General features: G+C 73.9%; 48 protein-coding genes and 2 pseudogenes (1 of these 50 cut by a window edge). 20 read left to right on the top strand and 30 right to left on the bottom strand.

Features of this window, described 5'->3' with window-relative positions; translation table 11 throughout:
- The 3 genes in view from BM237_RS17295 to BM237_RS17285 are tightly spaced (at most 58 nt apart) and all read left to right on the top strand, a layout consistent with a single transcriptional unit that may run on beyond the window.
- Window positions 1-476, top strand: the final stretch of a protein-coding gene (locus tag BM237_RS17295) for a penicillin acylase family protein (RefSeq protein ID WP_093850580.1). 1714 nt of this gene lie to the left of the window's left edge; 476 of the gene's 2190 nt are visible here — the last part of the coding sequence; its start codon lies off the left edge, out of view; its stop codon occupies window positions 474-476.
- Window positions 473-1111, top strand: coding sequence for a GNAT family N-acetyltransferase (locus tag BM237_RS17290; protein WP_093850579.1), 639 nt, complete (start codon window positions 473-475; stop codon window positions 1109-1111). The genes BM237_RS17295 and BM237_RS17290 overlap by 4 nt, the downstream gene beginning before the upstream one ends.
- Window positions 1112-1169: 58 nt before the next feature.
- On the top strand, window positions 1170-1541 hold the full coding sequence (locus tag BM237_RS17285; protein ID WP_093850578.1) for an MmcQ/YjbR family DNA-binding protein: 372 nt from the start codon (window positions 1170-1172) through the stop codon (window positions 1539-1541).
- A 67-nt stretch (window positions 1542-1608) separates the two neighbouring features.
- On the opposite strand, the gene BM237_RS17280 is transcribed toward BM237_RS17285, so the two are convergent.
- Entirely contained in the window at window positions 1609-2229 is a 621-nt protein-coding gene (locus BM237_RS17280; RefSeq protein ID WP_093850577.1) for a PadR family transcriptional regulator, read from the bottom strand.
- A 170-nt stretch (window positions 2230-2399) separates the two neighbouring features.
- Here BM237_RS17280 and BM237_RS17275 point away from each other — a divergent pair, with 170 nt between their 5' ends.
- On the top strand, window positions 2400-2792 hold the full coding sequence (locus BM237_RS17275) for a nuclear transport factor 2 family protein (RefSeq protein ID WP_093850576.1): 393 nt from the start codon (window positions 2400-2402) through the stop codon (window positions 2790-2792).
- 127 nt (window positions 2793-2919) lie between these two features.
- Window positions 2920-4953: an NADPH-dependent 2,4-dienoyl-CoA reductase gene (locus BM237_RS17270; protein ID WP_093850575.1), complete on the top strand. Its 2034-nt coding sequence runs from the start codon at window positions 2920-2922 to the stop codon at window positions 4951-4953.
- Between the two features lie 56 nt (window positions 4954-5009).
- On the opposite strand, the gene BM237_RS17265 is transcribed toward BM237_RS17270, so the two are convergent.
- Genes BM237_RS17265 through BM237_RS17230 form a run of 8 tightly spaced genes read right to left on the bottom strand, consistent with a single transcriptional unit; the run spans window position 5010 to window position 15521 of the window.
- Window positions 5010-5609, bottom strand: coding sequence for a TetR/AcrR family transcriptional regulator (locus BM237_RS17265; RefSeq protein WP_093850574.1), 600 nt, complete (start codon window positions 5607-5609; stop codon window positions 5010-5012).
- The gene (locus BM237_RS17260; RefSeq protein ID WP_093850573.1) at window positions 5594-6406 is read right to left on the bottom strand and encodes an enoyl-CoA hydratase family protein; all 813 of its coding nucleotides are present in this window, start codon (window positions 6404-6406) and stop codon (window positions 5594-5596) included. The genes BM237_RS17265 and BM237_RS17260 overlap by 16 nt, the downstream gene beginning before the upstream one ends.
- Complete coding sequence (locus tag BM237_RS17255) at window positions 6403-8019, bottom strand: 4-coumarate--CoA ligase family protein (RefSeq protein ID WP_093850572.1); 1617 nt, start codon at window positions 8017-8019, stop codon at window positions 6403-6405. Before BM237_RS17255 ends, BM237_RS17260 begins: the two co-directional genes overlap by 4 nt.
- Before the next feature lie 29 nt (window positions 8020-8048).
- Window positions 8049-9239 carry an acyl-CoA dehydrogenase family protein gene (locus BM237_RS17250; protein WP_093850571.1) on the bottom strand — a complete coding sequence of 397 codons (1191 nt, stop codon included), beginning with the start codon at window positions 9237-9239 and terminating at the stop codon, window positions 8049-8051.
- Window positions 9236-11320 (bottom strand): ATP-binding protein, encoded by a 2085-nt coding sequence (locus BM237_RS17245; RefSeq protein ID WP_093850570.1) that lies wholly within the window; start codon window positions 11318-11320, stop codon window positions 9236-9238. The genes BM237_RS17250 and BM237_RS17245 overlap by 4 nt, the downstream gene beginning before the upstream one ends.
- 9 nt (window positions 11321-11329) lie before the next feature.
- Window positions 11330-12934, bottom strand: coding sequence for an acyl-CoA carboxylase subunit beta (locus BM237_RS17240; protein WP_093850569.1), 1605 nt, complete (start codon window positions 12932-12934; stop codon window positions 11330-11332).
- Window positions 12931-14661 (bottom strand): acyclic terpene utilization AtuA family protein, encoded by a 1731-nt coding sequence (locus tag BM237_RS17235; RefSeq protein WP_093850568.1) that lies wholly within the window; start codon window positions 14659-14661, stop codon window positions 12931-12933. Before BM237_RS17235 ends, BM237_RS17240 begins: the two co-directional genes overlap by 4 nt.
- Entirely contained in the window at window positions 14658-15521 is an 864-nt protein-coding gene (locus BM237_RS17230) for a TIGR03084 family metal-binding protein (RefSeq protein WP_093850567.1), read from the bottom strand. The genes BM237_RS17235 and BM237_RS17230 overlap by 4 nt, the downstream gene beginning before the upstream one ends.
- Before the next feature lie 79 nt (window positions 15522-15600).
- On the opposite strand from BM237_RS17230, the gene BM237_RS17225 reads away from it, so the two are divergent.
- Entirely contained in the window at window positions 15601-16428 is an 828-nt protein-coding gene (locus BM237_RS17225) for an NADPH-dependent F420 reductase (protein WP_093850566.1), read from the top strand.
- Between the two features lie 24 nt (window positions 16429-16452).
- On the opposite strand, the gene BM237_RS17220 is transcribed toward BM237_RS17225, so the two are convergent.
- The 3 genes from BM237_RS17220 to BM237_RS17210 form a co-directional block, all read right to left on the bottom strand.
- Window positions 16453-17235: a TetR family transcriptional regulator gene (locus tag BM237_RS17220; RefSeq protein WP_245793698.1), complete on the bottom strand. Its 783-nt coding sequence runs from the start codon at window positions 17233-17235 to the stop codon at window positions 16453-16455.
- A 157-nt stretch (window positions 17236-17392) separates the two neighbouring features.
- Window positions 17393-17953, bottom strand: a complete 561-nt coding sequence (locus BM237_RS17215) for a thiol-disulfide oxidoreductase DCC family protein (protein WP_425443704.1) — start codon at window positions 17951-17953, stop codon at window positions 17393-17395.
- A complete protein-coding gene (locus BM237_RS17210) occupies window positions 17950-18357 on the bottom strand; it encodes a hypothetical protein (RefSeq protein ID WP_093850563.1) in 408 nt (135 codons plus the stop codon). Before BM237_RS17210 ends, BM237_RS17215 begins: the two co-directional genes overlap by 4 nt.
- A 277-nt stretch (window positions 18358-18634) precedes the next feature.
- Between BM237_RS17210 and BM237_RS17205 the strand changes: the two genes are divergently transcribed.
- The 4 genes from BM237_RS17205 (at window position 18635) to BM237_RS17190 (ending at window position 23197) form a co-directional block, all read left to right on the top strand.
- Entirely contained in the window at window positions 18635-19102 is a 468-nt protein-coding gene (locus tag BM237_RS17205; RefSeq protein ID WP_093850562.1) for an NUDIX domain-containing protein, read from the top strand.
- 125 nt (window positions 19103-19227) lie between these two features.
- Window positions 19228-20961: an ABC transporter ATP-binding protein gene (locus BM237_RS17200; RefSeq protein WP_093850561.1), complete on the top strand. Its 1734-nt coding sequence runs from the start codon at window positions 19228-19230 to the stop codon at window positions 20959-20961.
- Window positions 20961-22880 (top strand): ABC transporter ATP-binding protein, encoded by a 1920-nt coding sequence (locus BM237_RS17195; RefSeq protein WP_093850560.1) that lies wholly within the window; start codon window positions 20961-20963, stop codon window positions 22878-22880. Before BM237_RS17200 ends, BM237_RS17195 begins: the two co-directional genes overlap by 1 nt.
- Window positions 22881-22966: 86 nt before the next feature.
- Entirely contained in the window at window positions 22967-23197 is a 231-nt protein-coding gene (locus tag BM237_RS17190) for a hypothetical protein (protein WP_093850559.1), read from the top strand.
- 33 nt (window positions 23198-23230) lie between these two features.
- Here BM237_RS17190 and BM237_RS17185 read toward each other — a convergent pair whose 3' ends face one another.
- From BM237_RS17185 to BM237_RS17165, 5 genes are all read right to left on the bottom strand, one after another.
- On the bottom strand, window positions 23231-23545 hold the full coding sequence (locus BM237_RS17185; protein ID WP_093850558.1) for a hypothetical protein: 315 nt from the start codon (window positions 23543-23545) through the stop codon (window positions 23231-23233).
- A 100-nt stretch (window positions 23546-23645) separates the two neighbouring features.
- Complete coding sequence (locus tag BM237_RS17180; protein WP_093850557.1) at window positions 23646-23843, bottom strand: hypothetical protein; 198 nt, start codon at window positions 23841-23843, stop codon at window positions 23646-23648.
- A 123-nt stretch (window positions 23844-23966) separates the two neighbouring features.
- Complete coding sequence (locus tag BM237_RS17175; protein WP_093850556.1) at window positions 23967-24386, bottom strand: PPOX class F420-dependent oxidoreductase; 420 nt, start codon at window positions 24384-24386, stop codon at window positions 23967-23969.
- A 147-nt stretch (window positions 24387-24533) separates the two neighbouring features.
- Complete coding sequence (locus BM237_RS17170; RefSeq protein WP_245793697.1) at window positions 24534-24902, bottom strand: SCO4225 family membrane protein; 369 nt, start codon at window positions 24900-24902, stop codon at window positions 24534-24536.
- 299 nt (window positions 24903-25201) lie between these two features.
- A complete protein-coding gene (locus BM237_RS17165; protein WP_093850555.1) occupies window positions 25202-25873 on the bottom strand; it encodes a response regulator in 672 nt (223 codons plus the stop codon).
- Between the two features lie 164 nt (window positions 25874-26037).
- Here BM237_RS17165 and BM237_RS17160 point away from each other — a divergent pair, with 164 nt between their 5' ends.
- A complete protein-coding gene (locus BM237_RS17160) occupies window positions 26038-26364 on the top strand; it encodes an SCO4225 family membrane protein (RefSeq protein ID WP_093850554.1) in 327 nt (108 codons plus the stop codon).
- A gap of 70 nt (window positions 26365-26434) precedes the next feature.
- Here BM237_RS17160 and BM237_RS17155 read toward each other — a convergent pair whose 3' ends face one another.
- Both BM237_RS17155 and BM237_RS17150 read right to left on the bottom strand, forming a co-directional pair.
- Complete coding sequence (locus BM237_RS17155) at window positions 26435-27478, bottom strand: S66 family peptidase (protein ID WP_093850553.1); 1044 nt, start codon at window positions 27476-27478, stop codon at window positions 26435-26437.
- Between the two features lie 119 nt (window positions 27479-27597).
- Complete coding sequence (locus BM237_RS17150) at window positions 27598-29673, bottom strand: sensor histidine kinase (RefSeq protein ID WP_093850552.1); 2076 nt, start codon at window positions 29671-29673, stop codon at window positions 27598-27600.
- 106 nt (window positions 29674-29779) lie between these two features.
- Here BM237_RS17150 and BM237_RS17145 point away from each other — a divergent pair, with 106 nt between their 5' ends.
- Window positions 29780-32743, top strand: coding sequence for a SpoIIE family protein phosphatase (locus BM237_RS17145; protein WP_245793684.1), 2964 nt, complete (start codon window positions 29780-29782; stop codon window positions 32741-32743).
- A gap of 53 nt (window positions 32744-32796) precedes the next feature.
- Here BM237_RS17145 and BM237_RS17140 read toward each other — a convergent pair whose 3' ends face one another.
- Window positions 32797-33627, bottom strand: coding sequence for an NAD-dependent epimerase/dehydratase family protein (locus BM237_RS17140; RefSeq protein WP_093850551.1), 831 nt, complete (start codon window positions 33625-33627; stop codon window positions 32797-32799).
- Window positions 33628-33919: 292 nt separating this feature from the next.
- Between BM237_RS17140 and BM237_RS17135 the strand changes: the two genes are divergently transcribed.
- From BM237_RS17135 to BM237_RS17120, 4 genes are all read left to right on the top strand, one after another.
- Complete coding sequence (locus BM237_RS17135; RefSeq protein ID WP_093850550.1) at window positions 33920-34846, top strand: 5-dehydro-4-deoxyglucarate dehydratase; 927 nt, start codon at window positions 33920-33922, stop codon at window positions 34844-34846.
- A 229-nt stretch (window positions 34847-35075) separates the two neighbouring features.
- Complete coding sequence (locus BM237_RS17130) at window positions 35076-36638, top strand: sodium:solute symporter family protein (protein ID WP_093850549.1); 1563 nt, start codon at window positions 35076-35078, stop codon at window positions 36636-36638.
- Window positions 36639-36791: 153 nt separating this feature from the next.
- Entirely contained in the window at window positions 36792-37685 is an 894-nt protein-coding gene (locus BM237_RS17125; RefSeq protein ID WP_093850548.1) for a slipin family protein, read from the top strand.
- A gap of 385 nt (window positions 37686-38070) precedes the next feature.
- Window positions 38071-38502 carry a subtilase-type protease inhibitor gene (locus BM237_RS17120; protein WP_093850547.1) on the top strand — a complete coding sequence of 144 codons (432 nt, stop codon included), beginning with the start codon at window positions 38071-38073 and terminating at the stop codon, window positions 38500-38502.
- A 141-nt stretch (window positions 38503-38643) separates the two neighbouring features.
- Here BM237_RS17120 and BM237_RS17115 read toward each other — a convergent pair whose 3' ends face one another.
- The 4 genes from BM237_RS17115 to BM237_RS17100 form a co-directional block, all read right to left on the bottom strand.
- On the bottom strand, window positions 38644-39381 hold the full coding sequence (locus BM237_RS17115; protein WP_093850546.1) for a peptidoglycan recognition protein family protein: 738 nt from the start codon (window positions 39379-39381) through the stop codon (window positions 38644-38646).
- A 179-nt stretch (window positions 39382-39560) separates the two neighbouring features.
- A complete protein-coding gene (locus tag BM237_RS30340) occupies window positions 39561-42542 on the bottom strand; it encodes a tetratricopeptide repeat protein (protein WP_093850545.1) in 2982 nt (993 codons plus the stop codon).
- On the bottom strand, window positions 42542-44404 hold the full coding sequence (locus BM237_RS17105; protein WP_093850544.1) for an HSP90 family protein: 1863 nt from the start codon (window positions 44402-44404) through the stop codon (window positions 42542-42544). Before BM237_RS17105 ends, BM237_RS30340 begins: the two co-directional genes overlap by 1 nt.
- A 67-nt stretch (window positions 44405-44471) precedes the next feature.
- The gene (locus tag BM237_RS17100; protein ID WP_245793683.1) at window positions 44472-45491 is read right to left on the bottom strand and encodes a hypothetical protein; all 1020 of its coding nucleotides are present in this window, start codon (window positions 45489-45491) and stop codon (window positions 44472-44474) included.
- Between the two features lie 308 nt (window positions 45492-45799).
- Between BM237_RS17100 and BM237_RS17095 the strand changes: the two genes are divergently transcribed.
- A complete protein-coding gene (locus tag BM237_RS17095) occupies window positions 45800-45994 on the top strand; it encodes an antitoxin (RefSeq protein WP_093850543.1) in 195 nt (64 codons plus the stop codon).
- A 142-nt stretch (window positions 45995-46136) separates the two neighbouring features.
- Here BM237_RS17095 and BM237_RS17090 read toward each other — a convergent pair whose 3' ends face one another.
- The 4 genes and pseudogenes from BM237_RS17090 to BM237_RS17075 all read right to left on the bottom strand — a co-directional run bounded on the left by BM237_RS17090 (window position 46137) and on the right by BM237_RS17075 (window position 50611).
- The gene (locus BM237_RS17090) at window positions 46137-47774 is read right to left on the bottom strand and encodes an ABC transporter permease (RefSeq protein ID WP_139238123.1); all 1638 of its coding nucleotides are present in this window, start codon (window positions 47772-47774) and stop codon (window positions 46137-46139) included.
- A 12-nt stretch (window positions 47775-47786) separates the two neighbouring features.
- Complete coding sequence (locus BM237_RS17085; protein ID WP_093850541.1) at window positions 47787-48809, bottom strand: ABC transporter ATP-binding protein; 1023 nt, start codon at window positions 48807-48809, stop codon at window positions 47787-47789.
- Window positions 48810-48846: 37 nt separating this feature from the next.
- On the bottom strand, window positions 48847-49503 hold the full coding sequence (locus BM237_RS17080; RefSeq protein ID WP_093850540.1) for a hypothetical protein: 657 nt from the start codon (window positions 49501-49503) through the stop codon (window positions 48847-48849).
- A 123-nt stretch (window positions 49504-49626) separates the two neighbouring features.
- Window positions 49627-50611 (bottom strand): annotated as a pseudogene (locus BM237_RS17075) (aldo/keto reductase).
- A gap of 265 nt (window positions 50612-50876) precedes the next feature.
- Here BM237_RS17075 and BM237_RS17070 point away from each other — a divergent pair.
- The 3 genes from BM237_RS17070 to BM237_RS17060 all read left to right on the top strand — a co-directional run bounded on the left by BM237_RS17070 (window position 50877) and on the right by BM237_RS17060 (window position 55314).
- On the top strand, window positions 50877-51887 hold the full coding sequence (locus BM237_RS17070; RefSeq protein WP_093850539.1) for a pyridoxal-phosphate dependent enzyme: 1011 nt from the start codon (window positions 50877-50879) through the stop codon (window positions 51885-51887).
- A 140-nt stretch (window positions 51888-52027) separates the two neighbouring features.
- Window positions 52028-52849, top strand: a complete 822-nt coding sequence (locus tag BM237_RS17065) for an SAM-dependent methyltransferase (RefSeq protein WP_093850538.1) — start codon at window positions 52028-52030, stop codon at window positions 52847-52849.
- Between the two features lie 239 nt (window positions 52850-53088).
- On the top strand, window positions 53089-55314 hold the full coding sequence (locus BM237_RS17060; protein WP_093850537.1) for a catalase: 2226 nt from the start codon (window positions 53089-53091) through the stop codon (window positions 55312-55314).
- Window positions 55315-55407: 93 nt separating this feature from the next.
- Here the strand turns inward: BM237_RS17060 and BM237_RS30335 are convergent.
- Window positions 55408-55850, bottom strand: a pseudogene (locus BM237_RS30335) (peptidoglycan-binding protein); the annotation flags it as partial.
- Between the two features lie 381 nt (window positions 55851-56231).
- Window positions 56232-56828, bottom strand: a complete 597-nt coding sequence (locus BM237_RS17045) for a helix-turn-helix domain-containing protein (protein WP_093850536.1) — start codon at window positions 56826-56828, stop codon at window positions 56232-56234.
- Window positions 56829-56891: the final 63 nt, after the last annotated feature.

The following is a 56891-nucleotide window of genomic DNA, read 5'->3' as shown; positions in this document are numbered from 1 at the left end:
TGACCTCGGACCGGCTGCCGCTCGCCGACCGGATCGGGGCCGTACGGGCCGCGGTCGAGGAGGTGGCGGCCGGCGAGGCCGCCGCCCAGGGCCCGCCGGCGCGGTGGGGCGACACCCACCGGCTCGCGCCCTGGCAGGCGCTGCCGGCCGATCCCGGTGAGCCCTGGCCCGCCCTGGCCGGCGACCACGACTGCGTGCTGGCCACCTCCAGCGTGCCCGGGGTCACCGACCTCAGTACCCGCGCCTCCGCCGCCCGCTACGTGTGGGACCTCGCCCGCCGTGAGGACAGCGCCTGGGTGGTGCCGCTGGGCGCCTCGGGCGTGCCCGGGGACCCGCACCACCGCGACCAGCTTTCGCTGTGGGCGCGCTGCGAGCTGGTACCGGTCGTCACCGACTGGGACCGGCTCACCGAGGAGCCCGCCGCACCACCGGTACCATCCGTACCGTCCGCAGCCCCCGACCGAGGAGAGAAGTGACCGACCCGGCCGCCCCCTCCCACTCCTCCGGCGCCTCCGCCTCCTCCGAGCCCCGGCGCCGCGAAACCGTGCACGAGGCCCGCGTCGAGGGCTTCGGCACGGTCCGCGTCGTCCCCGTGGACCCCGCCCGCGACATCGATCTGCTCCACGACTGGGTGACCCGGGAGCGGGCCCGCTTCTGGGGGATGCTCGACCACACCCGCGAACAGGTTCTGGAGACCTACGAGTACCTGGACTCCCTGTCCACGCACCACGCCTTTCTGATCCACCTCGACGACCGGCCGGTCGCCCTCTTCCAGACCTATGAGCCGGACGCCGACCCGGTCGGCGAGTACTACGAGGTGCGGCCCGGGGACTACGGCCTCCATCTGATGACCGGCCCGGCGGACGGCGGGGCGCGGCCGGGCTTCACCGACGCCCTGCTGACCGTCTTCCTGACCCGTCTGCTGGCCGAGGACCCCGGCCGCAGGCGGATCGTCGCCGAGCCCGACGCCCGCAACCAGAAGGCGGTCTCCCGGCTGCTGCGGACCGGTTTCGTCCTCGGCCCCGAGATCGAACTTCCGCACAAGCGGGCCCGGCTGGTCTTCCTCGACCGGGACGCCTTCCTCGCCCGGACCGCCTCGCGCCCCTCCTGAGGGATCGGGGCGCCCCGGCGCGGTCCGGTGTGTCGGTGGGCGCGGCTACGGTATCGCCGTGATCGATTCCGACGACGTCCGACGTATCGCGCTGTCCCTCCCGGAGACCGTGGAGAAGGAGGCGTGGAGCATGCCCACCTTCCGGGTGGCCGGGAAGATGTACCTCACCGTCCCCGACGACGAGACCTCCGTCGCCGTGCGCTGCCCGCGCCACGAGCGCACCGAGCTGATCGCGGCCGAGCCGGAGAAGTTCTGGGTGCCGCCCCACGAGGCGTCCTCGGCGTGGGTGCGGGTCAGGCTGGCCGCCCTGGAGGACATCGCCGAACTGCGGGACATCCTCGTCGACTCCTGGCGGCAGGCGGCGCCCGAGCGGCTGCTGGAGGCGCATCCGGATCTGGTGCCCGGCGGTGCGGTGGGGTCCGGGACGTAGTCCGGGGCGCCGTGCGGAGCGTAGCCCGGGGCGCCGTCCGGGGCCCGGCCGGCGGGCGCGGGGCCGCTCATCGCCGGTGGCCGGACGCCTCCACCCTGTCCCCGTGCCCGCCGCCGGGGCCCGCACCGGTACCGGCGCCGCGCTGCCGCAGGACCCTCAGGGCGGTCTCGCACCACTGCAGGTTCTCGCGCTCGAAGGCGATGCCGCGCAGCAGTGTGAGGTAGGGGCCCACGCGCCGGGCCCGGGCGAAGTACTCCTCCTCGGTGCGCCCGTCCAGCAGCTTGGCGCGCCCCCGCTCGTAGCGGGCCAGTTTGGCCGTCGACCACTCCAGTTGCGTCTCGACGGCGGCCCGGACTCCCTCGATGTCGCCCACGTCGGCGCTCTGGACCTTCACCAGCAGTTCGTCGCGGATGACGGTGGGCCGGGCCGGGGCGGCGGCGGTGTAGTCGCGCAGTGCGGCGTATCCCGCCTCGGTCAGGGAGAACAGCCGCTTGTTGGGCCGGCGCTCCTGCTGGACGACGCGGGCCGCCACGAGCCCCTCCCGCTCCATGCGCTCGAGTTCGCGGTAGAGCTGCTGGGGGGTGGCCGTCCAGAAGTTGGCGACCGAGGAGTCGAATCCCTTGGCCAGGTCCCAGCCCGACGCCTCGCCTTCCAGTAGGGCCGCCATCACCGCGTTGCGCAGAGCCATCCCCGTATTGGAGCACGGGGGCGACCTGCCGACAAATCGACCGTTCCCCGCCGGTCCCCCTCCGGCTCCGTGCCGGCGGGCACGGCTTCGGCCCGGGTGTGGACAGACTTCCCGCCAGGATTTACTCTCCAATGCACCTAGTAAACTTTTTGGCTATCGAGGTGGTCGGTATGAACCCCTTCCGGCGCGCCGTGGAGGCCCGCGACGAGCAGGCCCTGGCGGACCTGCTGGCCGAGGACGTCGTCTTCACCAGCCCCGTCGCGTTCAGGCCCTACGAGGGCAGGGCGATCACCGCGGCGATCCTGCGCGGCGTGATGCGGGTCTTCGAGGACTTCACCTACACCCGTGAGTTCTCCGGCCCGGACGGCAGCGACCACGCCCTCGTCTTCACCGCCACGGTCGGCGGCCGGCAGATCCAGGGCTGCGACTTCCTGCACTTCGACGAGGACGGCAGGATCGACGACCTCACCGTCATGGTCCGCCCGCTGTCCGCCGCCCAGGCGCTGGCCGAGGCCATGGGCGCGCAGTTCGAGCGGATCTCGCGCGAGGCCGCCGGCCGCTGACCGCCGGCCCCTCCCGCTCCCCGTCCCACCGCGCCTCGTTCCACCGCGCCTCGTTCCACCACCCCTCCTTCCGCCGCGCCGCCCTCACCCGCAGCCCTCACCCGCACCGAACCGGGAGACCGACCGCATGACCGCCTACCCCCATCTGCTCCGGCCGCTGGACCTGGGCTTCACCACCCTGCCCAACCGGGTCCTCATGGGCTCGATGCACGTCGGACTGGAGGAGGCCCCCGACGGCTTCTCCCGGATGGCCGCCTTCTACGCCGAGCGTGCCCGCGGCGGCGTCGGCCTGATCGTCACCGGCGGCATAGCCCCCAACGAGGCCGGACGCCCCTACCCCGGCGGCGCCATGCTCACCACCGAGGAGGAGGCCGAACGCCACCGCGCCGTCACCGACGCCGTCCACGCCGAGGGCGGCCGCATCGCGATGCAGATCCTCCACTTCGGCCGCTACGCCTACCACCCCGACCTCGTCGCCCCGAGCCCGCTGAAGGCCCCGATCAGCCCCCACACCCCGCGCGAACTCACCGACGCCGAGATCGAGCAGACCGTCGAGGACTTCGCCCACTGCGCCGCCCTCGCCCGGTCCGCGGGCTACGACGGCGTGGAGATCATGGGCTCCGAGGGCTACCTCATCAACGAGTTCATCGCCTCCGCCACCAACCACCGCACCGACCGCTGGGGCGGCCCGTACGCCAACCGCATGCGCTTCCCCGTCGAGATCGTGCGCCGGGTCCGCGAGCGCGTCGGCGAGGACTTCATCATCGTCTACCGGCTGTCCATGCTCGACCTGGTGCCCGGCGGCTCCACCTTCCCCGAGGTCGTCGAGCTCGCCCGCGCCGTCGAGGCCGCGGGCGCCACCATCATCAACACCGGCATCGGCTGGCACGAGGCGCGCATCCCCACCATCGCCACCTCCGTGCCCCGCGGCGCCTACACCTGGGTCACCCGCAGGCTGATGGGGTCCGTCTCCGTCCCGCTGGTCACCTGCAACCGCATCAACAACCCCGAGCTGGCCGAGCGGATCCTCGCCGACGGCGACGCCGACATGGTCTCCCTGGCCCGCCCCATGCTCGCCGACGCCGACTTCGTCGCCAAGGCCGCCGCCGGCACCCCCGAGGCGATCAACACCTGCATCGGCTGCAACCAGGCCTGCCTCGACCACACCTTCAGCCTCAAGATCACTTCCTGCCTGGTCAACCCCCGTGCCTGCCACGAGACCGAGCTCGTCCTGGAGCCCACCCGCCGGGTCAGGGACATCGCGGTGGTCGGTGCCGGACCGGCCGGGCTCGCCTTCGCCGTCTCCGCGGCCGAACGCGGTCACACCGTCACCCTGTACGACGCCGCCCCCGAGATCGGCGGGCAGCTCAACACCGCCCGCCGCGTCCCCGGCAAGCAGGAGTTCGACGAGACCCTGCGCTACTACCGTCACCGGCTCGACACCCTCGGCGTCCGGCTGCGCCTGGGCGCCGAGGTCACCGCGGAGCAGCTCGTGGACGCCGGCCACGACGAGATCGTCCTGGCCACCGGTGTCACCCCCCGCGTCCCCGGGATCCCCGGCATCGACCACCCCAGCGTGGTGGGTTACCTCGACGTCCTCCACGACCGCAGGCCCGTCGGCCGGCGCGTGGCGATCCTGGGCGCGGGCGGCATCGGCTTCGATGTCGCCGCCTATCTCACCCACCCCGGATCCGACGGCGGGCCGGGCGCGCCGGAGAGCACCGAGGCGTTCCTCACCCGCTGGGGCGTCGACACCGGGCACCGCTCCCCCGGCGGCCTGACCGAGCCCGTCCACCCCGCCGCCGAGCGCACCGTCCACCTGCTCCAGCGCAAGACGAGCAAGGTCGGCGCGGGCCTGGGCAAGACCACCGGCTGGATCCACCGCACCGAGCTCAGGCAGCGCGGCGTCACCATGCTTCCCGGTGTCGCCTACGAGCGCATCGACGACGAGGGCCTGCACATCACCGTCGACGGACAGCCCCGGGTGCTGCCGGTGGACACCGTCGTGCTGTGCACCGGGCAGGAGCCCCGGCGCGACCTGTACGACGAGCTGGCCGGACGCGGTGTCAAGGCCCACCTCATCGGCGGCGCCGACATCGCCGCCGAGCTCGACGCCAAGCGCGCGATCGACCAGGGCACCCGCCTGGCCGCCGCCCTGTAGGGCACGGGCCGCCCGCCCCCGCTTCCGCTTCCGCGCGGGAGCGGGACGGACGGCCGTCAGCCGCGCAGGGCCGCCTCGACGACCGCCGCCCACTGGGCCACGACCCGCTCGCGGCGGGCGCCGTCGTCGGTCAGGAGGTTGGCCAGGCCCAGGCCGCGGGCCATGTCGAGCAGGCCCTGCACGGTCTCCCGCACCCCGGGCGCGCTCTCGTCCGCGTCCAGCAGTCGCACCGCCATGCGGTGCGTCTCCCGCCCGATGCGCGCCTCCAGCGCGACCACCCGGGGCGCGAGCTGGGGTTCGTTGGAGGCGGCCACCCACAACTGGAGCGCGGCGCGGAAGAGTTCGCCGGTGTAGAGGCCGACGACCGCCTCGACGGCCTCCCGGACGCCGGCCGGCCTCGGCAGGTCCCGCACAACGGCCGACCGCTCCTCGGCGACGTACTCCACCGCCGCCGTGAACAGGTCCTCGCGGGTGGGGAAGTGGTGCTGGGCCGCCCCGCGGGTGACGCCCGCGTGCTCGGCGACGACCGCGACCGTGCTGCCCGTCCAGCCGCGCTCGGCCAGACAGGCCACGGCCGACTGGAGCAGACGCCTCCGGGTGGCGCGGCTGCGGTCCTGCTTGGGCGCGTTGCCCCGCGTGGTCAGTGGTGCACCCATCGGGGGTCCCGTCGTTCGAGGAAGGCGGACATGCCCTCGCGCGCCTCGCTTGACGCGAACAGCCGCACGGAGAGCTCCGCCAGGCTATCGGTGTCCCGGTCGAAGGCCCGCAGTACCTCCGCCGTGACCAGGCGTTTGGACTCCGCCAGGCCCTGCGGCGAGGCGCGCCGCAGACCGTCCAGGACCGGCTCCAGCGCGGCGTCCGCGTCCTCGGCCGCCAGGGTGACCAGTCCGATGCGGGCCGCCTCCGCCGCGCCGAACCGCTCGCCGGTCAGGTAGTACCGTCCGGCCGCCCGCGCGTCCAGCCGCGGCAGCAGCGGCAGGGAGATCACCGCGGGGGCCAGTCCGAGCCGTGCCTCGGTGAAGGCGAAGGTCGCGCCGGGGCCGGCCACCGCGATGTCGCAGGCGCCCACCAGCCCGGCGCCGCCCGCCCGTACGTGCCCGGTGACGCGGGCGACGACGGGCTTGGGGAAGGCCACGACCGTGCGCAGCAGCCGTGCCAGGCCAAGCGGCGCGTCGGTCGGCCCGGCCGCCGCGCCCGCCTCGCCCAGGTCGGCGCCGGCGCAGAAGGTGGTGCCGGCGTGGGCGAGCAGCACCGCCCGGGCGTCCGGGTCGCGCCCGGCCGCCTCCAGGTGCGCGTACAGCTCCTCCACCAGCCGGGCGGAGAGCGCGTTGCGGTTGTGCGGCGAGTCGAGGGTGAGGGTGGTGACGCCCCGCCCGGCCGAGCTCCGCACCAGGGGCCTGTCCCCGCTGCCGCCGCTGCCGCCCCTGCCGCCGCTGCCGTCCGTGTCCGTCATGCCGTGGCGCCTCTCTCCCCGTCCGTTTCCCCGTCCCGCCGCCGCTGCCGCTCCCCGGCCCGCAGTTCGCGCCGCAGGATCTTGCCGCTGGCGGCGCGCGGCACCGCGTCGGTGAACTCCACCCGCCGCACCTTCTTGTAGGGGGCGACATGCGCGGCCACGTGCGCCAGCACGTCCCCGGCGGTGAGGTGGGCGCCCTCGCGGCGCACCACGTACGCCTTGGGCACCTCGTTGCCGTCCTCGTCCGGGACGCCGATGACGGCGGCGTCGGCGATGCCGGGGTGGGCCAGCAGCACGGCCTCCAGGTCGGCCGGGGCGACCTGGTAGCCCTTGTACTTGATGAGCTCCTTGACGCGGTCGACGACGTACAGCCAGCCGTCGTCGTCCACCCGTCCCACGTCGCCGGTATGCAGCCAGCCGTCGGCGTCGACCAGGGCGGCGGTCTCGTCCGCGCGGCCCAGGTAGCCCTTCATCACCTGCGGTCCGCGGATCCAGATCTCGCCCTCCTGCCCGGCGTCCAGGTCGCGGCCGGGATCGTCCAGGGCGGTGATCCGCATCTCGGTGTTCGGCAGCAGCTTCCCCACCGTCCCCGGCGGAGGGTGCTCCTCCGCCAGCGGCACCACATGGGTGCCCGGCGACAGTTCGGTCATGCCGTACGCCTGCCGCACCGTGGACAGGCCCAGCCGCCGGGCGCACGCCTGGGCGAGTCCGGCGTCCAGCGGGGCGGCGGCGCTGACCACGTGGCGCACCGAGGACAGGTCGTAGGAGTCCACCGCCGGGTGCTTGGCCAGGGCCAGCACGATGGGCGGCGCCACGTACAGGCTGGTGACCCGGTGCCCGGCCACGGCGCCGAGGAACTGCTCCAGGTCGAAGCGGGGCAGGACGACGACGGTGGCGCCCTGCCGCAGGGGCGCGTTCATCAGAGCGGTCAGCCCGTAGATGTGGAAGAACGGCAGCACGGCCAGCAGCCGGTCCTCCGGGCCGCCGGGCGCGACCGGCTGGAGCTGGGCGAGGTTGGTGGCGATGCTGCGGTGGGTGAGCATCACGCCCTTGGGCGCGGCGGTGGTGCCGGAGGAGTAGGGCAGGGCTGCCAGGTCCTCGCCCGGGTCGATGACGACGTCCGGCTCGGGGTCGTCGGTGAGGAGCATGTCCTGGATCGAGCGGTGTCCGTCGGCCCGGTCGCAGACGACGATCTCCCGGACGCCGCCGGCGCGTTCGGCCGCCTGCCGGGCGGTGGCCAGCAGGGGGGAGACGGTGACGATCCAGCGCGCCCGGGAGTCGGCGAGCTGCCGGGCGAACTCCTCGGCGGTGGCCAGCGGGTGGACGGTGGTGACCGCGGCGCCGCACCGGGTGGCGGCGTAGAAGACGGCCGGGTAGGCGATGGTGTTGGGGCTGTGCAGGGCGAGCACATCGCCCTTGCGCAGGCCGGAGGCGGCGAGCGCGGCGGCGATGCGGCGGCTGAAGCCGTCGAGCTGCGCGTAGGTGAGTTCGGTGCCCTCCACTCCGTCGACCAGCGCGGGGCGGTCGGCGAACTCGCGGGCGGACGAACCCAGCACGGCGTCGTGGACGGGCTGGTCGAGGAGCGGGACATCGGCGTACTCGCTGCGGAACACGGTGTCCTCCCGGAAAAGGGGCGGGGGTCTCAGTAGGACCTGGGCAGTCCCAGGGTCTGGTGGGAGACGAAGTTGAGGATCATCTCCCGGCTGACCGGCGCGATTCGGGCGACGCGGGAGGCGGTGACGAGGGAGCCCAGACCGTACTCGCTGGTCAGCCCGTTGCCGCCGAGGGTGTGCACGGCACGGTCGACGGCCTTCGCGCAGGCCTCCGCCGCCGCGTACTTGGCCATGTTGGCCGCCTCGCCCGCTCCCGCGTCGTCGCCCGCGTCGTACAGCAGGGCCGCCTTCCGCGTCATCAGACGGGCCAGCTCGATCTCCACGTGCGCCTCGGCCAGCGGGTGGGCGATGGCCTGGTGGGCGCCGATCGGCTCCTTCCACACCTGCCGGGTGCGGGCGTAGTCCACCGCCCTGGCGACGGCGAAGCGGCCCATGCCGAGCGCGAACGCGGCGGTCATGATCCGTTCCGGGTTGAGTCCGGCGAAGAGCTGGAGCAGCCCGGCGTCCTCGTCGCCGACGAGCGCGTCCGCGGGCAGCCGTACGTCGTCCAGTACCAGTTCGAACTGCTTCTCGGGCGCGGACAGTTCCATCTCGATCATGTTGCGGGAGAAGCCGGGGGTGTCCCTGGGGACGATGAACAGGCAGGGCTTGAGGCGGCCGGTGCGGGCGTCCTCGGTGCGGCCCACGATCAGGGTGGCGTCGGCGATGTCCACACCGGAGACGAAGACCTTGCGGCCGGTCAGGACCCACCCCCCGCCGTCGCGGCGGGCGGTGGTGGTGATGCGGTGGGAGTTGGATCCGGCGTCCGGCTCGGTGATGCCGAACGCCATCTTGCGGCTGCCGTCGGCCAGTCCGGGCAGCCAGGCCCGCTTCTGCTCCCCGGTGCCGAAGCGGGCGATGACGGTGCCGGTGATGGCGGGGGTGACGATGAGCATCAGCAGCGGGCAGCCCACCGCGCCCAGCTCCTCCAGCACGATCGACAGCTCGGTGATGCCGCCGCCCCCTCCCCCGTGCTCCTCGGGGAGGCTGACTCCGAGGTAGCCGAGCTTTCCGGCCTCCCGCCACAGCTCGTCGGTCTGCCCGCCGGCCCGGCGCACCCGCTCGAAGTACTCGCGGCCGTAGCGTTCGCCGAGCGCGGATACGGCCGCGCGCAGCGCCCGCTGCTCGTCGGTCTCCAGCAGTGCGGCCGCCGTGTGCCCGGTGTGCTGGTCAGTGGTCATGTCCCTGCCCCTTCGTCGGTCGCCGGACTCGCCGGCGTTTCCCCGGTGCCGGTGCGGTCCTGCTCCCCGGAGGTGACGACCGCGAGGACGGCGCCGACCTCCACGCGCTGTCCCGCGGTCACCCGCAGTTCCCGCAGCACCCCGTCGGCCGGCGCCGTGACGCGGTGCTCCATCTTCATCGCCTCCAGCCACAGCAGCGGCTGTCCCGCCGTCACCGCGTCGCCGGCGGCGAGGCGGTCGGCGACGCGTACGACCGTGCCGGGCATCTGCGCCAGCAGCGAGCCCGGCTCGGTGCGGGCGTGCGGGTCGGAGAAGCGCGGCAGCGCCGTGAGGGCGTACGCGCCCAGCGGCGAGTCCACGAAGACCCTCGCCCGCCCCTCGGCGTCTCCCGGGCCGGTCCGGCCGCCCGGCCCGTCCGGGTACACCGCGACGTCGAAGCGGTGCCGTACGCCGTCGATCTCCAGCTCGACGTGGTCGGCGGCCACGCGCAGGGCGCGTACGCCCGGCAGGTCCTCGGCCGGCGGCGGGCCGCCGCGCGCGGGCCGGTAGCGCACCTCCACCTCCGTCCCGCCGGGTTCGGCCCGGTAGCGCTTGGTCTGCGGGCCGGAGGGGAGGTTGCGCCAGCCGCCGAGCCGCCCGGAGACGGTCCGCGCGGCCGTGCGGCGCGCCTCGGCGTCCGCCAGGGCCGCCGCGAGGGCCGCCGCGCGCAGGCGCCGTTCGCCGTCCGGGGGTTCCTCGCACAGGCTTGCCAGGTGCCGGTCGTAGAAGCCGGTGTCCATGCGTCCGGAGGCGAAGTCGGGGTGCCGCAGCGAGCGCACCAGCAGGTCGCGGTTGGTGGCCGGGCCGTGGACGTGGGCCCGCTCCAGCGTGTGGGCCAGTTTCCGTACGGCCTCGGCGCGGGTGGGCGCCCAGGCGATGACCTTGGCGAGCATCGGGTCGTAGTGGACGGTGATCTCGTCGCCGCCACCCACGCCCGCGTCCAGCCGTACCCCGGGGCCTCCGGGGACCTCCAGACGGTGCACCCGTCCGGTCCGCGGGCGCCACTGCCGGGCCGGGTCCTCCGCGTAGAGGCGGGCCTCGACGGCGTGGCCGCTCGGTTCGGGCGGCCGGGCGGCGGGCAGCGGGCAGCCTTCGGCGATCCGCAGTTGCAGCGCGACGAGGTCGAGGCCGTACACGCACTCGGTGACGGGGTGCTCGACCTGGAGGCGGGTGTTCATCTCCAGGAAGTACGCACGCCCGTCCGGTGCGAGGAGGAACTCCACCGTGCCCGCGCCCCGGTAGCCGACCGCGCGGGCGGCCCGCTCGGCCGCACCGTGCAGTGCGGCGCGCCGCTCCCCGGTCAGCCCCGGCGCGGGGGCCTCCTCGATCACCTTCTGGTGGCGGCGCTGGAGCGAGCAGTCGCGGGTGCCCAGGGCCCACACCGTGCCGTGGCCGTCCGCGAGCACCTGCACCTCCACATGGCGGCCGCGCTCGACGTAGGGCTCGGTGAAGACCTCACCGTCGCCGAAGGCCGCCTCCGCCTCGGCCGACGCGGCGCGGATCTCGCCGTCCAGCGCGGCCGCCTCGCGCACGATCCGCATGCCGCGCCCGCCGCCGCCCGCCGCGGCCTTGACCAGCAGCGGCAGGTCCTCCTCGCGTACCTCGCCGGGCCGCACCGGTTCCAGCAACGGCACCCCGGCCTTCCTCATCAGCTCCTTGGCGCGGGTCTTGGACGCCATGGCCTCGATCGCCCCGGGCGGCGGACCGATCCAGACCAGTCCCGCCTCCAGCACCGCCCGGGCGAAGCCGGCGTTCTCGGAGAGGAAGCCGTAGCCGGGGTGGACGGCGTCCGCGCCCGCCGCCAGGGCGGCCGCCACGATCAGGTCGCCGCGCAGATAGGTGTCGGCGGGCGTGTCGCCGGGCAGCGGCACGGCCGCGTCCGCCTCCCGCGCGTGGGGGGCGTCCGCGTCGGCGTCGGAGTGGACGGCCACGGTGGCGACGCCCATCTCCCGGCAGGTACGGAAGACGCGCCGGGCGATCTCGCCGCGGCCCGCGACCAGGACGGAGCCGATGGTCCGCTCCGCGTCCGGCTGTGTCGACATGTCCACTCCTCACATCCGGAAGACGCCGTAGCCGCCGCGTGCGCCCGCCACCGGTGCGGTGTGCACGGCGGACAGGCACATGCCGAGCACGGTGCGCGTGTCGCGCGGGTCGATGACGCCGTCGTCGTAGAGCCGCCCGGACAGGAACACCGGCAGTGACTCGGCCTCGATCTGCTGCTCGACCATGGCGCGCAGCGCCGCGTCGCCCTCCTCGTCGTAGGGCTTGCCCCTGGCCGCCGCGGACTCGCGCATCACGATGGAGAGCACTCCGGCGAGCTGCTGCGAACCCATGACGGCGGACTTGGCGCTGGGCCAGGCGAACAGGAAGCGCGGGTCGTAGGCCCGGCCGCACATGCCGTAGTGGCCGGCGCCGTAGCTCGCTCCCATCAGCACCGACAGGTGCGGCACCCTGGAGTTGGAGACCGCGTTGATCATCATCGCGCCGTGCTTGATGATGCCGCCCTGCTCGTACTCGGTGCCGACCATGTAGCCGGTGGTGTTGTGGAGGAACAGCAGCGGGATGTCGCGCTGGTTGGCGAGCTGGATGAACTGGGCGGCCTTCTGGGACTCCTGGCTGAACAGCACGCCGCGGGCGTTGGCCAGGATGCCGACGGGGTAGCCGTGCAGGGTCGCCCAGCCGGTGGTCAGGCTGGTGCCGTAGAGCGGTTTGAACTCGTCGAAGTCGGAGTCGTCGACGATCCGGGCGATCACCTCGCGCGGGTCGAAGGGGACCTTGAGGTCGCCGGGCACGACGCCCAGCAGCTCGTCCTCGTCGTGGCGCGGCGGGCGTACGTCCGCCGCGCCGGGGGCGGGGTGGGCCTTGGGCCGGTTGAGGCGGGCGACGACGCGGCGGGCCTGGCGCAGCGCGTCGGGCTCGTCCATCGCGAAGTGGTCGGCGAGTCCGGAGACGCGGGCGTGCATGCCGGCGCCGCCCAGTTCCTCGTCGTCGGCCTCCTCGCCGGTGGCCATCCTCACCAGCGGCGGGCCGCCGAGGAACACCTTGGCGCCTCGGTCCACCATGATCACGTGGTCGGACATGCCGGGTACGTAGGCGCCGCCGGCGGTGGAGTTGCCGAAGACGACCGCGATCGTGGGGATGCCGGCCTCGCTGAGCCGGGTGAGGTCGCGGAAGAGGGCGCCGCCGGGGATGAAGATCTCCTTCTGGCTGGGCAGGTCCGCCCCGCCGGACTCCACCAGGCTGATGAGCGGCAGCCGGTTGGCCCGGGCGATCTCGTTGGCCCGCAGGGCCTTCTTCAGCGTCCAGGGGTTGCTGGCCCCGCCGCGCACGGTCGGGTCGTTGGCGGTGACCAGGCACTCGACGCCCTCGACCACGCCGATGCCGGTGACCAGCGAGGCGCCGACGGTGTAGTCGCTGCCCCAGGCCGCCAGCGGGGACAGTTCCAGGAAGGGGGTGTCGGGGTCGAGCAGCAGCTCGACGCGTTCGCGGGCCAGGAGTCTGCCGCGCCCGCGGTGGCGGGCGAGGTACTTCTCCCCTCCCCCGGCCAGGGCCTTGGCGTGTTCGGCCTCCAGTGCGTCCAGTTTCGCGAGCATCGCCTCGCGGTTGGCGGCGTACTCCGGCGCCGTGGTGTCCAGCGCCGAGCGCAGCACGGTCACAGCAGCTCCTCGGGTATGTCGATGCGGCGGGAGCGCAGCCACTCCCCCAGCGCCTTGCCCTGCGGGTCGAAGCGGGCCTGGGAGGCCACGCCCTCGCCGAGGACGCCGTCGATCACGAAGTTCAGGGCGCGCAGACCGGGCAGCACATGCCGGGTGACGGGCAGCTCGGCGGTCTCCGGCAGCAGTTCGCGCAGCCGGCCGGCGGTGAGGGTGTGCGCCAGCCAGCGCCAGGTCCGCTCCTCGCGCGCCCACACACCGATGTTGGCGCTGCCGCCCTTGTCCCCGCTGCGCGCCCCGGCCACCGCCCCCAGCGGCGCCCGGCGGACGGCGTTCAGGCTCTCCCGCGGCAGCGGCTCGGGCAGCGGGGGCCCGGCCACCGGTTCCAGCGGCCGGGTGGTGCGGGGCGGCGGCACCGCGATCCGCCGCCCGTCGGGCAGTACGGCCGTGTGCGGCACCTCGGCCGCGTCCAGGTACGCCGCCCCGAACACCCCGTACGGCGCCGCTTCGCCCGGTGGGGCGGTGACGTGGAAGCCGGGGTAGCTGCCGAGCGCCAGCTCGACGGCGGCGCCGCTGACGGCCCGCCCCACCCGGTCGGCGTCCGCGTCCCGCACCACGAGGCGGAGCAGGGCGCTCGCCTCCTGCTGTACGGGCGCGTCCGCGCGGTCGGTGCGGGCCAGGGTCCAGCGGACCTCGGCGGGGCGGCCGCCGGGCGCGGCGTCCAGTCGGTCCTCCATCTGTTCGCGCACCAGTGCCGCCTTGGCCTCGACGTCCAGGCCGGTGAGGACGAAGACCACCTCGTTGCGGAAATCCCCCAGGCGGGTCAGGCCCACCTTGAGCACGGGCGGTGGCGCCTCGCCGCGCACGCCCTCGATCCGCACCCGGTCCCGCCCGTCGGCCCGCAGCCGTACGGTGTCCAGGCGTGCCGTCACATCGGGCCCGGCGTAGCGCGCGCCGGCCGTCTCGTACAGCAGCTGGGCGGTGACGGTGCCGACGGTCACCGCCCCGCCGGTGCCCGGGTGCTTGGTGATCACCGAGCTGCCGTCGCGGTGCAGTTCGGCCAGCGGGAAGCCGGGGCGGCGCACGTCGATCCCCTCGGAGGCGAAGAAGGCGTAGTTGCCGCCGGTGGCCTGGGTGCCGCACTCCAGCACGTGCCCGGCGACCACGGCGCCGGCCAGCGCGTCGTGGTCGGCGGGGTCGCCGGTGTCCCAGCCGAAGCGGGCGGCGGCGGCCCCGGTGACCAGTGCGGCGTCGGTGACCCGGCCGGTCACCACCACGTCGGCGCCCGCCTGAAGGCAGGCGGTGATACCGGCCCCGCCGAGGTAGGCGTTGGCGGTGAGGACGCCCTCGCCCCAGCCGCCGCGGGCGGTCACGTCATCGCCCTCGACGTGCGCCACCCTCGCCGGCAGGCCGAGTCTGTCGGCCAGCTCCCTCACGGCACCGGCCAGTCCGGCCGGGTTGAGCCCTCCGGCGTTGACCACCAACGGCACACCGCGCTCGACGGCGGGGCCGAGGGTGTCCTCCAGCTGCCGCAGGAAGGTCTTCGCGTAGCCGAGGCCGGGGTCCCTCATCCGGTCCCGGCCCAGGATCAGCATGGTCAGTTCGGCCAGGTAGTCGCCGGTCAGGATGTCCAGCTCGCCGCCGGTGAGCATCTCGCGCACCGCGTCGAAGCGGTCGCCGTAGAAGCCGGAGGCGTTCCCGATCCGCAGCACTCCGCCGGCGGTGGTCATCGCGTGCCCCCGTCCGCGTGGCTGCGCGTCCCCCGCGCCCTTCCGGCGCCGGGCGGGCCCGCGAAGGCCTGGGCGATGGAGAGCCAGCCCTCGGCGCCGGCGCCGGTGGCCCGCAGGGCGGTGTCGTCGCGGTGGACGCGCCGGGTGACGAGCAGGCAGAAGTCCAGCGCGGGCCCGCCGACGCGCTGCGGGGCGTCGGCGGGGCCGTACGTCCACAGCCCACCGGGGCCGCCGCCGGCCCCCGGGGGCGGGGTGAGTTCGACGCGGAACGGCTCGGCGGGCGGCTCCAGTCCGTTCACCAGGTGGGCGAAGTCCCGGGTGCGCACGCCGAGCCGGGCGACGTGGCGCAGACGGGCGGTCGGCTCGCGCCGCACGCCGAGCGCCCCGGCGATGTCCTCGCCGTGCGCCCAGGTCTCCATCAGCCGGGCCGTGGCCATGCCGGCGGGGCTCATCGGCGGCCCGTACCAGGGGATGCGGTGCTTCCCCTGGTGTCCGGCCAGTTCCTCAAGCGCGTCGGCGAGCTTCCGCCGCCCGGCGCGCCACAGCGCCAGCAGTGCGCCGGGCGGCAGCGCGGCGCCGCGGCGGGCTCCGTCGTCGACGTAGGTGTCCACGGCCGCCGGGTCCGCGAACGCCGCCTCCGCCTCCCGCCGGAACGCCTCCGGGTCGCGGGCGGCGAGCAGGGAGCGCTCATCGGTCCAGGCCAGATGGGCGATCTGGTGGGCGACGGTCCAGCCGGGCGCCGGGGTGGCGGCCGTCCACCGCCCGCCGGCCTCCTCGGCCAGGGGGGCCACGAGCGCGTCCAGTTCCTCGCCCTCGCGCCGCAGGTCCTCCAGCACCTCGTCCGCAGCCGTACCCGGCATACCGCCCTCCCTCGCCTCGGCCGTGCGGGCCTCTCCGTCCGGCGAGCGTGACAGGGCCGACGGAAACAAGCAAGCACGAATGCATGATTTTCTGCGCTCGGCACCGCCGGCGCCGGGCGGGACGAGCGGTGAGCCGGGGAACAGATCCCCCCCTCGGCGGGGTTGCGCAGGAAGCCGGCCCGGTCGGGGCCGGCACGGGCGCGACCGCCGGTCGCCCCGGACGACGGACTCGGAAGGGCAAGCGATGAAGATCGGCATCATCGGCGCGGGCAACATCGGCGGCAATCTGACCCGGCGGCTGACCGCGCTCGGCCACGAGGTGTCGGTGGCGAACTCGCGCGGACCCCACACCCTCACCGCACTGGCCGAGGAGACGGGGGCCACCCCCGTCGCCGCCGCCGAGGCGGCGCGCGGCGCGGAGGTCGTGGTGGTCACCGTCCCGCTGAAGGCCGTGCCCGACCTGCCCTCCGGGCTGCTCGACGGGGCCGCGCCCGGGGCGGCCGTCATCGACACGGGCAACTACTACCCCCGGCAGCGCGACGGCCGGATCGACGCCATCGAGGACGAGGGGCTGACCGAGAGCCGCTGGACCGAGCGGCAGATCGGCCACCCGGTCGTCAAGGTGTTCAACGGCACCTACGCCCAGGACATCGTCGACAGGCCGCGCCCCGCCGGCGACCCCGGGCGCATGGCCCTGCCCGTGGCCGGGGACGACGAGGACGCCAAGCGCCGGGTGCGGGCCCTCGTCGAGGAGATGGGCTTCGACACCGTCGACACGGGCGGCATCGACGACTCCTGGCGCCAGCAGCCCGGCACGCCCGTGTACGGGCTGCGGGCCGGGACCGAGGAGGTCGCCGCCGCGCTGGCCGAGGCGTCCCCGGAGCGGCCGGCCGACTTCCGCGCCTGACACCGAAGCCGCGGCGGGCGGCCGTCAGCCCTCCCCGTCCCGCTCCCCGGGGTCGCGGCGGTCGGCCGTACGCCCGCCCGCCGCTTTCCTCTCCCCCGCCTTCCTTCCCGTCCTTCGCCCCGCCGGCCTGCCCGCCTTCCCCGGCTCCTCGCGCTGCGGGCCGTCCGCCGCCATCCCCGCCGCGGTCGGCATGAAGTCGCTGAGCAGTTGGTGGGTCTCGCGCACCAGGGGCCGCAGCAGGCGGAAGCGGGTCAGGGATATCGCGCGGGCGACGATCGGCGCCACGCGCTCGGCCAGGCGGCGGCTGTTCGCCGAGCCCTCGGAGCGGTCGTAGACCCAGAACAGGACCAAGCCCATCTGCTGGAGCCAGAGCAACCGGGGCAGCTGCTCGGCGAGTTCGGGGTCGTAGGCGGTGTCCGCCCCCGCCAGGACCCTGCGGTGGACCTCGATCGCGGCCTCCCGCGGGCCCTCGGACTCCGTGGAGAAGGGGCTGAGCGGACTGTCGGGGTCGGCGGCGTTCTTGAAGAACTGGGCCGCGAACTCGTGGTAGGGCTCGGCGATGTCCAGCCAGGCGAGGAGGACCCCGCGGATGCGTGCCGCGAGGTCCCTCTCGCCGTCCAGGACGGCCTCGGCGGCCGCCCGGTGCTGCTCGGCGATCCGGTCGTAGAAGCCCTGGATCAGGTGCTCTTTACTGCCGAAGTAGTAGTACGCGTTGCCGACGGAGACCCCGGCCTCCTGGGCGATGGCGCGCATGGTCGTGCGGTCGTATCCGCGCTCGCGGAACAGGCGCAGGGCGGTCTCCAGGATGAGGGCCCGCGTCTGCTCGCTCCTGGGCCGCCGGGCGGGCCCGGCGGCCTTCTCCGGCTCGTCCCGCTTCCCGGCCCCGGGAGCCGCGGGAGGCTCGGAGGAGCCGGCCGCGGCGCCCTCGCGTACGGATCTCGGTGCTGCTTCCACACGGGTGAGCCTAATCGGGCGCCGGACAGTCTCCCCCGCAGGCCGGGGGGAGGGAGGAGGACGGGGCCTGGCCAGGGGCCCGGCCGGTGAAGGTCCAGCCCGTGGCCGGGTCGTAACTCCAGCCGTCGTGCGCACCGTGGGCCCGCCCGCCCCGGTCGCCGCTCCACTCCGGCCCGCGCGCCACCTGCCGGTACTTCGCCGCGGCGAGCACCGCCGCGCGTGCCAGCGGCGCGCCCGCCGGAGTACTGAGCCGGTGGGCCGTGGGCCGGTACCCGGCCAGGGCCCACAGGCACACGATCCAGGCCGCCGGCCCTCGGTAGACCTGTCCGCCGTCCCCCACGACCGTGATCTCCTCCAGGGTTCGGCCGTGGTCGAGTCCCGGCAGTCTGCGCCGCGCCTCGTCCGAGTCGGCGGGCACCAGGTCGAGGGGGACGAGCTTGCGCTGCCGCGCCAGCCAGTCGCGGAGGTGCCGGCACAGCGGGCAGCCCGCGTCGTAGAGCACCGTCAGCCGGTGGACCGGGACACCCGCGGCGTCCCGGTGCCCGGCGTCCGTCCCCGGCACGCCCCTCACGCCTCGGCGGCCGGAGCGGTCCAGCCCTGCGGCGGCACCGGGGGCGTCTGCTCCCGCTCCATCGCGCCCCGCCGCCGGATCCGGTTGAGCACGTAGACGTTCCCCAGGTGCAGCACACCGAGGACCAGCAGCACCACGCCCAGTTGCTTCGACAGCGCCTCGAACACCTCCCTGGTGTCGTCCACCGGGGACCCGACCCTCAGGTACAGGGCGACGAAACCGAGGTTGACGAGGTAGAACCCGACCACCAGCAGGTGGTTCACGGCGTCCGCGAGCTTCTCGTTCCCGCGCAGGACGTCCGCGAGGAAGATCTTCCCGTTCCTGCTGAGCGTGCGCGCCACCCAGACCGTCAGACCGATGCTGACGGCCAGGTAGGCGACGTACGTGACCACGGTGAGGTCCATGTCCCGCCCCTTCGTGAAGCGCTCTTTGAACGTGTTCAAAAAGCTGTTGCACTGGACTGTAGACCTGTTTTTGAACACGTTCAAGTTGCTTGTGGGGCAAGGGGGGTGAGGTTTGAAGGGCCCCCGTCCGGCGGACGGCGCGCACCGGCCCGCGACGAGCGCCTGACGCACCGGCAGGGACGGATGCGCCATCGTGGGCGGCGGCGCCTCCGCACGGCTGCGCACCGGCGCGGCGCGGAGGGCCGCCCATGCCGGACCCCCCCAAGGAGATGACGTCGTGAAGAGGATCGCCGCCCGGATCTGGCACCGCATCGGCGGCCCGCTGCAGTGGCGCCTGCTGTGGCTGGCCAACCCGAAGTTCATGGTGGGCGTCACCGGCGTCGTACGCGACGCGGACGGCAACGTGCTCCTCCTCAGGCACCGCTTGTGGCACGCGGACCACCCCTGGGGGCTGCCGACGGGGTACGCCAAGAAGGGCGAGACCTTCCAGGAGACGGTCGTCCGCGAAGTGCGCGAGGAGACCGGACTCGACGTGCGCGTCGGCGAACTCGTCCGTCTCACCAGCGGGTACCGGCTGCGGGCGGAGGCCGCCTACGAGGCCCGGCTCACCGGCGGCAGGCTCGAGATCGATCCTTTCGAGGTCCTGGAGGCCAGGTGGTTCGCGCCCGGCGACCTGCCCGAGGGGCTGCAGGAGTCCCACCGGTCGCTGATCGGACGCGAGTTCGGTGGATCTTCGGGCAGTTGACCCGGTCGCCTGAGAACTCCTCGCCGCATGACGGATGATGAACCCCTCACCACCCGGCACGGCCCGCCGCGCCGTACCACGCCGATACATCGATACATCGATACGTCGATACGGGGGACCACAGCTTGCTGACCGGATTGCTCAGGCGACATCTGGCCCCCTACCGGGGGGCGATCACCGCTCTGGTGCTGCTGCAACTCCTGCAGACCTGCGCCACCCTCTACCTGCCCGCCCTCAACGCGGACATCATCGACGAGGGCGTGGTGAAGGGCGACACCGGCCGCATCCTCGTCCTCGGCTCCGTCATGGTCGCGGTCACCGTCCTCCAGGTGGCGTGCAACGTCGGCGCCGTCCGCCACGGCGCGCGGACCGCCGCGGCGCTCGGGAGGGACGTGCGGGCCGCGGTCTTCGACCGCGTGCAGTCCTTCTCGGCGCGCGAGGTCGGCCGCTTCGGCGCCCCCTCGCTGATCACTCGGACCACCAACGACGTCCAGCAGGTGCAGGCGCTGGCGCTCACGGGCTTCACGCTCATGGTGTCGGCCCCGATCATGTGCGTGGGCGGCATCCTGATGGCCCTGCGGCTCGACGTGCCGCTGTCCGCGGTGCTGGTGGCGACCGTGCCGGTGCTCGGCGTCTGCGTGGCCATGGTCGTACGGCGCCTGCGTCCGCTGTTCCGCGCCATGCAGACACGGCTCGACACGGTGAACCGGGTGCTGCGCGAGCAGATCACCGGCAACCGCGTCATCAGGGCCTTCGTGCGCGACGCGTACGAGGGCGAACGCTTCCGCGCCGCCAACTCCGAGCTGACCGAGGTGTCGCTGGGCGCCGGGCGGCTGCTGGCGCTGATGTTCCCGATCGTCATGACCGTGGTGAACCTCTCGTCCGTCGCCGTGGTCTGGTTCGGCGCGCACCGCATCGACGACGGCGACATGCGGATCGGCGCGCTGACCGCGTTCCTCGCCTATCTCATGCAGATCGTGATGAGCGTGATGATGGCCACCTTCATGTTCATGATGGTGCCGCGTGCCGAGGTGTGCGCCGAGCGCATCGAGGAGGTCCTGGCCACCTCCACCAGTGTCGCGCCGCCCGCGGAGCCGGTGCGGGAACTGCCCCGCCGCGGCCGGCTGGAGATCCGCGGGGCCGGGTTCCGCTACCCGGGCGCCGAGGAGCCGGTCCTGCGCGATGTGCGCCTGGCGGCCGGGCCCGGCGAGACCACGGCGGTCATCGGGCCGACCGGCAGCGGGAAGTCGACCCTGCTCGGCCTGGTGGCCCGGCTGTTCGACGCCACCGGCGGCGAGGTCCTGGTCGGCGGCGTGAACGTACGCGATCTGGACCCCGCGCTGCTGGCCAGGACGGTGAGCCTGGTGCCTCAGAAGCCCTATCTGTTCTCGGGGACGGTCGCGACGAACCTGCGCTACGGCAACCCGGAGGCGACGGACGGGGAACTGTGGCACGCTCTGGAGGTGGCCCAGGCGGCCGACTTCGTCCGGCGGCTGGAGGGCGCCCTGGACGCCCCCGTCGCACAGGGCGGGACGAACGTCTCCGGCGGCCAGCGGCAGCGGCTCGCGATCGCGCGCACCCTGGTGCGCCGCCCGGAGATCTACCTCTTCGACGACTCCTTCTCGGCCCTGGACTACGCCACCGACGCGGCGCTGCGCGCCGCGCTGGCGCGGGAGACCGCCGACGCGACGGTCGTGATCGTCGCCCAGCGGGTGTCCACCGTCCGCGACGCCGACCGCATCGTCGTCCTCGACGAGGGCCGGGTCGTGGGCGTCGGGGCCCACCACGAGCTGATGACGGCCAACACCACCTACCGGGAGATCGTCCTCTCCCAGCTGACGGAAGCGGAGGCCGCCTGATGGCCATGGGCCGGATGACGGCCGGAGCCCCGGACCAGCGGTCGGCGGACTTCCAGGGGTCCGCCCGGCGGCTGCTGGCGCGGTTCCGGCCGGAGAGGACCGTGCTGTCCGGGATGCTGCTGGCCGTGGTGCTGAGCGTGGCGCTGTCGGTGGCCGGGCCGAAGATCCTGGGGCGGGCCACCGATCTGGTCTTCGCCGGGATCGTGGGGCGCGAGATGCCTGCCGGGGCCGACCGGGAGCAGGTCCTGGAGGGCATGCGCCGACAGGGCCGGGACGACGAGGCCGACATGCTCTCGGGCATGGAGTTCACCCCCGGTGAGGGCATCGACTTCACCGCCGTCGGCGAGGTCCTGCTGCTGGCCCTGGCGGTGTTCGCCGCGGCCGGGCTGCTGATGGCCGTGGCGACCCGCCTGGTGAACCTGGCGGTGAACAACACCGTGTTCCGCCTGCGCGAGGACGTGCAGGCGAAGATGTCCCGGCTGCCGCTGTCGTACTTCGACGGCCGGCAGCGCGGTGAGGTGCTCAGCCGGGCCACCAACGACATCGACAACATCGGGCAGACCCTCCAGCAGACGATGGGCCAGCTGGTCAACTCGCTGCTGACCGTGGTCGGGGTGCTGGTGGTGATGTTCTGGATCTCGCCGTTGCTCGCGCTGGTCGCGCTGGTGACCGTTCCGCTGTCCGTCGCGGTGGCCCGGCGGGTCGGCAGGCGGTCGCAGCCGCAGTTCGTGCGGCAGTGGCGCTCCACCGGCAGGCTCAACGCCCACATCGAGGAGATGTACACCGGGCACGCCCTGGTGAAGGTCTTCGGGCGGCAGGAGGAGTCGGCCGCGATGTTCGCCGAACAGAACGGGCAGCTGTACGAGGCCTCGTTCCGGGCCCAGTTCAACAGCGGGATCATGCAGCCGCTGATGTTCTTCGTCTCCAATCTCAACTACGTCCTGGTGGCCGTGGCCGGCGGTCTGCGGGTCGCCTCCGGCGCGCTGTCGATCGGCGACGTGCAGGCCTTCATCCAGTACTCGCGGCAGTTCTCGACACCGCTCACCCAGCTGGCGTCGATGGCCAACCTGGTGCAGTCGGGCGTCGCCTCGGCCGAGCGGGTCTTCGAGCTCCTCGACGCCGGGGAGCAGGAGCCCGATCCGGTGCCGGGCGAGCGCCCCGGCACCGTGCGCGGCAGGGTCGTGCTGGAGAAGGTGTCCTTCCGCTACACCCCCGACACACCACTCATCGAGGACCTGTCGCTGACGGTGGAGCCGGGGCGGACCGTGGCCGTCGTCGGCCCGACGGGGGCGGGCAAGACCACCCTGGTCAACCTCCTGCTGCGGTTCTACGAGACGACCGGGGGACGCATCACCCTGGACGGGGTGGACATCGCCGCGATGCGGCGGGAGGAGCTGCGCTCGCGGATCGGCATGGTGCTGCAGGACACCTGGCTGTTCGGCGGCACGATCGCGGAGAACATCGCGTACGGCGCCTCCCGCGACGTGACGCGGCAGGAGGTCGAGGAGGCGGCGCGCGCGGCCCACGCCGACCGCTTCGTGCGCACCCTCCCCGACGGCTACGACACCGTCCTCGACGACGAGGGCTCCGGGGTGAGCGCCGGCGAGAGGCAGCTGATCACCATCGCGCGCGCCTTCCTGTCCGATCCGGTGATCCTGGTGCTGGACGAGGCGACCAGTTCGGTGGACACCCGCACCGAGGTGCTGATCCAGCGGGCGATGGCGCGGCTGTCCCACGGCCGCACCAGCTTCGTGATCGCGCACCGGCTCTCCACCGTCAGGGACGCCGACACCATCCTGGTGATGGAGGACGGCTCGATCGTGGAGCAGGGCACGCACGAGGCGCTGCTGGCCGCGGACGGCGCGTACGCGCGTCTGTACCGGGCGCAGTTCGCGCAGGCCGCGGCGGAGGTCGACTGACCCCCGCATCCCGCGTCCCGGCCGGGCCGGCACACGGTCGGCCGGGACGCGGGACCGGGATGCGGGACCGGCCTCGCCCGTCCACGATGGAAGGCGTGACCGACCAGACGCCGTCGCAGCCCCCGATCATCGTCTGGGGCGTGACACACGGGGACCGGCCGTTCCGCACGGTCCAGCTCAGTGACGGGACGGTCGGCCTCGCCCATGACATCACCGACGTGGTCCGGCTGGCGTACGACGCGGGGCTGAGCCCGGTGGACCTGGACGACCCGGCCACCGTGCGATGGGTGGGCGGGGGCAAGTACACCTGGACCTGAGCCGCCGCCCCGCTCCGGGAGCCCGGCGCCGCCTCACACGTCGTGCCCCCGGGCGGCGAGCCACCGGTGGACCGCGGTCTTGTCGGCCACGCTGACGTGCGCGGGTCCCTGCCTGGAAGGCCCCTCGTCCTCGTTGAACCCGGTGTCGGTGACCCGGGCCGTCACCCAGTCGGCCAGTTCCCTCGCGGCGTCGGGGGACAGACGGCCCTGTTCCCACTCCTGCCGGGCCCGCCCGGCCGCTTCCGCGTCATGGCGGGCGGCCTCCTCCAGCCAGACCGGTACCAGACGCCGGACGGCCTTCTCCTCCGCCGGGTCGCCGGTGGGGGGTGTGCTCGATGAATCGTTCATGCTTCGACGTGTGACCGGCCGGGCCGGATGCCATGCCGGACTCCCCTCTCCATGCCCCGGCAGGGTCAGCGCAGAACCTGCGGGGGCATGGAGAGGGGAGTCAGCGGGAAAGGGACTCGGCCGCGCCGCCCGGGCCGGTCTCCGGCGCCCGCCACCGCACGGTCCGCGCCACCGGCTCCCTCCGGCCGGCGAAGCGGTCCAGCAGCCACACGGTGCCGTTCAGACCCCAGGTGAGCAGGGCCAGGGCGGCGATGGGCGCGACCACCAGGCCGAGGATGAGAACGATGGTTTCCGTCACGGTGCCTCCTGAAACAACCGAACCGGGCTGTCATCGACCGGTGCCCCGTACGGAGAAGAACACTCCTGCCGGCTCGTGGCCGCCTCGACCGGGCCTCGCGGGGCGAGCACGCGGCCGGGGGCGTCATCCGGGCTGGTCGCTGTCCTTCAGGGAGCCCCAGCCGTGCCAGCGGTCGATCTCGATCCAGGCGCTGACGCGGCGGCGGTCCCGCCGCGGATACGACTCGCCGAGGTAGTGGCGGGCCAGCCGGTCGATGTCGGCGAGCTCCGGGTCCTCGTGGATCTCGGCCACGCGGCCGATGAGGCTGACGTGCGTGTACCAGTTGCCCTCGTCGAGCACGGTGAGGGTGACACGGGGATCGTCGCGCACATGCCGCAGCCGTTTGCGGGCCTCGTCCATGTTGACCAGCACCCGGCCGTCCTCCCACAGGTACCAGGTGGCCGTGGACACCGGCTGGCCGTCCGGCCGCAGGGTCGTGATGACGGCCGGGTTGGCCTTCCGCAGCATGGTCACGGCCGCTTCGGGAAGCGGTGGCTTCGACATGGGTGGCACTCCTCGGCACATCGCCGTACGTCGCCGTACGCCGTCCGACCGGCATGGTCCCGCCCAGCATCACACACCGCCGGCGCCGATCGCGGGAGCACGCACGGGTGCGGGAGGCGGCGTCGCGCTGCCGCCCGCACCCGTGTCTCAGCCGTGGGCGGCACGGGTGCGGAAACGGCGCAGCACCGCGCTGAACACCCCGGCGTTGACCACCGCGGCCAGTGAGACCAGGCCCAGCAGGAGCGCCCCTCCGACGGGTCCGTCGGGCAGCGGCACGGCGAGGGCGAGCAGGCTGGTCGGGGCGGTGGCCGCCACGGGCCACAGCGCCGCCATCGAGGCGTCCTCGTGCGGGACGACCGTCGCGTCCAGCACGACCCACAGCACCAGCGCGGCGCACACGGCCAGATAGATCCGGGCGGGCCGGTTGTCCGCGATGCCTCTGACACGCCGGGAGAGCCGCCCCCCGCCGTTCCCGTTCCCGTTCCCGTCGCCCCGCCCACCGTCGTGCACGGCCATCTCGCTCACCTGTCTCTTCCGTCTCGCTCGTCGTCCGCCGCCCGTCGTGCCGCACGTTCCACGGGGTACGCGGCGCCCACCGGCCGGGCGGACGGCACACGCCGTCCGCCCGGCCGGTGATACGGGGCCGGTGGGCCGTGTGTCGGCCTGTGGATCCAGGATCGCGCCGGGTGACCGGGGGGTTCATCGACCGCCGGCAGGAGGTTCTTCTCCACCTCCGGGTAGAGGGGTCTCATACCGGCGGTCGGCCGGGCGGGCGCCGCGGGCGGCCCCTCGTACGGCGGGGAGCGGACCCGCGTCTACCGCGTGGAGGTGGTGCGTGGCCTGATCAGCCCGGTGTCGTACGCCAGGATGGTCGCCTGGACCCGGTCGCGCAGCCCCAACTTGCCGAACAGCGCGTTCACATGGGTCTTGACCGTTCCCGTGGAGACTCCCAGACGCTCGCCGATCTCGGCGTTGGTCAGCCCCGAGGCGACCAGGAGCAGCACCTCCCGCTCGCGGGGCGTGAGCCGCTCCAGTGCCCCGCCGGCCCCGGGACGGACCGGCGCGCCCTGCGCGAAGGCGGCGATGAGCCGGCCGGTCACCGCCGGCGCCAGGATGCCGTCGCCGGAGGCGACGACACGGACGGCGGCCAGGAGGTCGTCGGCCCGGGCGTCCTTGAGCAGGAATCCGGATGCCCCGGCGCACAGGGCCTCGAAGACGTAGGAGTCCAGGTCGAAGGTGGTGAGCACCAGGACACGGGCCCCGCTCGGGCCGCCGGCGATCAGCCGGGTGGCCGTCAGCCCGTCCATGCCGGGCATCCGGATGTCCATCAGCACCACGTCGGGGCCGAGTTCCGCGGCCAGCTCCACGGCCGTGGCGCCGTCGCCCGCCTCACCGACCACCGACAGGTCCGGTTCGGCGTCGACGATCGCGGCGAAGCCCGCGCGGACGACGGCCTGGTCGTCGACGACCAGCACACGAACAGCGATGGGTCCACCTCCTGGCCCGGGCCGGCGGGTGCTCCGTCCGCCCGGGTGTCATCGTCCCACGCGTCCGGGCCCGTCCGCCCCGATCCGCCCCTGCGGGCGGGATAGCCTGGACGGCGCCCCGCCGGGCCACCGCGCCGGGGACGGACACGGGGAGCGGGGGCCGTATGGACGGCGTACGACACCGGCGGCGTGTGCGGCGCGTCGTCTCGGCCGTGGCCGGGACGTGGGCGGCACGCGCCTATCTCGCGCTGTGCGGCGCCCTACTGGTGTGGGTATCGGCGGACGCCTTCCTGGTGAGCCATGAGGACGCCTCCATGGCGGGGGTCGTACCCCTGCTGGCCACCGCGCCGCTGAGCATGCTGTTTCTCCTGGCCCCCTGGGAGGGGATCGCCGCCTATGTGTCGGTCGTCGTCGTGAGCGCCCTGGCGAACGCCGCCCTGGTCAACTGGTGCGTCCTCGCGCTGGGGCGGAGCGCCGGCGCCGCCCGGTGACCCGGCGTCCCGCCCGCCCGGGGCCGGCTCCCCGGTGGGCGGAGGAACCGGCTCAGTAGGTGACCGTGATTCAGTAGGTGACCGTGATACGGCGCGCGGGACCGTCCACCCTGATCCGTCCTCCGACGGGGATGACGAGCTGAGGGTCGGTGTGGCCGAGGTCGACGTCGAACACCACCATGGCGTCGGGGGCGTACTGCCCGAGGGCCCGCAGGACGGCCTCCCGCTGGTCCCGGCGGAACCGTGCCTTCTCCGGGGCGGTGAACCGGTTCTCGAACGACCAGCTCCTCGCCCGGCCCATCAGCAGCGCCGGGAACTGCCGGAGCAGACCGCGTTCGCCCATGTTGCGCAGGATCCGGTAGACCTGTTCGGCGCGTGGCATCTCCTCGGACGTCTCGAGGAAGAGCACGCCGCCGGCGTAGGAGTCGACCGGAAGGATCTCGCGGTCGGCCATCAGCAGCCAGGAGACGATCTCCAGTTCGCCGCCCCAGCCGGTCCCCTCGACCACCCGGTCGCCGTTGTGCCAGGACCAGCCGTCGGCGGGTTCCATCTCCGGTTCGGAGTCGAAGGTGCGCGGGTCGTCCCAGGGGCGGCTGACGTCCCCGTAGGCGTCCGCCGCGGTGAGTTCGTACTCGCCGGAGGTGAACAGCGCCGCCCTGAGCGAGTCGGCGGTCAGCGGGTGCATCGCGCCGGGGCGTCCGAGCTCGACCATCACCGTGCTGCCGTGGTATCCGACGATGCCCAGGTTCCGCAGGAGGAGCAGCAGGTTGGTGTTGTCGCTGTAGCCGAAGAAGGGCTTGGGGTTGGCGCGGAGGAGATCGCGGTCGAGGTGGGGCAGGACGGTGATCTGATCGTCGCCGCCGATGCTGGCGAACACCGCCTTGATGCGGGGGTCGGCGAAGGCCGCGTGGATGTCCGCGGCCCGCTCCTCGGGCGTCGATCCCGTCTTCCTGGAGGCCGGGTACTCCACCGCCTTCAACCCGAACTCCTCCCGCAGTCTGCGCAGCCCCAGCTCGTACGGCACGGGGAAGACGCCGGGCAGACCGGACGAGGGGGACAGCACCGCGACCATGTCACCGGGCCGGGGCTTCGCCGGGTGGAGGGGGTCCGTCATCCTCCGATCATAGAAGTCGGCGGACCCGCCGTCGCAGTGAATATCGCGGGGCCCGTCCCGAACGGCTCGCCCCTCCCCCCTCTTCGACCCCGCGGTCCCCGGTCGGGGCGCTCAGGCACTCACCCGGTGCCCGCCGCGGCCGGCGGCGGCACGGGAACGTCATCCCCGGGCACGGCCTCTCCGGGCACGGCCTTCGCGGCCGGTGCACCGACGGGCCGACCGCCGGGCTCGTGGAGGGTGGCGAGCAGCTCGCGCATGGCGGCCAGCGCCGCCCGGGCCTCGGCCGCCACGTCCTCCAGCCGCCCCTCCTCGGCGCTGCGCACCACCCGGCCCGCCCGTTCCAGAACGGTCCCGCGCAGCCCTTCGGCGACGTGCCGCCGCTGGGCGCGCACCGCCTTCGCCGCCTGCCGAACCGCCTCCTGGAGCGCCTCCCGCTCACGTGCGGCGGTACGGGCGCCGCGGGCACGCGCGGCGGCGCCCGCCCGCCACACGGCCGCGAGGGCCGGCACCAGGGCGGCGGTGAGCGGCACGGTGACCGGCAGATGCGCCATCGGTCCGGTGAACCGGTCCGGCAGCAGCCCCGCGGCGATGGCACTGGTGCCCACCGCCGCGCCCAGGACCAACCCCGTCGCGGGGACGGCCCACCGGGCGCCGCGCCCGTACCGGCCGCGGGCCGCCACGGAGTACAGCGCGGCGGCCTCCACCCCGGCGCCCACCCACAGCAGCGGCACCGCCTTCGGGGGCAGCGCCCCGGACAGGGCCGCCGCCGGCCACAGCGACGCGGTGGCCAGGGCGGCCGCCAGTGCCGCCAGGGGCGCGCGCCGCCGCCACAGCAGCGGCAGTGCGTGGACCGCCGTCAGCAGCAGGTACAGCGCGTCGGCCGCCGGCCCGTGGGGCGTGGAGCCGACCGTCCGGGTCGTCAGTGCGGGGACCAGTGGGTTGAGGACGGCGAACAGGGCGAGGAGCACCTGGGCCACCCGCCGCCGGCCCGGCCGGGGCATACGCGCGGACCTGCGCAGTCCTCGCCCGTCTGCCGGGGACTCCGCGGGCGTGGAGCCGTCGGCGGGCAGTTCGGCCCGCACCCGCCAGCCGCCGCCGGGGCGTGGCCCCGCGGTCAGACGCCCGCCGGCCGCCGCCGCGCGCTCCCGCATCCCGGCCAGGCCGCGCCCGGCCCCCAGACCGCGTACGGCGCCGGATGTGTGGGGCGCCCCGCCGGCCGGCGGGGCGTCGTTGTCGACGGTCACCTCCAGCAGGCCGCCGTGGTGCTCGACGACGACCCGTACGGCCGCGCCGGGCGCGTGGCGCAGTGTGTTCGTCAGGGCCTCCCGCACGATGGAGAAGACGGTCCCGCCCGGCCTCCCCGGCAGGTCAGCCCGGAGGTCGGTCTCCACCGGACCGCCCAACCCGCCCACCCCGGCGGCGAGTTCGGCGATGCGGCCGTTCCAGGTGTGTGGCTCTCCCTCCGCCCCGGTGCGCATCACCGCCACCAGTTCGCGCAGTGTGGACACGGTCTCGCGGCCGTCGCGCGCCGCGGCCTCCAGCGCCTCGGCGGCCAGTCCGGGCCTGGAGCCGCCGAGTCTGCGCGCGGCCTCGGCCGTGACCACGACCGAGGTCAGGTGGTGGGCGCCGACGTCGTGGAGTTCGCGGGCCAGCCGGTGGCGTTCCTCGTCGGCGGCCCTGTCGCGCTCCGCCTCGGCCCTGGCCAGTCGCGCGGCGGCGGCGTGCCGGGCGGCCAGCCGGCGGCGCCTGCCCAGGCCGGTCCCGGTGCCGATCACGTGCGGCACGGCGGCCAGGACGAGGCCGGCGGCGGCGCCCCGGCTCCCGCCGTACAGCACGGTGCCCCACAGCAGTTGCCAGCACAGCTGGGCCGCGCCGGCGATCACGACGGTGGCGGCCTCGCACCGCACCGCCACCGTGTGCAGGGCGAGGGCCACCCCGGCGCTGCCGAACACGTCCAGCGCGCCGGGGAACGAGGCGGCCGGCCCGAGGACCGCCACGGCGGTGACACCCGCCAGCGCGCCCACCGGCGCACGCCGGCGCAGGCCGAGGACGGCGGCGGCCAGGCACACCGCCAGCAGGCCTGCGCCCGCCTGCGCCAGTTCCGGGGCGCCGGGACGCAGCGCGTCGAGGGGCCACCACGCGATCTGCGCGGCGGCGAGGGCGGCGGGGGGCGGCCAGTGCCGTGGTGCCTGCATGTTCCCGGGAACATAGCGGTGCGCCCCGGCCCGTCCCGCGGGTCCCCCGCCGCCCCGCGCACACCGACATGAACTTTAGGGCTTTTTGTCCTATTATTTCGTTCTGGTGACTTCTTTCCCGATCCTCGCGAGGGACGGCCGCCGCGGTGTGCGGCCGTCCACCCCCGAGGTGCGTGCGGAGATCCTCGCCTCCTGGCAGCGATCACGTCTGCTCGGCGTCGACCGGGAGAACCCCTCGCTACCCGTCGAGAGCGATCTGGACCCGGACTCCCGGCTGGTCAGGGCCGCCATGCCGGTACTGCGGCGGCTGTACGAGCGGTTCTCCGGGATGCCCGTCACCGTGGTGCTGACCGATCCGCGGGCCAACATCGTCGACCGGCTCGGGGAGACCGGGGGGCTGGAGCTGATGGACGCCGCCTCCCTCGTCCCGGGCGCCAACGTCGACGAGCGGTTCATGGGAACCAGCAGCGTCAGCATGGTGCTGAGCACCCGGGCCCCGTTCGTGGTCGTCGGGCACGAGCACTTCCTGCACAGCCTCAAGACGCTGACCTGCATGGCCGCCCCGGTGCGCGACCCGGTGGGCGGCACCGTGCAGGGCGCGGTGAACCTCTCCGTCCCCATGGAGCTGGCCAGGCCCGGGATGACGCTGATGCTCCAGAACGCCACCGACCGCATCGGCGAGCGGCTGCTGGAGATGGGATCGGCCCGGGAACGCGGTCTGATGGAGTCGTTCCTGCGGGCCAGGCGGCGCGGCGAGCACGCCGAGATCGATCTCGCCTCGGGGACGCCGGCCCGGCGCGGCGGGGCGGCGCCCCGGCTGGCCCCGCGAGAGGAGCTGGCGCTGCTGGAGACCGCCACCGAGTTGATCTCCTCCAGCAGCGAGACGTTCGCCGAGGTGCCGCTGACGGGCGGGCGGGTGGCGACGCTGCGGCGCAAACTCCTGCACCACGGCGACGCGGAGGGCGCCGCCGTCGAGATCAGTTTCCGGGAGGCCCGCTCCACCGTCACCGCGCCGGGAGCGCCCGCGGCCGCGGCGGGCGGTCCAAACGGCCGGAGGGTGCCACTGCTGCGTCCGCCCTCCCCCGCCGGGCGGCCCGCGGACACTCGGGAGGAGACCGGCGTACCGGGCGGTGCACGGGAGGAGCCGGAAGGGCCGCGGGAGGCGGAACGGGGGCATCGGCCCGGCGGGACGGAGGGCGGCGGCCCCGACGCGTGGCTGCTGATGGTGGGCGAGCCGGGGGTCGGCCGCCTGGCCGTCGAGGCCCGCCGGCGGCTGTCGCTGCTGAACGAGGCGGGCACCCGGATCGGCACCACACTGGACGTCCGGCGCACGGCGGAGGAACTGGCGGAGATCACCGTTCCGAGGTTCGCCGACGTCGTCGTGGTGGACCTGGCCGAGGACGTCCTGGCCGGCGAGGAGCCCCCGCCGGGAACCCCCGGTGCAGCGCCGGCGCTGCACCGGGTGGCCGTACGGGGCGGTGGGCGGGCGGAGGGCGCGCCGGGCGACGGCGCGGACGCCCCGGTCGGCTACGCGCCCGGCACTCCGCAGGCCCGGTGCCTGGACGCCGGTCGGCCCGTCGCGGACTCGGTGCGGACCGAGATCCTCACGGCCCCCTCCCTGGGCGGCGCCCACCCCGGCGAACTGCTGCGCGGGCTGCTCGGCGAGGGCGAGCACTCGTATCTGGCCGCGCCGCTGCGCGCCAGGGGCGCCGTCCTGGGCCTTGCCGGTTTCTACCGGCGCGGCAGGGCGCGCCCCTACGAGGAGGACGACCTGGCCCTGGCGGGCGAGTTGGCGGCCCGCACCACGATCAGCGTGGACAACGCCCGCCGCTTCAGCCGGGAGCGTGACGCCGCCCTGACCCTGCAGCGCAGTCTGCTGCCGCGTGACACGCCCCGGCTGGCCGCCGTCGATCTCGCCCACCGCTATCTGCCGGCCGACGCCAGGAGCGGGGTGGGCGGCGACTGGTTCGACGCGATCGGGCTGTCCGGGATGCGTTCGGCGCTGGTCGTCGGCGATGTGGCGGGCCACGGGCTGGAGGCGGCGGCCACCATGGGCCGGCTGCGCACGGCGGTGCGCACCCTGGCCGATCTGGACCTGCCGCCGGAGGAGGTGCTGGCACACCTGGACGATCTGGTCGGCCGCGCGCCCGACGACCCGGCCACGGCCGCGACCTGCCTGTACGCGGTGTACGACCCGGTGACCTGCCGCTGCACGGCCGCCCGGGCCGGGCATCCGCCGCCCGTCGTCGTGCTTCCCGGCGGCGAATCACGGACGCTGGACCTGCCGGCCGGCCCGCCGCTGGGACTCGGCGGGCTCCAGCCCTACGAGCCCGCCACCGTGGAACTGCCCGCGGGCAGCCTGCTGGCGCTGTACACCGACGGCCTGCTCAAGGAGGGCCGCGGCTACGGCGACACCGAAGCGCGCACGGGGCTGCTCACCTCAGCGCTGCGCGGTACGGAGCCGCCGCCGGAACCGTCTCTGGAGCGGATCTGCGACCGGGTCACCGGCACCCTGCTGCCCGGCGGCCCGCACGACGGGGCTCGGGACGGCCCCCGGGACGACGTGGCCCTGCTGCTCGCCCGTGTGCACGCGCTGCCCGCCGACCGGGTGGCGTCCTGGGAGCTGCCCTCCGATCCGTCGGTGGTGTCCGATGCCAGGGCGCTGGCCCGGCGGCAACTGGACGAGTGGGGCCTGCCGGAACTGGAGTACGGCACCGGCCTGGTGGTGAGCGAGCTGGTAACCAACGCCGTGCGGTACGGCGGTGGGGGGCCTGTGCGGCTGCGGCTGCTGCGCGGGACGTCCCTGCTCTGCGAGGTCTCCGACCGCAGCAACTCCTCTCCTCGCATCCGGCGTGCCGGAGTGACCGAGGAGGGCGGGCGCGGCCTGTTCCTGGTGGCGCAGTTCACCAGGAACTGGGGGGTGCGCTACATGCCGCGGGGCAAGACGGTGTGGGCCGAGCAGGTGCCGCACCCCGAGGGCTCCGGCTCCGGGCGCTCCGGCCGGGAGGAGCCCGCCCTGGAGGAGGCGGACGAGCAGGCGCTGCTGGCCATGTTCGACGATCTCGGCTGAGAAGGCCCGGTGCCCGCCGAAGCGACGGATCACCGGACCGGCTGGGCGGCTGGTCAGTGCGGCCAGATCGGCGGTTCGGTGGTGAAGTGGCCGCCCAGGCGGGCATGTTCCGGCCTGTCCGGGTCGAGTTCGCCCTGTTCGGCGATGAGCTCGGCCGCGTACGGCTCGGAGTCGTCCTGCGGCTCGTACCCCAGGGCCCGGGCCGAGGAGAGGTCCCACCACAGCCGGGTGTTGGCGGAGGAGCCGTGGACGACGGTGTGCCCGACGCCCTCGGCGGTCAGGGCGGCGTGCAGCAGCCGGGCCCCGTCTGCGGGGCTCATCCAGACCGAGAGCATCCGCACCGTCGTGGGCTCGGGGAAGCAGGAGCCGATGCGGATGGAGACGGTCTCGATGCCGTGCCGGTCCCAGTAGAGCTGGGCCAGGTCCTCGCCGAAGCACTTCGACAGACCGTAGAAGGTGTCGGGGCGGCGCGGGGTGTCCACCCCGATCAGCGGATCGCCCTCACGCGGACGGGGGGTGTAGCCGACGGCGTGGTTGGAGGAGGCGAAGACGACACGTCCCACGCCCTCCTCGCGGACCGCCTCGTAGAGGTTGTAGGTGCCCTCGATGTTCGCCCGCACGATCTTCTCGAAGGGGGCCTCCAGGGAGATCCCGGCGAGATGGACGACGGCGTCCACGCCCCGCACGGCCTCGCGCAGCGCCGCCCGGTCCGCGAGGTCGGCGGTGATCGTCTCCTCGGCCCGCTCCCCCGCTCCGGGGAGCGGCTCGACGGGAGCGACGTCGAGGAGCCGGAGGGTGTAGCCGTAGGAGGGGAGCAGTCCCCGCATCAGGGTGCCGAGGCCGCCCGCGGCACCGGTGAGCAGGACGGTTCTGGGGGCGGGCATGGGCTGTCTCCTCGGTGCGGTGGGGAGGCCGGCGCGCACCCGCCGAGCGGGCTCGACGAAGGAGCGATTCACCGAACATCATTCACAACTGTGGAGACGGTAGGAGTTCGCCTCGACGGCGTCAAGCATAGGGGAAAGCGCTTTCCCGTGTCTCCGGCCGGGCAGCGCTCCCACAGCAGCCGGCCGTCTTGACCGTGACGAGCCCCCGCCCTACCGTAACGGTGTTCATGAATATGGACAGCGGTCGTGAATATGCACAGTATCCACCGCCCCGCGACACCCAGGGAGTGCCGTGACCACACCTCCTCTCGCCACCCGGCTCGACGGCCTGCTCTTCTTCCCCGTCACCGCGTACGGACCGGACGGCACCCTCGACACCGATGTGTTCCGGGCACATGTACGCGGCGGCATCGACGCCGGCGCCGCCGCCGTCTTCGCCTGCTGCGGCACCGGCGAGTTCCACGCCCTGACCCCCGAGGAGTACGGTGCATGCGTCTTCGCGGCGGTGACGGAGGCGGCGGGGCGGGTACCGGTGGTCGCGGGCACCGGCTACGGAACCGCCCTCGCCGTGCGGTACGCCCGCGCCGCGGAGGAGGCGGGCGCCGACGGACTTCTGGCCATGCCCCCCTACCTGGTCGTACCCGGCCAGGAGGGGCTGCGGGCCCACTACACCGCCCTCGCGGACGCGACCGGGCTGGACGTCATCGTCTACCAGCGGGACAACGCCGTCCTCGCACCGGCCACGGTGGCCGAACTCGCCCGCCATCCCCGGATCGCGGGCCTGAAGGACGGCGTCGGCGACCTCGATCTGATGCAGCGGATCGTCAGTGCGGTGCGCACCGCGGAGCCCGGCCGCGAGTTCCTGTATTTCAACGGGCTGCCCACCGCCGAACTCACCTGCCCCGCCTACCGGGGCATCGGGGTCGGTCTCTACTCCTCCGCCGCCTTCTGCTTCGCACCGGAGATCGCCGTCGCCTTCCACCGCGCCTTCAACGGGGGCGACGACGCCACCGTGCGCCGGCTGATCGATGACTTCTACCGCCCCCTGGTGGAGCTGCGGAACAAGGGGCGCGGCTACGCGGTCTCGCTGGTCAAGGCCGGGGTGCGCCTGCGCGGTCTGGATGTGGGCGGGGTGCGGCCGCCGCTGAGCGAGCCGGACGGCGCGCACATCGAGGAACTGTCCGCCCTGATGGAGCACGGGCGGGCCCTGCTGGTCTGAGCCGGGCGCGGAGGCCCGCACAGGGCCTCCGCGCGGACATCCCCGACGGAGGGCAGAGCCACAGCAGTATCCACATCCATGAACATCGACCCAGGCGCTCGATCGACTCCAATCCTCTTGCAGCTCCAACTGTTCACACGTATTGACGCTCCATGAGGGCGCTTCTACTGTGACGGCACATATTCATAGAGTTGACAGTAGTTCACATCTATGAACAAAAGGAGCCGTCATGGCCGCACTGGACTGGACCGTGCTGGGCGCGTACTTCCTCGTGATGGTGGGCATCGGCCTGTGGTCGAGGAAACGTATCCACACCATCGCCGACTTCTTCACGGCCCGCGGCCGCATCCCGTGGTGGCTCTCCGGGATATCGCACCACATGTCCGGCTACAGCGCGATCATGTTCGTGACCTTCGCCGCGGTCGCGTACGACCACGGCGTCACCGTCTACTTCTGGTGGCCCCTCACCATCGGACTGGGCATCGGCATCGGTGCCTTCCTCTTCGCCGCGCGCTGGAACCGGCTGCGCGCCAGACACGGCGTCAACTCGCCGCTCGCCTACTTGGCCGTCCGCTACGACCTGCCCACCCAGCAGGTCCTCGCCTACAGCGGAACCGCGCTCAAGGTGGTGGACATCGCCGCGAAGTGGGTCGCCATCGCCCTGCTGCTCCAGGGGTTCGCGGACATTCCGCTGGTGTGGGGCATAGCCCTGACCGGCGCCTGCACCATGCTCTACATGGCGTTCGGCGGCCTGTGGGCCGACGTCCTCACCGACTTCGGCCAGTTCGTCATCCAGGCCGTCGCCGGATTCGCGATGCTCTTCGCCCTCTTCGCCCACCTCGACGGGGTGGCCACGCTCTGGACGATGTGGGACGACCTCCCGGCCGGCCGCGGCGACCCGGTCAACGGCCCCGTCACCACCGGGCTGATCATGGCGTTCCTGCTGGTGAAGACCTTCGAGTACAACGGCGGCATGTGGAACCTGGCGCAGCGCTACATGGCCGCGCCCTCCGGCTCCCGGGCCAGGAGATCGGCACTGCTCTCCAGCTTCCTGTGGATCGTGTGGCCGTTCATCCTCTTCGTCCCGATGATCGCCGCCCCTCTCGTTGTCCCCGGTCTGGACGACGGCGAGAAGTCGTACATCATGCTCGCCCAGGAGCTGCTGCCCGCCGGGCTCATCGGACTGCTCCTGGCCGGCTTCTTCTCCCACACCATGGCCATGGTGGCCTCCGACTCCAACGTCATCACCGCCGTCATCACCCGCGACCTCGCCCCGCTGGTCGTCCCTCGCGTACGGCGTCTGACGGAGGCCGGGCAGTTGCTGTTCGCGCGGGTCACCACGGTCGCCTTCGTCACGTTCAGCATGGTTCTCGCCCTCCTCGCCGACCCGGACGGCTTCATCATGACGGTCGTGGTGAGCATCGTCGCCGCCACCATGGGACCGATCTCCATTCCACTGATGCTGGGCCTGCTGCCCTGGTTCCGGCGCCACGGACCGCGCGCGGCGCTGGTCTCCTGGGCGGGCGGCCTGGCGGTCTGGGCGTATCTCTACTGGGGGGTGGAGGACGCCGGGCAGACCGCGAACGTCGGACTGCCGGTCCTCACCTCGCTGACGCTGTACGTCGTCGTCGGGCTGGTGCGGCCCGAGGGCAGCACGGCGCGCGACGCACTGCTCGACTCCCTCGACAGCGACCCGTCGGAGGCCGAACGGGCCGAGGTGGAGCGGAGGTTCGTCGACCACCCGCCCTCCTTTGACGGCGACGCCGTGTCGGGCACGGTCTCCACTCGCTGAACGGGGACCACGCCCCAGGGGCGGCCACCCGCACAGCACGGTCCCCGGCGCCCCGGAGACGGGACTCCCGCCGACCTTTATGCGGAGTTATCGTAAATATCAGACAAATTAGACGGGGGAAACAGCCCAACCCACGGACAGTAGGTGTCTGCGATGCTCCAGGGACTCGCGGCGGCGGGGATCGTGCTGCTCTGCGTCTGCGCCGTCTACGTCGCGCTGGCGGCCCGGGTGGTCAAACAGTACGAACGCGGAGTGGTCTTCCGGCTCGGGCGGGTCATGAAGGACGCACGCCAGCCGGGCTTCACCATGATCGTTCCGTTCGTCGACCGGATGCGCAAGGTCAATCTGCAGATAGTGACCCTGCCGGTGCCCGCACAGGAGGGCATCAGCAGGGACAACGTGACCGTTCGGGTCGACGCCGTCGTGTACTTCAAGGTCGTCGACCCCGTCGACGCGATCGTCCGGGTGGAGGACTACCGCTTCGCGGTCTCCCAGATGGCTCAGACCTCGCTGCGCTCCATCATCGGCAAGAGCGATCTGGACGATCTGCTGTCCAACCGGGAGAAACTGAACCAGGGCCTGGAGCTGATGATCGACAGCCCCGCCGTCGGCTGGGGCGTCCACGTCGACCGGGTCGAGATCAAGGACGTCTCCCTGCCGGAGACGATGAAGCGGTCGATGGCCCGCCAGGCGGAGGCCGCCCGCGACCGGCGGGCCCGCGTCATCAACGCCGACGCGGAGTTCCAGGCCTCGAAGAAGCTGGCGGAGGCCGCGCAGCAGATGGCCGACACGCCGTCCGCGCTGCAGTTGCGGCTGCTGCAGACGGTGGTGGCGGTCGCGGCCGAGAAGAACTCCACCCTGGTCCTGCCCTTCCCCGTCGAACTGCTGCGGTTCCTGGAGAGGGCTCAGCAGACTCCCCAGCCGGGTGCGGCGCCCTCCGCGCAGGCCGCGCCCCCGCAGGTCCCGTCCGCGCAGGTCCCGTACGCGGCGGCCTCCTCCGCACGGACGCCGGCCGACTCCGGGAGCGACGGGCAGCGGGCCGGATGAGGATGAGGCATGCGCCCGGCGGCCCCGGCCGCTCCCGGAGCGCCGGGCGCCTCACCCCCCCGGACGGGTCCGAGGAGGGCGCACCCGGCACTGTCGGCCAAAGACAGCAACGCCGCCTTCCGGTCGTGGTGAGGCGTCCGGACGGGGCGGCCCACTCGCCGAACCGCAGGTCACGGTCACCCCACCGGAGCCCGGCTCTCCTTTGTTCGCATGCCGGACACACTTCCGCGGGAGATTGGAAGGCTCCCGGCCGTCCCGGAGCCACTTTGAGCGACCGCGACGTCGCCGAAGGTGACCGGAAGTGATCCATCCGATGTGCGTTCACCCCTCGCCCCAGCAAGACTCCTGTTCGGAATCCGATGAACCGAACCGAGGAGTGTTCGAAATGCGGTACGCCATCAAGGCCCTGGGCGTGAGCACCGCTCTGGCCGTCACCTGCCTTGCGGGCTCGGCCGCCACCGCGGCCGCCTCGCCCGCGCAGCCCGAAGGGCTGTACGCGCCCTCGGCCCTGGTGCTCACCGTCGGCAAGGGAGAGGACCCGGCGACGGCCACCGTGCTGCGGGCCGCCACGCTGAGCTGCTCGCCGGCGCCGGGCGGCACCCACCCGGCGCCGGCCGAGGCGTGCGGCGAGCTGCGTTCCGCGGACGGCGAGTTCGCCTCGCTGGTCGAGCCCGGAGACCAGATGTGCCCGATGGTCTGGGATCCGGTCACCGTGACCGCCGACGGGGTCTGGGAGGGCCGCAGGGTCTCGTACGCGCACACCTTCTCCAACGCCTGCGCCATGGCGGACGCCGCCCCCGCGCTCTTCTCCTTCTGAGCCGGCAGGCGGCCCCGCCCGGATTCCCGGCCCAGACCCCGGCCCGGAGTCCTGCCGCGTGCCCGGAAACGCCGCGGGGCCGCCGCCGTACGTACGGCGGCGGCCTCGCGGCGGTGGACAAAACCGGCGGTGCCCGGGCCGTCAGGGGCCGAGGGCGCGCAGACGGGTGGCCTCCTCCCGGATCTTTGGCAGCCTGTCGTACAGCGCCTGGCCGGGGCAGTCGGTCTGGTGGCTGTCGCGGTGGCCCGCGATGACGTCGAACGTCGCCGCCTCGCCCTCGTCGTAGCGGCTCTCGTCGTTCGTCGAGACCAGCCGCACCCGGCCCTGCGGGTCCGCTCCGGGCCGCAGCTTCCACGCCGCGACCTCGGCGATCGCGTCGATCACCGCACGCGGCACCTCCTGCCCCGCGCCGAAGGTGCCCAGCGCCGCCACACCGACGCTGTTGCGGTTGAAGCCCTTGGTGTGCGCGCCGTACACCGGGCGTCCGATGCCGCCGCCCCGCCCCTCGTAGATGGTCCCGCACTTGTCCACGACGAAGTTGTAGCCGATGTCGTCCCACCCCTGACCCTCGACGTGGTCCGTCTCCAGCCCCCGCAGCATCTCCGGGACGTCCGAGCAGTCGTAGCCGTTGGGGTGGCCGGTGTGGTGAACGAAGACGGCACTCACCGGGCCCGTATAGCTGGCCTCCTCCCTGACCAGGCTCTCGTCGGCGCGCCAGGCCTTCCGGCTGACGACCGCGGGCCGTGGTGCGGTGTAGGCGGTGGCGGGGCCGGCGGTCTCCGGCACCGGGGGATCGAGGAGATGGGCGGGAACGTCCCGCGCCACCAGCAGCGCCAGCGGCAGAAGGGCGGCGCCCAGCACGAGTCGTGGGTACCACATGCCCCCACCCTGCCCCCGCTCACCGCGGATCTCGCGGCCAAAGGGGCCGGTCGGGTGACGGAAGACGGCCGCCCGGGAAGGCGTTTGCGCAGTTCAGGAGGGGTAACGTGGGCTTCCGGCCGGGACGGCGCCGTGCCGTCCCGGCCGGAAGCCGCTCGGCGGATCGGTTGCTCGACCGCTCAGCGGGAGGCCATGTCCTCGCGCAGTGCGGTGAGGATCCTGACCGCCTCCTCCAGGCCCGCCCCGGCGCAGCGGCGGACCGCCGCGTCCAGGCGGGCCACCGCCCCCTTCGGCCGTTCCAGCCCGTTGCCCTCGATCAGGGCGGCCAGCCGTGCCGTCTCCGCCCGGCCCGCCTCCCCGTCCGGGCCGCCCTCCGCCAGGCGCGAGTCGGCCCGGTCCGCCTCGGCCAGCGCCTCCTCGAAGCGCTCGGCGCGGGCCAGGCAGCGGGCGCGGCACAGGTGGTTGTGGCCGGCGTGGTACCAGTGGGGGAACTCCTCCGGATCCTCGGGGACCTCGGCCAGCAGTTCGTCGGCGGTGACCAGGTGGCCGAGCGCCGCCTGAAGGTCCTCTTCCTCGCCGCGCGTGGCGAGGTCGGCGAACTCCCGGAGCATCTCCAGGACCGGTACCGGGCTGGGCGCCCGGCGATGGGAGTCCAGAGCGCGTTCGCGCGCGGCCCCGGCCGCCTGGGGGCGGCCGGCCCGGGCCAGCGCCGCGGCCGCCTGGGAGGCGACCATGGTGTGGGTGAACTGCTCCTCCCACCCGGCCACCGTGTCGGCCAGGCTCAGGAACTCCTCGGCCGCCGCGCGGTGCTCCTCCAGCTCCGTCAGGCCCCGGGCGAGGGTGAGGCGGATCTGGGCCAGCAGCCGCTCGTCGAGCGGGCCGCCGGATTCCGCGCCGCGCTCGCGGACCACGGACTCCAGCACGGCGACGGCGTCCTCCGGCTGCCCGGAGGCGGCCAGGGCGTCGGCGAGTTCCAGACGGCACTCGGCCGCGCCGTTGTGGTCCCCCTCCCTCTCCATCCGGGCGGCGGCCTCGGACAGGTGGCGGACGGCTCCGGAGAGCTCACCGGCGTGCCGGCAGGCGTGGCCGAGCATCGCGTGGACGGCCGTGACCGGGAAGGAGCGGTCGTCGTACCGCGCGGCCCGGGCCATGGCCTGCCGGAACACCTCGGCCGCCTCCCCGGGCCGGCCGGTGCGCATCAGGATCTGGCCCAGCAGCAGCATGCCGCGGGTCGCCCGCCACGGGGTGCCCGCCTCCTCCAGGATCTCCTGGGAGCGCCGCTGCCGTTCGACGGCCTCCTCGATGCGCCCGGTACGGGCGGCGATGTCGGCTTCGTAGAGGTGGGCGGCGGCCACCTGGTGGGGGATCTCCCAGCGTTCGGCCGCCACGCGCAGCGCCGCGACCGCCTCCTGGAAGCGCGCCGCGGTCTCCGGGCCGGCGTCCGGCAGCGCGTCGATCATCTCGGTGTGCGCGGCGAAGGCCCGGCAGTGGAGCACGACGAGGTACTTGTCCGGCCGGAAGTCCGCCTCCGGCTCCCGGTCCCCGCCGGGGAGCATCCGTTCGGCGAGCTCCAGCAGGGGCTCCAGCTCCCGCCGTACCGCGAGGTGGCCGGCGGGCTCGCCGACGGACTCGTCGGCCACCTCGCCACCGGCCCCTTCACCGTGCCCCTTCCCGGCCCCGGGCCGGCAGGCCACGCGGGCCCGGGCGGCCAGCTCGTGCCAGGGCAGGCCGGCCCGGGCGTAGAGTTCGGCCGCCTCGGCCATCGCGGCCCGGCCGTTCCCGTCCCCCTCGTCCTCGGCGAACGCGCGCTGCTCGGCCAGCTCGGCCAGGAGCAGGTCCCGGTGGCCGAGCGCGGGATCGTGGACGTATCCATCGGCGGCCACGCGCTCGGCGACGCGTTCCCACAGCGGTGTGTCACCGGGGTGCCCCTGGTCGGCCAGCCGCCGTGCCTCGGCGACCAGTTCGGCGAAGTCCTCGGGGACGGCCACCCGGTGTGCGGTGGCGGGAGCGGGGACGGGCTCCGTGGCGGCCCCGGCGTTCCTCGGTCCGGTCAGCGGGGTGACGCGCAGCCCCAGCGCGAGCGGCTCGTCCAGCACGGGGCGCCGCTCCAGGCGCTCGCGGCGGCGCTCGCCGACCGCCGCCGTGCCGTTGCGCCGGTCGAACGCGGCGGCCAGTTCGTCCGCCTCGGCCCCGATCTCCTCGTTCAGCGTCCGCGCCGTCCACTGCCGCCCGGGCGGCCCGGCGACGGGTGTGTCGGCATACCCCTGCTCCACGAGACGGGCGAGCAGCACCTGGACGCCGGTGAGGAAGGCCAGTCGCGCCTTGGGAGCGCCGGTGACTTCGAAGAGTCCGCGGTTCTCGGCGAGGATCTCCAGTCCGCGGCCCTCGTTGCGGGTCAGGGCGCAGAACTCCAGGTGGAGACCGATCTCCTCGGCCATGCCCGTCTTGCCGCGGGCGTAGCGGTACCCGGCCAGATGGTGCGAGCGGGCCTCGTCCACGCGGCCGGTGCGCAGCAGCGGGAGCAGCGCGAAGGCGTGGCTGACGTACGGCTCCTCCTGGCAGCTCACGGCCCCGGCGAACAGCGGCGCCCAGATCCGCAGGGCCTTCTCGTCCTCCCCGAGAACGACATGGTGCAGCGCCCGGTGGCGTATCTCGCACGCCTCGCAGTCGCTCAGTCTCTCCCGGGGACGGGTCACCCACAGGTCGTAGGCGGACTCCAGGCCGCTGCCGGTGTGCAGCGCGACGCGGTGGGCCATCGCCGCCACCGGCTGCATGCCGTGGCCGGCCTCGCGGTAGCGTTCGCGCATCCGGCCGATCCACTGCTCGACGGTGGCCAGCGGTACGTCCGGCACCTCCAGCAGCGAGGTCGTCACCCACTTGAAGCGCCAGTAGACCTGGTGGCCCTCCCACTCGTTGAAGGCTTCGCGGTCCTCGTCCCACAGTTGGAGCAGCCGGGCGAAGACCACCGGCGACTTGCGGTGCTCGCCGGTGTACTCGTAGGCCTCCATCAGTTCCAGCAGCGCGGTGACCAGGAGTCCCTTGTCCTCGAACTGCCCGGCTGCTTCGACCAGTTCCTCGGCCCTCACCGTTCTGGGCAGGCTGTAGGGGCGTTCGTCGTTCTCCCGCAGCGCGTCGAGCACGGCCTCCGGGGTCTCCAGCATCACGGCTCCTTCCGGGAGGCCGGGCCGCCGGGGGTGTCGGCCCGGTCATGCATGGCGTGGTCGAGCAGGCCGAGGAAGGCCCGGTTGAGCAGCGCGCTCTCGGCGGCGCGCAGCGGACGGCGGCTGAGCAGCAGCGCCTGCCCGTACAGTGCCTCCGCCGTGGCGGTGGCCAGCCCGCGTTCGGTGATCGTCGCCGCGCGGCGGACCAGCGGGTTGAGGTGGTTGAGGACCAGTTGGGCGCGGGGGGCCTCGGTGCGCAGGGAGCCGAGGATGTCGGCCCACAGTCCGTCGCCGGTGCCGGCCAGTTCGGAGCGGGTGCGCTCGTGCCGGGCCTCCCGGTTGTCCAGCAGGAGGGCGGGGGCGGTCACCGGCTGGAAGCTGCGCAGCACCACGTCGCAGTCGTGGACGCCGATCACCTCGCGGGCCACGGCCAGGAAGGAGGCCGCGGCCAGTTCGGCGGCGGGCTCCACCGCGTCCAGGTGCGCGGTGACGGTGGCCGGGTCCAGGTCGCCGACGGTGGTGCCGGGGCGTATCTCCGGCAGCCGGTGCACCAGGTCCCGGTCGTAGGTGTAGCCGCCGTTGACGACTCCGAGGCCGGCCGCCGCGGCGATCGGCGCGACCTGCCGGAACTCCTCCACGCTCCGGGTGACCAGGATCGTGGGGTGGCTGCGCGCGAACTCGTCCAGGGTGACGTTGCCGTCGGTCGTCTCGAAGGGCAGCCACGGCAGCAGCATCCGCAGCAGCGCGTCGTCGTGGCGGGCCAGCGCCTTGACGGCCAGGTGGTGGGTCTCGATGAAGCGGTGCAGGAGGGTGGGGTCTCCCGCGGCCAGGCCGGTGAGCCAGTCGCGCAGCCGGTCGCCGAGCGCCTCGCGTACGGCGTCGAGCGTCTCGTCCTCGTACAGCGCCTCGCGGGAGGCGGTGGGCCGCAGGCCGGTGGTGTCCACCACGCAGCGCACGAAGAACGCCCAGTCGGGCAGCAGCTCGGACGCCCGGTCCGACAGGAGCATGCCCTTGAGGTGCACCCGGTGGCCGGCTCGCTGGGAGGGGCTGACGGCGGTCGGCAGGACGTGGGCGACACCGCGCAGCCCGACGACGGGCAGGTCCAGTTCGACGGTGTCCAGCGGGGTGAAGCCGAAGGTGGAGCGGCAGTGCTCGGCCAGCGCCTCGCGGCGGGCCCGCGGGGAGGCGTGGCGCTCCTCCCACGGCGGGGTCCGGTCGATCCGGGTGGCCGTGCCGCGGGCGTCGGTCACGGTGACCTCGTGCCGCAGCAGGCCTCCGTAGTGCCGGGCCAGCTCCAGGACCCGGTCGGGGCGCGTCCACTCGGTGCCGTCCGCGCGGGGGGTGAGCCGCACCGTGGTGCCCGGCTCCGGCCTGGTGTGCGCAGGCAGGGTGCGGATGGTGTAGCTGCCGTCGGCGCGTCCGCGCCATTCGACGACCGGCGCGTCGGGGGTGGCCGCCGAGCGGCTGACCACGGTGATCTCGTCGGCCACCACGAAGCAGGCGAGCAGTCCGATGCCGAACTGGCCGATGAACTCCGAGCGGGCCGAGGCGATGGCCGTTCCGTCGAGACCTCCGTCGGCGGAGCGCTTGGAGCTGCGGCCGATCGTCGCGAGGAAGGTGTGGACGTCCTTCTCGGACAGGCCGACGCCGGTGTCCGTGACGGTGAGCGTCTCACCGGTCTCCACGGTGATCCGGGCGGGGGCGTCCGGGGACAGGGCCCGGCGGGCGGTGATGGCGTCCACCGCGTTCTGCAGCAGCTCGCGCAGGTAGACGCGGGGACTGGAGTAGAGGTGGTGGGAGAGCAGGTCGACCAGGCCGCGCAGATCGACCTGGAAGGTGTGGGACGTCTGATGCTGGGACACCGGGTGGGCTTTCTTCCGTGGGTGGCGGGAGGGGCCGACGAGTCGGCGGGACGGTGGGCCGACGCGGTCAGCGGCCGGCGCGCGAGCGCCACTTGCGGAACGCCGCGACCGGATCGCCGGAGTCGAGGTACTGCCAGGGGAACTCGGTGACCCGTCCCTCCAGCGGTGCGAAGGCGGCGGCCGCCGCCTCCCGTTCGCCGGCCAGCGAGAGGGCCATGGCGAAGGTGTTGTGCACGCCGATCCAGTCGTACGGACGTCCGAAGGCCGGGTCCCCGATGGACCGGTGGGCGGCCTCCAGCAGCCGGGCGCGTACGTCGGGGCGGCCGATGTACTCCGCGTCCTCCCCCGGCTCCAGGTCCAGCCAGTGCTCCAGGTGGGCGATGGCCACCAGTTCGCCCAGCGGGCTGCCCTCGGGGGCCGAGAGCATCGACTCGCGCGCGAACTCGTGCATCTCCTCGTGCGAGCCGCCCCACTTGGCGCACACCTGCTGCAGGTGCTGCCGGTGCGCGCCCGGGTGCCCGGGACAGCGCCGCACCGCCGCCTCGAAGCGGAGCCGGGCGATCTGGGGTCCGACCTGGAGGCCGCGGCCGCAGACCTGGAGCATGAACCAGGGGGCGACCCACTCCGGCTCACGCTCGGCCACCCGGTACAGCAGGTCCTCGGCGACCTCCAGCCGCTGGTGGAAGACCCGGAACTGCTCGCGGGAGACCTGGGAGGCCTGTGCGGAGGTGCGGGCCTCCCAGGCCCAGTCGATGTGGTGCGCGCCGGCCATGAGCAGGGCCAGGGTCCCGTCCGGCTCGCGGTCCATGACACGGCCCATCAGCTCGCCTGTGCCCGGCGCCTTGGAGGCGTGCCACACCAGCCGGCACAGCTCCTCCCCGTCGGTCACGGCCGCCAGCCGCTCGCGCACGGCGGGCCAGTCCCCCGCCCCGACCGCCTCCCGCAGCCGGGCCAGCTCCGGATCGCCGAAGTCGGTGACCAGACGCGCCGCCGGTCTGCGCTTCCACAGCCCGAACGGGAACACCGGCCGGCGCCGCCCGCCCGCCGGCTGCTCCTCGACCGCGGAGTGCCGACTGATGGTCGTCATGTGCATCCCCCCGTGAAGGCCCCGCCGGGGGCCTCTGAATGATCGTCTGGAGAACGAATATCATGCGGCACCGACAATGCTTCGGCCAGGGGTTTCCCGCCGGTTACCAACTGTGACCGACCGTGACCGGCGACGGCGGCCGGTCCGCTCAGCGGGCCGGCCGCTCCTGCCCGGCCCCGCCTGCCGCCTGCCGCCTGCCGCCTGCCGCCTGCCGGGGAACACCACCGAGGAACGACATGTTTCCACCATTTGCCAGCGGTTAGGCGATACAGGACAAGACGGTACGACACCACCGCGAGGAGGCCGTTATGGGCAAGCTGGGCGACATGGCGAACAAGGCCAAGAAGATGGCCAAGCGCCACCCCGACCAGGCGGACAAGGGCGTCGACCGCGCCGACCGGACCATCGACGAGCGCACCGGCGGCAAGTACGACGCCCAGACGGACAAGGCCGCCGAGTCCGTGCGCCGCTCCTACGGCAACGACGAGGACCAGCTGCGGTAGGGCGAGCCGAGGCAGGGCTCTCGTACGGGCGGCGGGGCCGTCGGCGTCTGAAAGCGCCGGCGGCCCCGTTTCCTTTCCGGTCCGCAGAGGTCCCTCCGGAGGGCTGAGGGCCGGCGGGCCGGGTCCGCCGTACCGCCGCACCTCAGTCCCCGGTGACGTCCCGGCGTTCGAAGGCCGCGACGCCCGCCGTCACGGCCAGCAGCCCGAGGCCGGTCATGACCGCCGCGGGCAGGGGTTCGAACGGCTCGACGGGCACGGTGGCCAGGTGGTGGAACGGCGACAGGTCCAGCACTCCCCCCGGCCAGTCCAGCGCCGTCCCGATCGTCTCCACCAGGTAGGCGGCGACCGCGACGGTCACCGGCAGACCGACGGTGAGCCGGGGCGCGGTGCCGTAGACCAGCACGGCCAGGCCGGTCAGGAGCACCACCACGGGCAGGGTGTTCAGCACCGACCCGAACGCGCCGGCCGCCTCCACCTCGGCCCCGCCGGCCACCGCGCCGGCCCACACGGCCAGTGCCGCGACGGCCGCGAGCAGCAGGGACGCGGCCAGGGCGAGCAGGATGTGTCCGCCCAGCCAGCGGTAGCGGGAGACCGGCCTGGTGAGGGTGGACTCCAGCCGTCCGGCGGCCTCCTCGGCACGCGCCGCGCCGATCCGCCAGCAGGCGTGGAGACAGAGCAGCAAACCGAACAGCAGACCCATGGTGCCCAGGTACCCCTCGGTGACCCGCTGCAGGTCCCACCCGAGCCGCTGGAGCATCTCCCGGTAGGACGCCTGCTCGGCCACGAAGTCGGTGACCGCCTTGGCCACCGATCCGGTCACCAGGGCGTAGAGGGTGATGCCGGTCAGCCAGCCGGCCAGCATGCCCTGCGTCCCGCGCCAGGCGAACGCCGCCGGGCCGCCCAGCAGCCCGAGCCGGGCGCGGCGGCTGTCGGAGCCGGCGACCAGGGCGCCGCCGGTGTCGCGCAGCGCGCGCAGCCGCACGGCGACGGCGCCCAGGAGCACCGGCGCGGCCAGCAGCAGGAGCAGGGCCGCCCACCGGGGGTCGCGGTAGGCGTGGAGTTCGTCCAGCCAGCCGAACGGGGTGAGCCAGCGCAGCCAGCCGCGGGAGTCGCTGCTGTTGGCGGCCATTCTGAGCAGGAAGGACGCGCCGAGCACCGCGGCCGCGGTGCCGGTGGCCCGGCGGCGCACCTCGAAGACCTGCGCGGTGACGGCGCACACCCCGGCGAACGTGGCCGCGAAACCCGCGACGCCCAGTCCGAACAGCACCGAGCCCGCCGCGACGGCGCCCGACAGCGTCAGCGCCGTCGCGATCGCGGCGCCGATCACGGCGATCGCGGCGGCGACGACCAGCAGGTGTGCCAGCAGGGCGCGGCCCGCCCGCACCGGCGCCGCCAGTACGGACTCGGCCCGGCCTGTCTCCTCCTCTCCCCGCAGCAGCCGTCCGGTGGTCAGCAGCGCCCAGATCCCGGCGATCGCGGCCAGGATCCAGCCGGCGTCCCAGGCGGCGAAGCCGCCGGGGGTGTCGACGGCGTGCGGGATGCCCTGGAGCATCCGCACGGCCGGGTTGTCCTGGAAGGTGGAGATGGTGCGGCGCGACGCGGCGTCGGGGTAGGCGGCGAGGTAGGTGAGGACCTCGACGACCGCGTAGACGGCGGTCGACAGGGCCAGCACCAGAGTGCCGCGGCGGATCAGCCGGGCCGTCAGCCGGGCGATCGCCGCCTCCGTGCGGTGCCGCCGCGCCGGGCGGGCGGCCCGGGGTGCGGATGCGGCCCTGGCCATCGTCATCGCCTCCTACCGCGGGTCCCGCGGACTCGGTGCGTCCCGCGGGCTTTGTGCGTCCCGCGGTTCCGGCGCGTCCCGTCCCTCCCGGGCGCCGGGTCCGGCGCCGTCCGGCGAGGCGCCGTGTGCGGCGGCGACGGCCCCGCGCTGCCCGGAGGTGGCCTCGTAGTAGGTCAGGAAGATCTCCTCCAGGCTCGGTTCCCGGCTGCGGAGCCTGACCAGTTTGGCCGAGGCGAGCCGGGAGAGCGCGGCCGACGGCGGCCCGGTGACGGACACCCGCAGGCCCCGGTCGATCCGTTCCACGGCGACCACGCCCGGCACTTCGTCGAGCCGGGGCGGAGGGCCGTCCAGGACCGCCTCGAACACCGTGGTGTTCAGCTTGCGCAGATCCTCCAGTGCCGCGACCTCCGCCAGCCGCCCCGCGCGCAGGATCGCCACGCGGTGGCAGATGTCCTCCACCTGGTCCAGCAGGTGCGAGGAGAGGAAGACCGTCTGGCCTCGGTCGGCGGCCTCCCGGGCCAGCGCCTGGAACTCCGCCTCCATCAGGGGGTCGAGACCGCTGGTCGGTTCGTCCAGCAGCAGCACGTCGGGCCGGGTCATGAAGGCGGCGGTCAGCGCGATCTTCTGCCGGTTGCCCTTGGAGTACGAGCGGGCCCGCACGCCCGGGTCGACCCTCAGCCGTTCGATGAGCTCGTCCCGGAAGGCCTCGTCGGCGCCGCCGGACAGGTTGGCCAGGTGGGTGAGGGTCTCCATGCCGGTCAGCTGCGGCCACAGGGAGACGTCGCCCGAGACGTAGGAGACGTGCCGGTGGGCGCGCTCGACGTCCTCGGCCGGCACCCCCATGATCCACGCCGTCCCCGCGGTCGGGCGGACGAGGTGGAGCAGCAGGCGGATCGTGGTGGACTTGCCCGCCCCGTTGGGGCCCAGGAAGCCGAAGATCTCGCCCTGTTCCACCCGGAGGTCCAGGTCCTCCAGGGCGGTCACCGCGCCGAAGTGCTTCGTCAGCCCCTCGGTGTGTATGGCCGGAACGCGCATGCCGCACCTCCGAGGTCCGAGAAGGACACCTCCCACGCTACAGACCTCTTCGGCCGGAGGCAGGCGCGGAGGCGGGGGCGGAGGGCCCGCGCGGTCCCGCGACGGTGGTGACCACCCGCACCAGGGCGGGTGTGCGGGGCGCGGAGCCGAACCCGAACCGCACCGGTGGGTCGACCGGCGCGAGCGGGCCCAGGTCCCGGCCCTCCCAGGAGGCCTCGATCCCGGTGATCCCGCGCAGGTCCCGTACGCCGTACCACTCCCGGTATCCGCCGCCCGCACTGCCCCTGGTCCGCACCCCGGGCATCAGCCGGGCGGGGAGGTCGGTGAGCGCGACCCAGGCGGGCCGGGCGGCGAGCGGGGCGGGCACGCACCGCAGCAGCGTTCCGAGCCCGCCCCGGCGGCCGGTGGTGAGGCGCATCCGCAGCGGTCCGGCCGTGACGTGCCAGTGCCGTCCGGCCGCGTCCACCGTCACCGGGACGACCAGCACCCGGTCGAAGCGGTAGACCGCCGCGACGAAGTCCGCGATCCGCCGGGACGGGGCCAGCAGCAGCCGCTGCCCGTCGGCCCGCTCCACCATCACGTCGCTGAACGGTCCGAACGGCGACCGGGGCCAGTGTCCGAGTACGATCCGCGTCCCGGAGGACGTCCCCGCACCGGCGATCCACCCGTGGAAACGCTGGGCGTTCCGCACCATGGGCGCCCCTTCCGGCGAGAGGGGGTGTTCCCCGCCGGATCACCCCTTGACGTCCAGGATGCCCGGCCGGGCGCACCCGCGCCCGTGCGGTGCCCCGGGGCCGGGGCCGCGTCGGGCGGTCCCTCAGCCAGGCGCCTGCGCGCGCTCGTCGATCAGGCCCTGCCCGTACAGGTCGGCCCACAGCTCCTCGGGGACGCCCGCCCCCGAACGCCTCGATGTCGCGCCGCACCTCCCCGGCCGAGCGCATGCCGAGCACGACGCCCGCGACGACGGGGTGGCGCAGCGGGAACGCCATCGCCGCCCGCGGGAGCGTCACCCCGTGCGCCTCGCAGACGTCGGCGATGCGGTGCGCACGCCGCAGCGTCTCCGGCGGGGCCTGCGCGTACTCGTACCGCGCCCCCGCGGCCGGGCGCGGCTCGGCCAGGATTCCGGAGTTGAACACCGCGGCCGCCAGCACGGAGACACCGCGTCCGGCGCACGCGGGCAGCAGGTCGTCCAGGGCGCTGTGGTCCAGCAGGGTGTAGCGGCCGGCCAGCATGACCACGTCGACGTCGGTCTCCTCCACGAGCCGGGTCAGCATGCCGGTGTGGTGCATCCCCGCGCCGATGGCGCCCACCACGCCCTGGGAGCGCAGTTCGGCGAGCGCCGGGTATCCGTGGCGCAGCGCGTCCTCGAAGCACTCCTCCGCGTCGTGGAGGAAGAGCACGTCGACGCGGTCGGCCCCCATGCGGGTGAGCGAGTCCTCGACGCTGCGCAGCACCCCGTCGCGGGAGAAGTCCCTCACGCGGCGGTGCGTGGCGGGCACCTGGAAGCTCTCGTCCGTGCGGCCCCGCGGGTCCTGCGGGACCAGGATCCTGCCGACCTTGGTCGACAGCGTGTACTTCTCCCGGGGCAAGCCCCGCAGGAAGCCGCCGATGCGGCGCTCGGAGTGCCCGATGCCGTAGTGCGGGGCGGTATCGAAGTAGCGGATGCCGCCCTCCCAGGCCGCCGCGAGTGCCCCGGTCGCGGTGTCGTCGTCCAGCGGCTCGAAGAGTCCTCCGAGCGGTCCGCCGCCGAAGCCCAGCTCCGTGACCTCGACCGTGCTGCGCCCCAGCCGGTTCGTTCTCATCCCGCCGTTTCCTCCTTCTGCGTCACTGCGTCACTGCGTCACGCCGCCGCTGCCGCGGCCTTACCGGATACGGGAGACCCTTACGGGGAGGAACCGTCCCCGCGGCTCCCGGCGTTCAACCGCGCGGCGGCGGATCCCGTGCGGTATGCCGCGGTGCGCCGGTGTCCTGACGGCGTACCGGGTTCCCCGGTGCGCCGCCACCGTGTGTCACCATGTCCTCCACCGAAGCCCCGCTCACGGACGGCACACCAAGGTGACCACACGGATGACGACACCGGACGGCGCTCCGCGGCGGGCGGTCCTCGGTACCTGGCCGACGCCGCTGGAACCCGCGCCGCGCCTGGCTCTCGCCCTCGGGCTGGAGGCGGAGGACCTGTGGATCAAGCGGGACGACCTCACCGGTCTCGGCGGCGGCGGGAACAAGGTGCGCAAGCTGGAGTGGCTGTGCGGGGCGGCCCTGGCCGACGGCGCCACCGTCCTGGTCACCACCGGCGCGCCGCAGAGCAACCACGCGCGGCTGACGGCGGCCGCCGCCGCCCGGCTCGGCCTGGGGGCCGTGCTGGTGCTCGCCGGCCGTCCGGGGGCGTCCTCCTCCGGGAACCTGGCGCTCGACGGGCTCCTCGGCGCCCGGGTGGTGTGGGCCTGTGACACCGGCGCGGCCGCGCTCGACTCCGTCGCACACGGGATCGCCGAGAAGCTGAGCCGGCAGGGCGCCGTGCCGGCGCTCGTACCCTTCGGGGGCTCCAGTGTGCTCGGCGCCCGGGGCTACGCCGAGTGCGGGCGTGAACTCCTCGCCCAGGCTCCCGGCCTGGACACGGTGGTCACCGCCGTCGGCTCCGGGGGGACCATGGCGGGGCTCGTCGGCGAGCTGGGCGCGCACCGGGTCCTGGGCGTCCACGTCGGCGCCGTGTCCGCGCCCGCCGTCACCGTCTCCCGTCTGGCCTCCGGCCTGACCGGCACGTACTGCTCGCCGGAGTCGCTGCGGCTGCGCATGGACCAGGTGGGGGCCGGCTACGGCACGCTGACGGAACCGGCCCGGTCCGCGCTTCTCCTCGCCGCGCGCACCGAGGGGCTCGTGCTCGACCCCGTCTACACCGGCCGGGCACTGGCCGGGCTGGCGGCGGCCGTCGCGGACGGCACGGTCCGCCCCGGGCGCCGCACGGTTCTCCTCCACTCCGGCGGTCTGCCCGGTCTCTTCGGCCACGCACCGGCGCTGGCCGCCGCCGAGTCCGGACTGACCGCCGAGGACACGGACAAGGGCACCGCCGGGCCCTGAGCCGCCTCCTCCGTCTCCTCGCAGCGGCGTCCGCCCGGCCCTGCCGACTGCCGAATTTGATCAACAGAGCTGCTGCCAGGGCGAGTTCGAGCGCGTAGTTTGACGGGAGCAATCGCGCAGGACCTCAGGAGGGGGCTCCCATGGCAGATGGAACGACCACGTCCGAGCAGGTGTCGGCCCGGATCGACACCACCGTCCCGCACTCGGCCCGGATGTGGGACTACTGGCTGGGCGGCAAGAACTACTACGAGGTGGACAAGGCCGCCGGCGACCAGGTCCGCAGCATCCACCCCGGCATCCTGGACTACGCCCGGGCCGACCGGGCGTTCCTGGGCCGAGCGGTGACCCATCTGGCCGGCGAGGCGGGCGTCCGGCAGTTCCTGGACATCGGCACCGGTCTGCCGACCAGCGAGAACACCCACGAGGTCGCCCAGCGCATCGCGCCGGACGCCCGGATCGTCTACACCGACAACGACCCCATCGTGCTGGCGCACGCCAGGGCCCTGCTGACCTCCACCCCCGAGGGCGTCACCGACTACCTCGACGCCGATCTGCACGACCCCGACGCCATCCTGCGGGAGGCGGCCAGGACTCTGGACTTCACCGAGCCGGTCGCGGTCATGCTGCTGGGCATCGTGATGTTCGTCGAGGAGACCGACCGGGCCCGCGCGATCGTGAGGCGGCTCATGGACGCGGTCCCCTCCGGCAGTCACCTGGTGCTGTCGCACACCATCACCGCCCCCGGGCTGGACGACGTGGACGCGGCGGTCGAGTACTGGAACAGCGTCGGTACTCCGAAGCTCCACCAGCGCACGCCCGAGGAGGTCGCGCGGTTCTTCGACGGGCTGGAACTGCTGGAGCCGGGCGTGGTGTCGTGCTCGCGGTGGCGGCCGGAGCCCTCACCGTCCGGTGAACTCCCCGACGAGGTGGCCTTCTACTGCGGCGTGGCCCGCAAGCCCTGACGGACGCCCGGGGCCGCCCGGACCGGCGGGAGCGACGGGTACGGCGACGGCGGGGGCTGGAACCGGGCGGGTGTGCGCAGGGCCTGCCGGAGACACGGCCGCGTGCGTGCCGGGGTTCCGGGGGCTGCCCGGAACGGACGGGACGGACAGGAAGGTGACTTTTCGCTTTTCGCGTTTCGACGTCCGGTTCGCAGGTGACGAGTGTGCCGTTGCCCGTCTGCCCCCACGGAGGAGCGAATATGGAACAGCAGCACCCCGTTCCCGGCCGCCCCGGTCCCGAGCCGCCCCCGCTCGAGGAGCCGACCGAGCCCCGGGGGCCGCTGCCTCCCAAGCCCGACCAGGGCGGCCCCGCCACCGTCAGCCCCACCGGGCAGCCCACCGGCGCGGACCGGGCGGTGATGGCACAGGGCGGGGAGTACCTCACCACCGCGCAGGGGCACCGGCTGCCGGACACCGACCACTCCCTGAAGGTGGGCGCCCGCGGACCGGTGCTGCTGCGGGACCATCATCTGCGGGAAAAAATCACCCACTTCGACCACGAGCGCATCCCCGAGCGCGTGGTGCACGCGCGGGGTGCCGCGGCCCACGGCGTGTTCCGGGGGTACGGCACGGCGGCGAGCGTGACCAGGGCCGCCTTCCTGGACAAGGACGTCGAGACCCCGGTCTTCGTCCGCTTCTCCACGGTGCTCGGCTCCCGGGGGTCCGCGGACACCGTCCGGGACACCCGGGGGTTCGCCGTGAAGTTCTACACCGGCGAGGGCGTCTTCGACCTGGTGGGGAACAACATCCCGGTCTTCTTCATCCAGGACGCCATCAAGTTCCCCGACGTCATCCACGCGGGCAAGCCGCACCCGGACCGGGAGATCCCGCAGGCGCAGAGCGCGCACGACACCTTCTGGGACTTCGTCTCCCTGCACACCGAGGCCACCCACCACACGCTGTGGAACATGTCCGACCGGGGCATCCCGCGCTCGTACCGGATGATGGAGGGCTTCGGAGTCCACACCTTCCGGCTGGTGAACGCCGACGGCAAGACGACGCTGGTGAAGTTCCACTGGAAGCCGAAGCTCGGCGTGCACTCCCAGGTGTGGGAGGAGGCCCAGATCACGGGCGGCGCCGACCCCGACTTCCACCGGCGCGACCTCGCCGACGCGATCGAGGCGGGCGCCCACCCGCAGTGGGAGCTGGGCATCCAGACGTTCCCCGACACACCCGAACAGACCTTCGAGGGCATCGACCTGCTGGACCCGACCAAGATCGTCCCCGAGGAACTGGCCCCGGTGCAGCCGCTCGGGCTGCTGACGCTCGACCGCAATCCGAGCAACTTCTTCGCCGAGACCGAGCAGGTCGCCTTCCACCCGGGCCATCTGGTGCCGGGCATCGACGTCACCGACGACCCGCTGCTGGCCGGGCGGCTGTTCTCCTACATCGACACCCAGATCACCCGGCTGGGCGGCCCCAACTTCGCCCAGCTGCCGATCAACCGCCCGCACGCGCCGGTCAACGACATGCTGCGGGACGGTATGCACCAGACCGCCGTGCACCGGGGCACGGCCCCCTACCGGCCCAACTCCCTGGACGGGGGCTGCCCGTTCACCGCCGGGACCGAGGCGGGCGCGTACGTCGAGGTGCCCGTCGAGGTGCCGGCCGGGCGGAAGGTGCGGGAGGCTCCGGCCTCCTTCGCCGACCACTTCAGCCAGCCGCGGCAGTTCTGGCTCAGCCTGTCGCCGGTCGAGCAGGAGCATGTGATCTCCGCCTACACCTTCGAGCTGAGCAAGTGCTACGAGAAGGCGATCAAGGAGCGGGTGCTGCGCACGCTCGCCAACATCGACCCCCGGCTGTGCGGGGAGGTCGCCGAGGGTCTCGGGCTGCCGGCCCCCGAGCCGTCGGAACCCCTGGCCGACGTCGTGCCCAGCCCGGCGCTCTCCCAGGTGGGGCGGGAGTGGCCCGTCGCCGGGCGGGTCGTGGGGATCGTCACCGACGGCAGCGGCGACCTGGAGTCCGTGCGCGCGGCCCGGCAGGCGGTGCTCGACCAGGGCATGGTGCCGCTGGTGGTCGCGCCCACCGGCGGTGTGCTGGGCGCGGACACCGGTGACCCCGTCACCGTCCAGCGCACCTTCGCGGCCGCCCGCTCCATCGAGTTCGACGCCCTGCTCCTGGCCGGCGCGCCCGCTCCGGCCGCCGACGCCCACGGAGCCCGGGACGCCAAGGCCGGCAGCGGCGACCGGAGCGGGGACGCCGGCCAGGCGGTCGACCCCCGGGTGGTGCTGCTGGTCGGCGAGGCCTACCGGCACTCCAAGGCCCTAGGCGGCTGGGCGGGCGCCGAGCGGGTCTGGCAGGCGGCGGGCATCGCCTCCGACGCACCCGGCGTGGTCGGCGGCGGCGACGGCCGGGACGTCCTGCCCGAGGTCGTCCGGCTGCTGACCCGCCACCGGGTCTGGGAGCGCTTCCCCGCGGCTGTCTGACGCCCCTCCCGCGCGCAGGGCCCGGCCTTCCGGCCGGGCCCTGCGCGTGCCGGAGAGTCCCGGTGGCCGAACGGCGGGGCTCGTGGCGCTTCGTCAGACGTCGGGGACGCGCAACTTCTTCCAGCTGGTGGGGCCGGGGATGCCGTCGGCGTCCTTGCGGTGAAGCCCAGCTCGCGCTGCCAGGCGGCGTAGGACTGCCGGTCGGCCTCGGTCCACCTGGGCCGGGACCCGTCTTGTGGCGCCGGCAGCCCTCGGCCACCAGCCGTCTGCCCATCGCCGTGATGATCGCGCTTCTGCGGCCGGCCCGGAAGAAGCCCGCGCCCGGGTACGGCTCGTACCGCGCGGGCGGCCTGGGCGCCGGCTCGGCGGGGCCGTCCGCGTTCCTTCCCAGGCGCCCGACGATGCGGCTCCGCATGGCGCCCGTCGAGAAGCCGCGCGGGTCCACCTTGCCCGGTGGCCGCTCACGGTGGCCGATCTACGGACTTCTCGTTCCAGCCGTGCGCGCGGCAGACGGCGGCCGCGGCCTTCTCCCCGGCCTCCACCCGGGCCCCGGCCGCCGGTTCCCCCTCGGTCGCCGAGGGGACGGGCCCGGCCAGGGGGCTGATGGACAGCCGCAGGTCGCAGACGCCGTCCTCGCCCATCACCCAGGCCGGCGGCGCGTGGTGCACATGGATACCGGCCGGCTCGCGGTGGTCCCAGCGGCGCAGGTACGGGTGCAGTTCGGGGCGCCGGCCCACACCGCCGCCCGGTTCCCCCGACAGCCTCACGCGCCGCCCGGGCAGATCCACCTCATCCACCCGCAGCAGCGGCAGCGGCTCGCCGCGGCCGGTGCGGGCGGTGTCGGCCCGCTCCGGGCGCCGGCTGCACGCCGCCGTGCGCGACCTCGGCGCGGAGCCTCCGGATGCGCGCGGCGGTCGTCACCCCGCTCTCTTCGAGGGCCGGGCGCGTACGTGCATCCGCTCGCCCTGCGGCCCGAAGATGCTGATGAACTCGACGGGCCGCTCGCCGGCGTTCGCGAGGCCGTGGGGGGTGCGGGTGTCGAACTCGGCGGCCTCCCCCGCGCCGAGGACGAGGTCGTGCTCGCCCAGAGCCAGCCGCAGCCGCCCGGACAGGACGTAGAGCCACTCGTAGCCCTCGTGCGTCTGCTGCTCGGGCCGCCCGCTCCCGCCGTACCCGGCGGGCATGATCTGCTTGTAGGCGTGCAGACCGCCCAGGCTGCGGGTCAGCGGCACGAAGGTCTGCCCGTACCGGTTGAAGGGACGGGAGTGGACACGGGGGTCGCCGGTGGCGGGCGCGCCGACGAGTTCGTCCAGGGGGACGCCGTAGGCCCTGGCCAGGGGGAGCAGCAGTTCCAGAGTGGGTCTGCGCTGCCCCGACTCCAGGCGCGAGAGGGTGCTGAGCGATATCCCGGTCGTCTCGCTCATCTGGGAGAGCGTCGCGCCGCGCGCCTGGCGCAGGGCCCGCAGCCGGGGGCCCACACCGGTCAGAACGTTCTCGAAATCGTCGTCGGCCATCTCTCCATTTGCCGGTCCGGCAAAGATATTTGTCAAGTGGACGGGCCCGGGCGGAGGCTTGCC

Source organism: Streptomyces mangrovi, assembly GCF_900114215.1.
In the GTDB taxonomy this organism is placed as follows: domain Bacteria; phylum Actinomycetota; class Actinomycetes; order Streptomycetales; family Streptomycetaceae; genus Streptomyces; species Streptomyces barkulensis.
The sequence above is the reverse complement of the archived record's forward strand: the minus strand, read 5'-3'. Positions and strand labels throughout refer to the sequence as shown.

What these genes read in the sequence shown, in the direction of transcription:
- BM237_RS17280 (WP_093850577.1), bottom strand. Translation starts at nt 2,229, where the DNA reads ATGGCTCTGCGCAACGCGGTGATGGCGGCCCTACTGGAAGGCGAGGCG.
- BM237_RS17275 (WP_093850576.1), top strand. Translation starts at nt 2,400, where the DNA reads ATGAACCCCTTCCGGCGCGCCGTGGAGGCCCGCGACGAGCAGGCCCTG.
- BM237_RS17270 (WP_093850575.1), top strand. Translation starts at nt 2,920, where the DNA reads ATGACCGCCTACCCCCATCTGCTCCGGCCGCTGGACCTGGGCTTCACC.
- BM237_RS17265 (WP_093850574.1), bottom strand. Translation starts at nt 5,609, where the DNA reads ATGGGTGCACCACTGACCACGCGGGGCAACGCGCCCAAGCAGGACCGC.
- BM237_RS17260 (WP_093850573.1), bottom strand. Translation starts at nt 6,406, where the DNA reads ATGACGGACACGGACGGCAGCGGCGGCAGGGGCGGCAGCGGCGGCAGC.
- BM237_RS17250 (WP_093850571.1), bottom strand. Translation starts at nt 9,239, where the DNA reads ATGACCACTGACCAGCACACCGGGCACACGGCGGCCGCACTGCTGGAG.
- BM237_RS17245 (WP_093850570.1), bottom strand. Translation starts at nt 11,320, where the DNA reads ATGTCGACACAGCCGGACGCGGAGCGGACCATCGGCTCCGTCCTGGTC.
- BM237_RS17235 (WP_093850568.1), bottom strand. Translation starts at nt 14,661, where the DNA reads ATGACCACCGCCGGCGGAGTGCTGCGGATCGGGAACGCCTCCGGCTTC.
- BM237_RS17230 (WP_093850567.1), bottom strand. Translation starts at nt 15,521, where the DNA reads ATGCCGGGTACGGCTGCGGACGAGGTGCTGGAGGACCTGCGGCGCGAG.
- BM237_RS17225 (WP_093850566.1), top strand. Translation starts at nt 15,601, where the DNA reads ATGCATGATTTTCTGCGCTCGGCACCGCCGGCGCCGGGCGGGACGAGC.
- BM237_RS17210 (WP_093850563.1), bottom strand. Translation starts at nt 18,357, where the DNA reads ATGGACCTCACCGTGGTCACGTACGTCGCCTACCTGGCCGTCAGCATC.
- BM237_RS17195 (WP_093850560.1), top strand. Translation starts at nt 20,961, where the DNA reads ATGGCCATGGGCCGGATGACGGCCGGAGCCCCGGACCAGCGGTCGGCG.
- BM237_RS17190 (WP_093850559.1), top strand. Translation starts at nt 22,967, where the DNA reads ATGGAAGGCGTGACCGACCAGACGCCGTCGCAGCCCCCGATCATCGTC.
- BM237_RS17185 (WP_093850558.1), bottom strand. Translation starts at nt 23,545, where the DNA reads ATGAACGATTCATCGAGCACACCCCCCACCGGCGACCCGGCGGAGGAG.
- BM237_RS17175 (WP_093850556.1), bottom strand. Translation starts at nt 24,386, where the DNA reads ATGTCGAAGCCACCGCTTCCCGAAGCGGCCGTGACCATGCTGCGGAAG.
- BM237_RS17170 (WP_245793697.1), bottom strand. Translation starts at nt 24,902, where the DNA reads ATGGCCGTGCACGACGGTGGGCGGGGCGACGGGAACGGGAACGGGAAC.
- BM237_RS17160 (WP_093850554.1), top strand. Translation starts at nt 26,038, where the DNA reads ATGGACGGCGTACGACACCGGCGGCGTGTGCGGCGCGTCGTCTCGGCC.
- BM237_RS17155 (WP_093850553.1), bottom strand. Translation starts at nt 27,478, where the DNA reads ATGACGGACCCCCTCCACCCGGCGAAGCCCCGGCCCGGTGACATGGTC.
- BM237_RS17150 (WP_093850552.1), bottom strand. Translation starts at nt 29,673, where the DNA reads ATGCAGGCACCACGGCACTGGCCGCCCCCCGCCGCCCTCGCCGCCGCG.
- BM237_RS17140 (WP_093850551.1), bottom strand. Translation starts at nt 33,627, where the DNA reads ATGCCCGCCCCCAGAACCGTCCTGCTCACCGGTGCCGCGGGCGGCCTC.
- BM237_RS17130 (WP_093850549.1), top strand. Translation starts at nt 35,076, where the DNA reads ATGGCCGCACTGGACTGGACCGTGCTGGGCGCGTACTTCCTCGTGATG.
- BM237_RS17125 (WP_093850548.1), top strand. Translation starts at nt 36,792, where the DNA reads ATGCTCCAGGGACTCGCGGCGGCGGGGATCGTGCTGCTCTGCGTCTGC.
- BM237_RS17120 (WP_093850547.1), top strand. Translation starts at nt 38,071, where the DNA reads ATGCGGTACGCCATCAAGGCCCTGGGCGTGAGCACCGCTCTGGCCGTC.
- BM237_RS17115 (WP_093850546.1), bottom strand. Translation starts at nt 39,381, where the DNA reads ATGTGGTACCCACGACTCGTGCTGGGCGCCGCCCTTCTGCCGCTGGCG.
- BM237_RS30340 (WP_093850545.1), bottom strand. Translation starts at nt 42,542, where the DNA reads ATGCTGGAGACCCCGGAGGCCGTGCTCGACGCGCTGCGGGAGAACGAC.
- BM237_RS17100 (WP_245793683.1), bottom strand. Translation starts at nt 45,491, where the DNA reads ATGACGACCATCAGTCGGCACTCCGCGGTCGAGGAGCAGCCGGCGGGC.
- BM237_RS17095 (WP_093850543.1), top strand. Translation starts at nt 45,800, where the DNA reads ATGGGCAAGCTGGGCGACATGGCGAACAAGGCCAAGAAGATGGCCAAG.
- BM237_RS17090 (WP_139238123.1), bottom strand. Translation starts at nt 47,774, where the DNA reads ATGGCCAGGGCCGCATCCGCACCCCGGGCCGCCCGCCCGGCGCGGCGG.
- BM237_RS17085 (WP_093850541.1), bottom strand. Translation starts at nt 48,809, where the DNA reads ATGCGCGTTCCGGCCATACACACCGAGGGGCTGACGAAGCACTTCGGC.
- BM237_RS17080 (WP_093850540.1), bottom strand. Translation starts at nt 49,503, where the DNA reads ATGGTGCGGAACGCCCAGCGTTTCCACGGGTGGATCGCCGGTGCGGGG.
- BM237_RS17070 (WP_093850539.1), top strand. Translation starts at nt 50,877, where the DNA reads ATGACGACACCGGACGGCGCTCCGCGGCGGGCGGTCCTCGGTACCTGG.
- BM237_RS17065 (WP_093850538.1), top strand. Translation starts at nt 52,028, where the DNA reads ATGGCAGATGGAACGACCACGTCCGAGCAGGTGTCGGCCCGGATCGAC.
- BM237_RS17060 (WP_093850537.1), top strand. Translation starts at nt 53,089, where the DNA reads ATGGAACAGCAGCACCCCGTTCCCGGCCGCCCCGGTCCCGAGCCGCCC.
- BM237_RS17045 (WP_093850536.1), bottom strand. Translation starts at nt 56,828, where the DNA reads ATGGCCGACGACGATTTCGAGAACGTTCTGACCGGTGTGGGCCCCCGG.